At 42.6% G+C, this 48,142-nt stretch carries 40 protein-coding genes and 2 pseudogenes; 32 read left to right on the plus strand and 10 right to left on the minus strand.

The features are described from left to right. Positions 1-50: 50 nt before the first annotated feature. A complete protein-coding gene (locus tag D4N35_RS12340; protein WP_120074053.1) occupies positions 51-941 on the minus strand; it encodes a TetR/AcrR family transcriptional regulator in 891 nt (296 codons plus the stop codon). 169 nt (positions 942-1,110) lie between these two features. Between D4N35_RS12340 and D4N35_RS12345 the strand changes: the two genes are divergently transcribed. The 8 genes and pseudogenes from D4N35_RS12345 to D4N35_RS12375 all read left to right on the plus strand — a co-directional run bounded on the left by D4N35_RS12345 (position 1,111) and on the right by D4N35_RS12375 (position 11,872). Then, on the plus strand, positions 1,111-2,610 hold the full coding sequence (locus tag D4N35_RS12345; protein WP_120074056.1) for a DHA2 family efflux MFS transporter permease subunit: 1,500 nt from the start codon (positions 1,111-1,113) through the stop codon (positions 2,608-2,610). A 461-nt stretch (positions 2,611-3,071) separates the two neighbouring features. Continuing rightward, positions 3,072-4,631 (plus strand): multicopper oxidase family protein, encoded by a 1,560-nt coding sequence (locus tag D4N35_RS12350; RefSeq protein ID WP_120074058.1) that lies wholly within the window; start codon positions 3,072-3,074, stop codon positions 4,629-4,631. Between the two features lie 72 nt (positions 4,632-4,703). Beyond that, complete coding sequence (locus D4N35_RS12355) at positions 4,704-5,528, plus strand: S1C family serine protease (protein ID WP_235870382.1); 825 nt, start codon at positions 4,704-4,706, stop codon at positions 5,526-5,528. Between the two features lie 439 nt (positions 5,529-5,967). Then, positions 5,968-6,966, plus strand: a pseudogene (locus D4N35_RS12360) (ABC1 kinase family protein); the annotation flags it as partial. Positions 6,967-6,984: 18 nt separating this feature from the next. After that, a complete protein-coding gene (locus D4N35_RS18730; RefSeq protein ID WP_500142625.1) occupies positions 6,985-7,398 on the plus strand; it encodes a hypothetical protein in 414 nt (137 codons plus the stop codon). Between the two features lie 202 nt (positions 7,399-7,600). Beyond that, positions 7,601-8,749, plus strand: coding sequence for an iron-containing alcohol dehydrogenase (locus tag D4N35_RS12365; RefSeq protein ID WP_120074060.1), 1,149 nt, complete (start codon positions 7,601-7,603; stop codon positions 8,747-8,749). Between the two features lie 11 nt (positions 8,750-8,760). After that, positions 8,761-10,458: a sensor histidine kinase gene (locus D4N35_RS12370; protein ID WP_120074062.1), complete on the plus strand. Its 1,698-nt coding sequence runs from the start codon at positions 8,761-8,763 to the stop codon at positions 10,456-10,458. Next, positions 10,433-11,872 (plus strand): sigma-54-dependent transcriptional regulator, encoded by a 1,440-nt coding sequence (locus tag D4N35_RS12375; protein ID WP_120074064.1) that lies wholly within the window; start codon positions 10,433-10,435, stop codon positions 11,870-11,872. Before D4N35_RS12370 ends, D4N35_RS12375 begins: the two co-directional genes overlap by 26 nt. Before the next feature lie 352 nt (positions 11,873-12,224). On the opposite strand, the gene adhP is transcribed toward D4N35_RS12375, so the two are convergent. The 4 genes from adhP to D4N35_RS12395 form a co-directional block, all read right to left on the minus strand. Beyond that, the gene (adhP, locus tag D4N35_RS12380; protein WP_120074066.1) at positions 12,225-13,235 is read right to left on the minus strand and encodes an alcohol dehydrogenase AdhP; all 1,011 of its coding nucleotides are present in this window, start codon (positions 13,233-13,235) and stop codon (positions 12,225-12,227) included. A 310-nt stretch (positions 13,236-13,545) separates the two neighbouring features. After that, the gene (locus D4N35_RS12385; RefSeq protein ID WP_120074068.1) at positions 13,546-14,208 is read right to left on the minus strand and encodes a DUF1129 family protein; all 663 of its coding nucleotides are present in this window, start codon (positions 14,206-14,208) and stop codon (positions 13,546-13,548) included. Positions 14,209-14,212: 4 nt separating this feature from the next. Further along, the gene (locus tag D4N35_RS12390; protein ID WP_120074071.1) at positions 14,213-14,536 is read right to left on the minus strand and encodes a PadR family transcriptional regulator; all 324 of its coding nucleotides are present in this window, start codon (positions 14,534-14,536) and stop codon (positions 14,213-14,215) included. 255 nt (positions 14,537-14,791) lie between these two features. Further along, positions 14,792-14,983 carry a YbxH family protein gene (locus D4N35_RS12395; protein WP_120074073.1) on the minus strand — a complete coding sequence of 64 codons (192 nt, stop codon included), beginning with the start codon at positions 14,981-14,983 and terminating at the stop codon, positions 14,792-14,794. A gap of 221 nt (positions 14,984-15,204) precedes the next feature. Here D4N35_RS12395 and mnmH point away from each other — a divergent pair, with 221 nt between their 5' ends. Both mnmH and desA read left to right on the plus strand, forming a co-directional pair. Then, positions 15,205-16,251: a tRNA 2-selenouridine(34) synthase MnmH gene (gene mnmH, locus D4N35_RS12400; protein ID WP_120074075.1), complete on the plus strand. Its 1,047-nt coding sequence runs from the start codon at positions 15,205-15,207 to the stop codon at positions 16,249-16,251. A 306-nt stretch (positions 16,252-16,557) separates the two neighbouring features. Then, positions 16,558-17,610: a Delta(5) desaturase DesA gene (desA, locus tag D4N35_RS12405; RefSeq protein ID WP_120074078.1), complete on the plus strand. Its 1,053-nt coding sequence runs from the start codon at positions 16,558-16,560 to the stop codon at positions 17,608-17,610. A gap of 151 nt (positions 17,611-17,761) precedes the next feature. Here desA and D4N35_RS18130 read toward each other — a convergent pair whose 3' ends face one another. After that, positions 17,762-17,914, minus strand: coding sequence for a hypothetical protein (locus D4N35_RS18130; protein ID WP_164876254.1), 153 nt, complete (start codon positions 17,912-17,914; stop codon positions 17,762-17,764). A gap of 111 nt (positions 17,915-18,025) precedes the next feature. Here D4N35_RS18130 and D4N35_RS12410 point away from each other — a divergent pair, with 111 nt between their 5' ends. From D4N35_RS12410 to D4N35_RS12420, 3 genes are all read left to right on the plus strand, one after another. After that, positions 18,026-19,159, plus strand: a complete 1,134-nt coding sequence (locus D4N35_RS12410; RefSeq protein ID WP_120074080.1) for a sensor histidine kinase — start codon at positions 18,026-18,028, stop codon at positions 19,157-19,159. A 1-nt stretch (position 19,160) separates the two neighbouring features. Continuing rightward, positions 19,161-19,772: a response regulator transcription factor gene (locus D4N35_RS12415; RefSeq protein WP_120074082.1), complete on the plus strand. Its 612-nt coding sequence runs from the start codon at positions 19,161-19,163 to the stop codon at positions 19,770-19,772. A gap of 163 nt (positions 19,773-19,935) precedes the next feature. Further along, entirely contained in the window at positions 19,936-20,799 is an 864-nt protein-coding gene (locus D4N35_RS12420) for an STAS domain-containing protein (protein ID WP_120074084.1), read from the plus strand. A 68-nt stretch (positions 20,800-20,867) separates the two neighbouring features. Here D4N35_RS12420 and D4N35_RS12425 read toward each other — a convergent pair whose 3' ends face one another. Next, positions 20,868-22,919: an EAL domain-containing protein gene (locus D4N35_RS12425; protein ID WP_120074086.1), complete on the minus strand. Its 2,052-nt coding sequence runs from the start codon at positions 22,917-22,919 to the stop codon at positions 20,868-20,870. A gap of 773 nt (positions 22,920-23,692) precedes the next feature. On the opposite strand from D4N35_RS12425, the gene cyoE reads away from it, so the two are divergent. Both cyoE and D4N35_RS12435 read left to right on the plus strand, forming a co-directional pair. Next, entirely contained in the window at positions 23,693-24,607 is a 915-nt protein-coding gene (gene cyoE / locus D4N35_RS12430; protein WP_120074088.1) for a heme o synthase, read from the plus strand. Positions 24,608-25,003: 396 nt separating this feature from the next. Further along, a complete protein-coding gene (locus tag D4N35_RS12435; protein ID WP_120074090.1) occupies positions 25,004-27,163 on the plus strand; it encodes an ATP-dependent helicase in 2,160 nt (719 codons plus the stop codon). 245 nt (positions 27,164-27,408) lie between these two features. Here the strand turns inward: D4N35_RS12435 and D4N35_RS12440 are convergent, their stop codons facing one another. Both D4N35_RS12440 and D4N35_RS12450 read right to left on the minus strand, forming a co-directional pair. After that, entirely contained in the window at positions 27,409-27,747 is a 339-nt protein-coding gene (locus tag D4N35_RS12440) for a DUF1801 domain-containing protein (protein ID WP_120074092.1), read from the minus strand. A gap of 29 nt (positions 27,748-27,776) precedes the next feature. After that, a pseudogene (locus D4N35_RS12450) lies at positions 27,777-28,261 on the minus strand (SRPBCC domain-containing protein). Between the two features lie 581 nt (positions 28,262-28,842). On the opposite strand from D4N35_RS12450, the gene D4N35_RS12455 reads away from it, so the two are divergent. Then, complete coding sequence (locus D4N35_RS12455) at positions 28,843-29,673, plus strand: helix-turn-helix domain-containing protein (RefSeq protein WP_164876360.1); 831 nt, start codon at positions 28,843-28,845, stop codon at positions 29,671-29,673. A 120-nt stretch (positions 29,674-29,793) separates the two neighbouring features. After that, on the plus strand, positions 29,794-30,282 hold the full coding sequence (locus D4N35_RS12460; RefSeq protein ID WP_120074100.1) for an SRPBCC family protein: 489 nt from the start codon (positions 29,794-29,796) through the stop codon (positions 30,280-30,282). Positions 30,283-30,573: 291 nt separating this feature from the next. Here the strand turns inward: D4N35_RS12460 and D4N35_RS12465 are convergent, their stop codons facing one another. Further along, positions 30,574-31,455, minus strand: coding sequence for a DMT family transporter (locus tag D4N35_RS12465; RefSeq protein ID WP_120074103.1), 882 nt, complete (start codon positions 31,453-31,455; stop codon positions 30,574-30,576). 236 nt (positions 31,456-31,691) lie between these two features. Here D4N35_RS12465 and glsA point away from each other — a divergent pair, with 236 nt between their 5' ends. The 15 genes from glsA to D4N35_RS12535 all read left to right on the plus strand — a co-directional run bounded on the left by glsA (position 31,692) and on the right by D4N35_RS12535 (position 48,073). Beyond that, positions 31,692-32,621, plus strand: coding sequence for a glutaminase A (gene glsA, locus D4N35_RS12470; protein ID WP_120074105.1), 930 nt, complete (start codon positions 31,692-31,694; stop codon positions 32,619-32,621). 184 nt (positions 32,622-32,805) lie between these two features. Then, a complete protein-coding gene (locus D4N35_RS12475; RefSeq protein ID WP_120074107.1) occupies positions 32,806-33,525 on the plus strand; it encodes a YveK family protein in 720 nt (239 codons plus the stop codon). Further along, complete coding sequence (locus tag D4N35_RS12480; RefSeq protein ID WP_235870383.1) at positions 33,503-34,144, plus strand: CpsD/CapB family tyrosine-protein kinase; 642 nt, start codon at positions 33,503-33,505, stop codon at positions 34,142-34,144. Before D4N35_RS12475 ends, D4N35_RS12480 begins: the two co-directional genes overlap by 23 nt. A gap of 261 nt (positions 34,145-34,405) precedes the next feature. After that, positions 34,406-36,238 (plus strand): nucleoside-diphosphate sugar epimerase/dehydratase, encoded by a 1,833-nt coding sequence (locus D4N35_RS12485; RefSeq protein WP_120074112.1) that lies wholly within the window; start codon positions 34,406-34,408, stop codon positions 36,236-36,238. 14 nt (positions 36,239-36,252) lie between these two features. Next, positions 36,253-37,131, plus strand: a complete 879-nt coding sequence (galU, locus tag D4N35_RS12490; RefSeq protein ID WP_120074114.1) for a UTP--glucose-1-phosphate uridylyltransferase GalU — start codon at positions 36,253-36,255, stop codon at positions 37,129-37,131. 5 nt (positions 37,132-37,136) lie between these two features. Further along, on the plus strand, positions 37,137-38,288 hold the full coding sequence (locus D4N35_RS12495) for a glycosyltransferase family 4 protein (RefSeq protein WP_120074116.1): 1,152 nt from the start codon (positions 37,137-37,139) through the stop codon (positions 38,286-38,288). Next, positions 38,273-39,523 (plus strand): O-antigen ligase family protein, encoded by a 1,251-nt coding sequence (locus D4N35_RS12500; RefSeq protein WP_120074119.1) that lies wholly within the window; start codon positions 38,273-38,275, stop codon positions 39,521-39,523. Before D4N35_RS12495 ends, D4N35_RS12500 begins: the two co-directional genes overlap by 16 nt. Continuing rightward, positions 39,520-41,088: a lipopolysaccharide biosynthesis protein gene (locus tag D4N35_RS12505; RefSeq protein ID WP_128205411.1), complete on the plus strand. Its 1,569-nt coding sequence runs from the start codon at positions 39,520-39,522 to the stop codon at positions 41,086-41,088. The genes D4N35_RS12500 and D4N35_RS12505 overlap by 4 nt, the downstream gene beginning before the upstream one ends. Before the next feature lie 72 nt (positions 41,089-41,160). Further along, positions 41,161-43,086, plus strand: a complete 1,926-nt coding sequence (locus tag D4N35_RS12510) for a right-handed parallel beta-helix repeat-containing protein (RefSeq protein ID WP_164876361.1) — start codon at positions 41,161-41,163, stop codon at positions 43,084-43,086. Positions 43,087-43,134: 48 nt separating this feature from the next. Then, positions 43,135-44,205: a UDP-glucose 4-epimerase GalE gene (gene galE, locus D4N35_RS12515; protein ID WP_120074125.1), complete on the plus strand. Its 1,071-nt coding sequence runs from the start codon at positions 43,135-43,137 to the stop codon at positions 44,203-44,205. Beyond that, a complete protein-coding gene (locus D4N35_RS12520; RefSeq protein ID WP_120074127.1) occupies positions 44,189-44,809 on the plus strand; it encodes a sugar transferase in 621 nt (206 codons plus the stop codon). The genes galE and D4N35_RS12520 overlap by 17 nt, the downstream gene beginning before the upstream one ends. A gap of 118 nt (positions 44,810-44,927) precedes the next feature. Beyond that, on the plus strand, positions 44,928-46,064 hold the full coding sequence (locus tag D4N35_RS12525) for an aminotransferase class I/II-fold pyridoxal phosphate-dependent enzyme (protein ID WP_120074136.1): 1,137 nt from the start codon (positions 44,928-44,930) through the stop codon (positions 46,062-46,064). Then, the gene (locus tag D4N35_RS18535; RefSeq protein ID WP_260842163.1) at positions 46,061-46,195 is read left to right on the plus strand and encodes a YwzD family small protein; all 135 of its coding nucleotides are present in this window, start codon (positions 46,061-46,063) and stop codon (positions 46,193-46,195) included. Before D4N35_RS12525 ends, D4N35_RS18535 begins: the two co-directional genes overlap by 4 nt. Before the next feature lie 49 nt (positions 46,196-46,244). Further along, positions 46,245-47,174, plus strand: coding sequence for a beta-1,6-N-acetylglucosaminyltransferase (locus tag D4N35_RS12530; protein WP_164876362.1), 930 nt, complete (start codon positions 46,245-46,247; stop codon positions 47,172-47,174). A gap of 35 nt (positions 47,175-47,209) precedes the next feature. Continuing rightward, positions 47,210-48,073, plus strand: coding sequence for a GNAT family N-acetyltransferase (locus D4N35_RS12535; protein ID WP_120074132.1), 864 nt, complete (start codon positions 47,210-47,212; stop codon positions 48,071-48,073). Positions 48,074-48,142: the final 69 nt, after the last annotated feature.

Below are 48,142 nucleotides of genomic sequence, written 5' to 3' on the forward strand. Positions count from 1 at the left end.
TTCTATTCATGATTAGAAAAGCCCGATGAAAGAAAGCACTTGGCTTTCATTCACCGGGCTTGTTTTTGCAGTGCATTCATGTAATCGGATATAGAAAATGCCAGTTCTTTTGCCTCTTTTTCAGAAGGTGTGTTGTTAAAAGCATCAGCGAAAGCATGGAGAACGGTTTCCATTAAATGGATTCTCGGTAGGTCGGACTGTATTTCATTAATAAGAAAATCGGCATACTGCTTCCCTTTATGTCCTTCTCCAAGCGAATTTGAAAAGCTTAAGAGGCTTTCAAGTATTTGCTCCTTCGTATATAAATCTTTCTTAAAAGATTCCTCGTAAGGTAAAAATAAACGTTCCCCCAACAGGTTGTCTTTCGTTTGAATCATATTAAGAATAATGGAGTCGGTTCTGCGCAGTATAAAGTTGATAAGCCTGAATGTGTCTACATCCTCCTTAAGGCCGGTCACCCAAACGTTAATAAAATGTTTGAGCATGCCTGCAACCATGATTGCACAATCCAGGGCGTAGGGATCCGCTTCCTTGCCATATACGTCAACCAGTCTTCGGGACAGCCACGCAAGTTCAGCCATGTGATGTTTTTTTATAAATTCTCTCAATTCACGGTCTTTGGAATGAAAAATCGCTTCAAAAAGGGGGACTAATTGCTGTTCTCGATGGATTTCCATCCGGACTGCAATTTGTCTGGCCAAAACTTCTTTATCCGAACGGTCTTTTCCGATCAGTAATTCCTTTCTTCTGGCGGCAGTTATTTCGTGCGCATGAATCAGGATCGTCATCAGGCATTCATTTTTAGATGAAAAATAGTTATAAAACGTACCTTTTGATATCTTTGATTCGTCCAATATGTCCTGAACTGAAGTGGCGGCGAAGCCTTTTTCTATAAAAAGCCGCTGGGCAGTTAATAAAACACGGTGTTTCCGGTCGTTCATCCAATCACCTTTAGACTTGAAGTATAGTCTTATATTAGCCTTTTTTTCTATGTTTATCAATGTTTTAATTGGATAAGAGAACTTTTTATTGCAAAAGTTGAACGCAGAGTATAAAATGTGAAAAGTAATCAGTAATGAGCGATTTCAACGTGAAGGAAGGGAAAACAAAATGGATATGGAAGAACTGCATAAAAAGCCGCCTTATGGCATGATTGCAATCCTTTTTTTCGGCGCATTTGTGGCTTTTTTGAACAATACGCTTCTGAATGTGGCGCTTCCGACAATCATGGCGGAATTTAATGTAAAACCGGCCGTCGTTCAATGGCTTACGAATGGATATATGCTTGTCAATGGGATATTGATCCCGGCAAGTGCTTTTTTTATTCAGAGGTTTACCAACAGAAATCTGTTTTTGACAGCTATGTCGCTGTTTACAATAGGAACCGCATTTGCGGCTTTTGCACCTTCATTCGGTTTTCTTATAGCAGGGCGCATGATTCAGGCTTCCGGTGCAGGGATGATGATGCCGCTGCTTATGAATGTGATGCTAACCGCATTTCCTGTTGAGCGGCGGGGAACCGCCATGGGTATGTTTGGACTCGTGATCATGGCCGCCCCGGCCATCGGGCCGACATTGTCGGGCTGGGTAGTGGAACATTATGATTGGCGTACTCTTTTTAGAATCATCCTGCCTTTTGCCGTCATTACGCTGATTTTTGCATTGTTTAAGTTAAAAAACATCACTCCGACCCGTGATATCAAAGTGAATATATTTTCGCTTATTTTATCAAGCATCGGATTTGGGAGTCTCTTGTACGGATTCAGTACAGCCGGCGATAAGGGCTGGGATGTCCCGGAAGTGTACGGCACCATCGTCATTGGTGTCATTGCGCTTATTATATTTGTCGTACGCCAGCTTAAAATGGAAGACCCGATGCTGGAATTCAGGATTTATAAATATCCGATGTTTGCCCTTTCCTCGGTGATCATGGTAGTAGTTTCGGCTTCCATGTTCTCCGGAATGATTTTGACTCCGATTTATGTTCAGACGATTAGGGAAATCTCGCCGTTCCATGCGGGATTATTGATGCTTCCCGGTGCAATTTTGATGGCCATCATGTCGCCGGTCACAGGAAGGCTTTTCGATAAATACGGAGCAAGGATTTTGGCAGCGATTGGCCTTACGGTAACTGTGATTACAACGTATCTTTTCAGCAGGCTCACCGCGGACACCGGATTTTATCATATTATGTTTCTATACACGATTCGCATGTTCGGAATGTCCCTCGTCATGATGCCTGTAATGACAAATGGCCTGAATCAGCTTCCGATGTCTGCCAATCCACACGGAACTGCCATGAACAACACATTGCAGCAAATTTCCGGCGCGATTGGAACGGCAGTCCTGATCACGATTATGAATAAAAGGATGGAAGCAAGCGGCGCTGAACTTGCGGAAAAAGCAGCGGCTTCAGGCAATGCACCGGCCACTCCCGAAGCTTTAAAAGAATTATCCCAGCAGGCTATGCTTGACGGGATTACACATACATTCCTTATATCAACTTATATCGCGGCAGTTGCGCTTGTGTTGGCAATGTTCATGAAGCGGGTCACTCCCCCGAAGACTGATAAGGCACTCGCTAAAAAATTTAAAACGCAAACCGAATAAGAAAAGCGCAAGGCGCGCAGCCTTAGGCGACAAGCACAAGACGAATTTTGATGAGGCAGCTTTTCAGCCACCACAGCAAAGCAGCTAATTTAAAGCACACCGTGTAAAGCATCACTGAGAGGCTGCGTGCAGCTTTGCGACGAGCTGAACAAGGCTTCCTCGAAAAGGCTGTGGCGCAGGAGCACATTCTTCCTGAATAAGCTTCCTTGCGGCTTGATCCTTGCGCCGATGGCGCCTGAAGCTGGACATTATGTAATCTTTGTTTGAAGAGAAAATTCGGTAAAATTTTATGCTTTCTTTAACTATAAGAAAGACTGTTCTACTGCCTTTGGGATGGATTGAGCTTAGCTCACTCATCCCTTATTTTTTTGCTCCAGTATCCGAGACTCCGCATCTGTCCCTTTCATCAACGATTGACCCACATACAATAAATAGGAGATTATAGGTCAGGAAGTGATGGAATGCATACTAAATATAAAACGGGAAAGAAGGTTGATCCCTCCAATCCGGACACTATTCCGAAGTTCGAGGATGAGCTGCCGATTCCTGCGGTTGCCAGGCCAAGAACCGCCATTAAAGGTAATCCGTATTATGAAATCGCAATGAAACAAATACAGCATCGATATCATCGTCTTTTTCCGACAACAACGGTTTGGGGATATGATGGAATGCATCCCGGCCCCACAATAAAAGTCCGGAAAAACGAAAAAATCTACGTGCGTTGGAAGAATAAATTGCCGAGAAAACATCTTTTGCCAATTGACCGGACGCTTCATGAATCGGCCGGCCCCCCGGACGTCCGGACAGTTGTCCATTTACACGGTGCGAATGTTGCCTGGGAAAGCGATGGCCATCCAGAAGCTTGGTTTTCCAGGGATTTTGCCGAAACGGGTGCAGCCTTCAGGCGTAAAGTATACGAATATACAAACAGGCAAATGGGAGCGACTCTTTGGTATCACGATCACGCCATTGGCATTACAAGGCTGAATGTATACGCTGGTTTAGCAGGGTTCTATCTGATTGAAGATCCGGTGGAAAAGCAACTGAAATTGCCCAAAGGCCCATATGATATACCTTTGATGATTCAGGACCGGTCATTCCGTTCGGACGGTTCATTATTTTACCCGGAAAACACTACTCCGCCAGCACCTGTAAACCCGTCTGTGCAGCCTTTTTTTATCGGGAATACGATAGCGGTTAACGGGAAGCTCTGGCCCAAATTATCAGTCGAGCCCCGCAAATACCGTTTCCGCATTTTAAATGCCTCCAATACGAATGCCTATACATTGAGATTGGGAGACGGCCGGACTTTCTATCAGATCGCAACAGATGGCGGATTGCTTGAAAAACCTGTTGAACTGACAGCTCTTCCTTTGGAACCTGCTGAACGCTCGGAGGTGATCATCGATTTTTCAAAACACAAAGGAAAAAAAATCATTTTGCAAAATACAAATGATGACGGGAATATGGGAGTGATTATGCGTTTTGATGTGGTCCTGCCTTTAAAAGGGAGGGATTCCAGCGAGATACCGGATAAGATGATGTCGGATGAACTGATATTGGACGAAAATAAGGCCGATAAAACCAGATTATTAAAGCTTGATGCGATCCAAGATGAATATAATAGACCAGTATTGTTGCTGGATGACCGAATGTGGCATGATCCTGTCACTGAGAAACCAGTCATTGGTAATACGGAAGTTTGGAAATTGATCAACATCACTAACTTTCCCCATCCCATTCACATCCATCTGATCCAATTTAAAATTTTGCATAGAATACCGTTTGACCTGGAGCGCTTTAACCAAGACGGCCATATTCAATACACCGGCCCTCCGATTGAACCTGAGATACATGAGAGGGGATGGAAAGACACGGTGAAAGCCGAGCCAGGTATGGTTACAAGTGTCATTATGCAATTTACGGAAAATCCCGGCGAATATGTATGGCACTGCCATATACTGGAACATGAAGATTATGACATGATGCGGCCAATGAGGGTAGTAGAAAAGGAAGAATAGCCATTGCTTAGGGCATGCTTTGCGTGCCCTGTCCTATGTTACAATAAAGTGGACAAGTTGTAGCAGGGTGTGATGGCTTTGGAGGAAAAAGAGGATAGAAATGTCGACAGGGACTTAATTGAAAGAATTGATGAAGAAGAAATGCAGGAGCTCCTGCAACAAGCCCAGGAAGAAGCTTTGCTTAAGGAATCTTTTGAAAAACAACATGAAAAAACATCACGGCGTTTTCCCAGATGGTTGTTTTGGCTGATCTCCGGCGTGTTTTTATTCAGTACCTTTTCTTTTATTTTTCAAATTTATTCGATACCCGCTATTGAATTCCTGGCAGCTTCAGCCCGAATGTCAACGGATGAAAAAGTTCAAGATTATAAAAAATCAGTTGTTACAATCGCCGCTGGTGACAGTAAAGGAACGGGGTTTTCCATCTCAAACGATGGCAAGATTTTAACAAATTATCATGTCATAGAAGGCTATGGCCAAGTGACCGTGGATTTTCCGGACGCCGGAATTTTTACGGCGGATGTAGTGGAAACGTATGAAGATATCGATTTGGCTGTCCTTGACGTTGATGGAGAAAAATTGCCTTATTTGGAGCTTGAAAAGCATCCGGAATTTACCGAACATGAACAGGTAATGTTTATCGGTAACCCTCTCTATTTTCACGGAATTGCGAATGAAGGGGCGATTATTGATATGGTTCGTTTAAGCGGCTGGAATGATGATGTCGTGATGATGAAAGCCCCGGTATATCGCGGAAACAGCGGAAGTCCTGTCATAAATGAAAACGGACAGGCCATAGGAGTTATTTTTGCGACGCTGAAGCATGAGGAATATGGGAAAGTCGGTCTTTTCGTGCCGATCGGGTTGTTTCTGGATCGCGCGCAAGAAACTGAATAACGGGATAAGAAAACTGCATTAACGCAATTTTATCGAGAAACCGGCACTTTGAGCGCAGGCAACAAGACAAAATTCAATTTTTGCCGGCATTTCTAATCGGCAATATTGTCAAAACCCGTTCCTTGCAATAACACATGCGTTTTTTATAATGGAATAAACTTTGAAATTTGATTTTTCACATAGGCTCCCGGAGGGGATGAAGATGTTCAGGAGAAGGATCAAACATACCCAGCGCTATCAGGAGATTATCAACGCTTTTTTAAAAAACGGGCTCAGTCATTTTCTGTTTCGCATGGGTTTGATAGACCGTTCAAAAACTGCGCAAATTACAGAGGAAAATATCAATTTGGTAGACATAGGGATCAGGCTTCGCGCAGCATTGCAGGGATTGGGGCCGACTTTTATCAAGCTCGGCCAGATTGCAAGTACGCGGCGTGACATGATTCCGGAGGAAATTGCTTCTGAATTGGAAAAGCTTCAGGATAATGTTCAGCCTTTTTCCTATGAGGAGGTTCTTGTAACTGTAGAGGCGGAGCTTGGCGATCCGATAGACAGTCTTTTTCAGGCGTTTAGCGAAACACCGCTTGCGACCGCCTCAATCGGACAGGTTCATACAGCACAGCTTTTCACGGGAGAGGAAGTGGCAGTAAAAGTTCAGCGTCCGGACATCCGATCGATCATGGATACGGACTTGGAGATTTTGCATGATCTGGCCAGAGTGGTCGAAAATAGGCTGGAATGGGCAAGAAGATACCGTCTCCGGGAAATGATCGAGGAGTTTTCCCTTTCTTTGCGCAATGAACTGGACTACGAAGTGGAAGGGCGCAATGGGGAAAGGGTTGCGAGATAATTTGAAAGTGACTCAACCATTCACATACCCAAAATTTATTGGGATCTGACGTCAAAGAAAGTCCTTACGATGGAAATGATCAAGGGAATCAAAGTAACTCATATAGAAGAGCTGGATGAAAAAAGTTATGACCGGGAACTGATTGCTGCAAGGCTGGCCGATTCAATGTTCACCCAAGTTCTGGAGTATGGATTTTTTCATGGCGATCCGCATCCGGGGAATATTTATATTTTACCTGACAATGTGATTGCCTATTTGGACTTTGGGATGGTGGGCCAGTTAAGGGAGGATTTGAAATACCATTTTGCCTCACTTTTGATCAATCTGCAGCAGGGAAGTTCAAAAGGAATGATCAAGACATTTTCCGCGATGGATCTTCTCGATGAGAACACAGATGTGCCGCAGCTTAAATATGATTTGGAATGTTTGATCACCAAATACTATGACACTTCCTTTAATGAAATCAAAATGGGGGCCGCGCTTGCCGATGTGTTTGCGGTCGCTTACCGTCACCGTGTGAGAATACCGACTGAAATTGCCATATTGGGCAAAGCGATCCTTACGATGGAGGAGATCATTAAAAAGCTGGATCCTGGTTTCAGTGTGATGAAAGCGGTCAGGCCTTTTGGTGAAAAATTGTTCAAACAAAGGCTGAATCCAAAAAATATTCTGAGCAGATCATGGGATGATCTCGTCGAAAACATGGAAATTATCCGGGATTTGCCAAAGGATTTAAAAGAAATTGCGACAACGGTCAAAAAAGGAAGGCTGCGTTTTGATATCAACGTGAAAGAACTGCAGACTTTTCTGCAAAGGCTTGATAAAATCAGCAACCGTCTTTCTTTCAGCATCATTCTGCTTTCCTTCAGCATCTTAATGGTCGGCTTGATCATCGGGACCGCCATCGCTGACAAACAAGCATTATTATTCAGGTTCCCTGTCATTGAAATAGGCTCGATCATTGCGACATTCATGTTTTTATTTATGATTTTTTCGATTTTCAGGTCCGGAAGGATGTAGAAAAAACCCGATTGCGGGTTTTTTTGCATTTATATAGATATTAACCTTAAACTGCTTTGTGATCCGTTGGGATGACAATGGAAGCAGTCCAGGAGGCAACCATTCCTTCTGGCTGCCGGCTCTTCGCACATTTTTATAAATATGGCAGAAAAATAATGGTATAATAGGAGAAAAGATTTCCGGGAAGGGGACCGGCAATTCTATGAAAATTAATAAATTTGTCATGCCGGAGCTTATATTTGGAAACGGTTCCATTAATCTAGTGGGTGAAAGCTGTGCAAGGCTTGGGGCAAGGAAACTTTTTATCGCCACAGATCCGGGGGTCCTGGCTTCAGATTGGTTTGAACAAGTGACAGCCAGTTGCAAAAACGCGAAGCTCCCTTATGTCATTTTTGCAGACATTACGACGAATCCGAAAGATTACGAGGTCGATAAAGGCGTATATCAGTATTTACAAGAGGAATGTGACGCGGTTGTCGGGGTAGGAGGCGGCAGCGCCATCGATGTGGCAAAAGCGGTCGCTGTACTGGCAACGAATGGAGGAAGCATTCAGGATTATGAAGGGGTTGATAAAATCAAGATGCCGCTGCCCCCGCAGGTGATGGTGGCAACCACTGCCGGCTCAGGCTCCGAGGTTTCCCAATTTTCAATTATTATAGATTCGGAGAAAAAGAAGAAACTGACGATCATCTCGAAATCTCTCATCCCTGATATAGCGATTGTCGATCCGCAGACGTTGATGACAAAAAGCCCCCATTTGACAGCAACGACGGGATTGGACGTGCTCACTCATGCAATCGAATCATTCGTCAGTATCGCAGCGACACCGCTGACAGATGTGCAGGCTATAAGTGCTATTAGACTTGTAGCTCAAAACTTACGGCCGTCTGTTGCTTCCAGAATGAATAAAGAGGCAAAGGCAAAGATGGCGATGGCCAGTGTACAGGCCGGACTTGCCTTCTCAAATGCGATTCTTGGAGCGGTGCATGCGATGAGCCATGCGATTGGCGGACGTTTCTTGCTGCCGCACGGTGATGTGAACGCCATTTTACTTCCTTATGTGATGGAATTTAATTATTTGGCCTGTCCTGAAAAGTTTTTGCAAATTGCTGAGTTGTTTGGTGAAGAGAGCAGCAGACGATCCACGATTGATTCAGGACTGAGGGCGATTGAATACGTCAAAAAGCTTTCGGCGGATATTGGCGCACCCCGGCGGCTATCCGAAATGGGCTTGTCCGAATCGGATGCCCCCATCGTAGGCCAAGTGGCCATCGAAGATGCCTGTATGATTACAAACCCGCGTGACATTACAGCAGCGGATGTTGAACGGTTGTTTAAACTCGCATTATAGGAGGGCACCTTATGTCAGACAGACTACAGATGATTGAGCGGCTGGTTGGAGTTTCGTCGTCAAAAATCAACTATTATACGGAACTCAAAAGTACAATTGATGAAATGAAAAAGAAAAATACGCAGCTGGAGATCATCAATGAAGTTATGAGAAGTTTCAATATTGATATGTCAATGGACGACATGCTGAAAAATATATTGGAAAAACTGCAGCAGATTTTTCCGCTTAAAAGGTTGAGTCTTTCCATTTTAAAGAACGGCAAACTCATGCCGGCCAATGTATACCCCCACGATTATGCGCATCTCGATGTCGGCAATCCGATTCCCAATGAAGGGTCCCTTTATTGGAAAGTGGCGGATTCCGGCGCCTCCTGCGTGTATCTGGTTAATGGGAATGAGAGGAAAGAATACAGTGAAACTCCGGCTTTTAAAAAACTAGGCCTGCGCCAGGTGCTTGTCTTTCCCCTTTATGGTAAAGGGCGGATCCTCGGTGTTTTAAGTCTTGGCAGCGCACAGCAACAGGATTATGACGGCGAAGACCTCGCTTTTTTGCAGCAGCTTTCGGACCAACTGGCAGTCTGCATTGAAAATGTCCGCTTGTATAATGAGGTGCTGAATAGTAAAAAGGAGTGGGAACAGACATTTCTTGCGGTTGCCGATCCCATCATGCAAGTTGATTTGAATGGCAATATCCTGAGATGTAATGGATCCGTCTATTCTTTTTTTCATCTGAACGGAAAAGATATTTCGCACATGACATTGGATGATCTATTATACAGGCAGCAGGCAGAGCCTGACAGCCCATTTCAAGAAACCCGGAAAACGAAAGAGACGGCCTATCGTGAAATTACATTGCATGACAAGACCATTTGCGAAGTGCATACATATCCGATCATGAATGAAAAGGAAGAGATGTACGGGGTGATCGCCTATATAAAAGATGTGACTGAAAAGCGCCATTTCGAAGCGCGCATGATGCAGTCCGGCAAATTGGCCGCATTGGGGGAAATGGCTGCAGGCGTCGCCCATGAATTAAATAATCCTTTGACGGCGATTCTTGGAAATACCCAGCTTTTGATGCGGAAAGCGAACGAAAACGAGTCTTCCCACGTGTTGCTGACAGATATTTTTAAATGCAGCAAACGGTGCCAGGACATTATTCGAAATTTGCTTACATTTTCCCGGCAGGATGAATATCTTTTCCAGACATGTTCGATCAATGAGGCGGTAGAGCAAGTACTGAGTCTCGTCGGATATCAAATTCGCCAAAGCCATATCGAGTTGGAGATTGACCTGGATTCAAATGTGCCTTTTATTGATGGAAGCATTCAGCAACTGGAGCAGATTATCATCAATTTACTTTTAAATGCAAAAGATGCACTGGATGAGGTGGATAAGACTGGAAAAGAAATCTCCATCCGGACGGAAAGCGGCGCGGAAGAAGTCACTCTTTCGGTCATTGACAATGGAACGGGCATTGATCCGGAAAAATTGAAGGAAATATTCCATCCTTTTTATACGACGAAAGAAGCTGTAAAGGGGACAGGACTGGGTCTATCGGTCAGCCTCGGTATTGCGGAGGCTCATGGCGGAACGATTGATGTAAAGAGCGAGCCGGGAAAGGGCAGCGCATTTATCCTCCGTTTGCCGGTAAAAAAGATTCGATGTAAGGCGGGTGAGAACGGTGGCCAACATATTGATCGTCGATGATGATCGGGAGGTCGGCAATTTTTTACGTTATTTTTTTAAGGAGAAAGGCTTCGAGGTGCACATGGCATACAGCGGCCAGGACTTCAGACGGCTATTTGGGCAGCAGGCCTATCATCTGGCATTGATCGATGTGAAGCTTCCCGACACAAGCGGGCTGGACATATTAAAGGACCTATCTGCACATATGCCATCATGCAAAACCATTGTCATGACCGGTTACAGTACGGTTAAAGTGGCTGTTGATGCGATCAAGCTCGGGGCCAATGACTTTATTGAGAAACCGTTTGATGACTTGGATGATTTGGAAAGGACAATCGATCATCTTCTGGCGAATAAGGCGACAGCTGCGGAAACCGACATTCAAGGACTGGCAAAGGAATGCGGCATCGTGACAGAAAAAAGCGATGCGATGGCTCGGTTGCTGACGCTTGCTTATAAAATCGCTCCGAAAAATATAAATGTCCTGATCCAGGGAGAAACAGGAACAGGGAAGGAGCTTTTAGCTCATTTCATTCACCGTGCGAGCCAGCGAAACGGACAGCCTTTTATCGGCATCAACTGCGGCGCCCTAACTGAAACACTGCTGGAAAGCGAATTGTTCGGCCACGAAAAGGGAGCGTTCACTGGAGCGGCGAAGGAAAGAAGAGGTGTGTTTGAAATTGCCGGAAAAGGAACTTTGTTTTTGGATGAAATCGGAGAGGCGTCGATATCCACACAGGTGAAGCTGCTGCGTGTTTTGGAAACCGGCGAGTATATGCGGGTGGGCGGTGAAGCGGTACAAAAGACAAATACCCGTATTGTTTCTGCGACTCATGTTGACTTGGCTGAAGCAGTAACCAATAGAGCGTTCCGTGAAGACCTCCTATACCGGCTGGATGTCGTAAAGCTGGTCATCCCTCCATTACGGGAAAGGCGGGAAGACATCCGGCTGATTGCGGAACATCTGCTGGAAAAAGCAGGGGTGGCGGTACAATTGAACGAGGCTGCTGCGACGCTCCTTGAGCAGTATGAATGGCCCGGGAATGTAAGGGAGTTGTCCAATGTCATCAAGCGCGCTATATCGATCATGGATGAGGGCAGCGGAGTCATAACACCAAAGCATTTGCCGAAAAAAATTCTCTCTGGAAAGTCCCTGTTGATTGAAAAGGTAAAACCAAAAGAAGAGAGTTTTGAGGAATTTTTAAAACAATGGACTGAGGATATGCTGGAAATCTGGAATAATGAGGGAAAAGTGGAAATGGAGATGGTCCTCAACAAGGTAAAGGTGCTGGAGCGTGAGATTGGCAGGGCATTCGTCATGAAAGTTTTAAAGGAAACGGTAGGAGACCGTCAAGAAGCCGCTGGAAGATTGAACATAAGCATGCGAAAGCTCCGATATTTATTGAACGAAAAAGGGCAGCCGTCCATAAAATGAACGGGTGCCCTGTTTATGGTGGTATAGGAAATTATAAAGCGCTTAATTTGTTGATAACTCATTATCTTTTTGTGCTACGTCCGGCTCCAGCGCCTATCGACTAGCAGACTTCACGCTTCTTCCTACGATAAGTCAACATCGCTCCGCTCCGCTGCGCGTGTTTCCTTTATCTCGTCAGAAGCACTCCAGTCTGTACGTCGATAAACAGGCGCTTGCGCCTTTGTTTTTCTCTGGAACGGATCATGCACCTTGGATTGCATATCCGGATCACCAGGTGGAAGCGGAGTACCGGAGTTTCCTTGAAAAGAATGTATTCCGGCTGTTTAATCTTGATGGAAAAATTGGTCTTGCTTTAAAACGTCAATACTACACGTCCGTTGATCTGGCCTTTTTCCATTCGATCAAATACGTGGTTGATTTCATCAAGCTCAGCAGTAGATACAATGGCTTTAACTTTCCCATCTGCGGCAAATTGAAGGGCTTCCTGCATATCTTTTCGTGTGCCGACGATGGAGCCTTTGACTGTTACACCGTTTAAAACCGTATTGAAAATCGGAACAGGGATCTCATCGTTGGGCAATCCGACAAGCACTACCGAGCCCCCGCGTTTGACAGAATGATAAGCCTGTTCGAATGCGGCTTTGTTTACCGCCACGCTGATAGCAGCCTGAACGCCGCCCACTTGATCCTTGATGGCTTGCGCCGGGTCTGAGGTTTTCCCGTTAACAGTCAAATCAGCCCCTAAGTCTTTAGCAAGTTGGAGCTTATCATCATTGATATCGACAGCCACTACATTGAAGCCCATGGCTTTTGCATATTGAAGGGCAATATGGCCCAACCCGCCAATGCCGTAAATCGCAACCCAATCGCCGGCCTTGGCACCGGAGACTTTCAGAGCCTTATAAGTGGTCACTCCTGCACATAAAATTGGTGCAATTTCCACGGGGTCGACGCCATCCGGAATTCTTGCGACGTAATCAGCGGGCGCCACGCAATATTCGGCAAAAGCACCATCAGCGGAGTAGCCGCCATTCAATTGATTTGGGCAGAGTGTTTCATTTCCGGATAGACAATACTCGCATTCTCCACAAGCCCTAAAAAGCCATGGAATCCCGACGCGGTCCCCTTTTCTCAAAGAAGTTACGCCTTGTCCAACCTGTTCAACAATACCGACACCTTCGTGGCCCGGAATGACCGGAAGCTTCGGCTTGACCGGCCAGTCTCCATGTGCGGCATGCAGGTCGGTGTGGCAAACCCCGCATGCTTCCATTCTGATCAAAACTTCACCAAGCTTCGGCTGGGGAATTTCCACCTCCTTAATTTCAAGTTTTTCTTGGAACTCATTGACGACTGCTGCTCTCATTACTGATTCCTCCTTGGGTATGATGGCTTGCTTGTAAACTTAATATTGCAAAAATAGTGCCAGCTTGATTTTGTTCATAAATTGGGAGTATAAAGTCGGTGCGGCCGTTTTATTGTCTCAATTTGCCAAAATTTCGGCTTGTGCGGCCGAAATTTTGTTGGGGATTTTTTAAGTGAGGGAGAAACTAAAAACGTGATGCGTGCTTACGAAGGCACACATCACGCTTTTCGGACGCTCAGTTTTTTATAAATGGGCTTATAATTATAATGAAATAAAGCCGAAGGTTAACAATTTTTTCCCTCCTATAGGTCTATTTCTTCTCTACATAAATAATAAGCCAGAGGATTGCCCCACCTATTAATGATGCCCACCATGGAAAGTTGAAGGATGGGCCGATTTCCGGGGTGAATTTTGTCAGAAGCAATACGGCTCCCATACCCGCTGCTCCCGTTACCCCAGCTTTTAGCATATTCTTTTTTGTGTTTCGATTTTCTTTGAATAAGGAATTGTTTATCAGCCTTAAAATGAACCATATCGTAAGACTGACGAAACACGCGATGCCCAAGGAGACAACACCGGCTGCAAACAAGTTGACCTCTGTTTTAACCTCGATAAATTGTGAAAGCACTAAAAGAATGACGCCCCGTATCATAAGAACCCAACCTGCTATATTGCCAATGATGCCCGCAATAAAAGGAATTACATCCCGCTTCTTTTCTTTTGGCAGCTGTTCAATAATTTCATCCGCAAAGGCTTTTGGATCATCCCCGAAAATATCTTTGGCTGTTTTTCCTTCTTCCTGGCCATCAAGCAAATGATCAAGCATTTCCATTAGTATTTCTTCGGACTGCTGCTCGGAAAGGGAGAATTGCAGACGAATATATATGAGTAAATCACTGTAATATGCCTCATTTTCCGGCGTCAATAATTCTCTTTTTTGATTGTTTTCTTCAATTAATTCTTCTGAATTCATGTTTTCACCTTCTTTTTAATAGCTCATTGACAGGGTTAGAGATCTGATTCCATTCCTCAATGATGGTTGCCAAAGTTTCATGGCCTTTATCTGTTAAAAAATAATATTTCCGGTTTGGTCCGGAATCGGAGGGCCTCATTTCTCCCCGGATCAATCCGTTTTTTTGGAGTCTTAATAAAACGGGATAAATGGTGCCTTCGCTGACATCTTGCAAGCCGATGTCCTGCAGTTTTTTTGACAGTTCATAGCCATAAACCGCTTCTTTTTCAATTACTGCCAATACACAGCCATCTAATATTCCTTTTAATAACTGACTTCGTACAGACATATGCACCTTCCATTCCACATCTATTATGTTATACAAGATAGCGGGGCGAAAACGAAGAGGAAAGCTCCTCTGGATTAGGTATTTGGTTATGCAAGATAGTCAGGTGAAAAGATAACTACTTGGTTATGCAAAGTAGTTATCTTAAATATATACACATGTTTTAATCTTGTCAAGTCTGTCAATCATAGTTCCACAAAATTTTTCCCTTGATATATAAAACCGGAGGAAAAAATGATCAAGTTCTGAAGTTTTTAGCTAAATACCTTTCCGCTCACAATACTCATCGACCAGTTCCTCAATCTGATCTAACTCCGGATATTCCCCGGAAAAGGAAAACTTCAATTCTTCGATGAACTCACCTTCACGGTAAACATGAATTGCCCCATTTTGCTCAATGACACTGTATTCCGGTTCAAATATAAATCCATTTCTTTCAATGGCACCCATTTTCAACAACTCCAAATGAAATATATTGGATTTATTATTTCTCACAACCAAGTTAATCATGCAATATTCGAATCATGGAAACCCTGACAGATTCCCTGTAAAATGAGATTGATCATTTGAAAAAGTGAGCTCAATAACCCAAGGTCCCATAATATGTTAAAATAATGAAACTTGGAGAAATTAAAGGAAAGATTACGGTCCAATAGCTTGGAGTGAATGTGATGTTTCATGATATTACAGTATCTGATTTACTCGCCAAAAAAGATCAAGAGCCGCATACAATAATCGATGTCCGCTCTCCCAAGGAATTCAAGGAAGCGACGATTCCAGGCAGCATCAATATTCCGATTTTAAATGATGAAGAGCGTGCGGAAGTCGGAACGATTTACAAACAGGCGGGAAAAGAAGCAGCGATGGAAAAAGGGCTGGCTATCTTTTCAAAAAAGCTCCCTGAGTTTATCGGCGAATTCAAAAAGGTTGAAACGCCTATGACTGTTTTTTGCTGGCGCGGAGGAATGCGCAGTAAAACCACGGCAACTGTTCTGGATTTAATGGGAATCCGTGTGAACCGTTTAAACGGTGGTATCCGCTCATACCGGCGCTGGATTGTCAATTACCTGGAAACAGGGAGGTTCCATCCGGAATTGCTTGTTTTGAATGGATACACTGGGACAGGCAAAACTATTATTTTACAGAAACTGAAGGAAAAAGGGTATCCTGTCATTGATCTTGAAGAAATGGCGGGACACCGCGGATCGATTTTCGGCCAGATAGGCCTGACGCCGAGCAACCAAAAGAAATTTGATGCTGCACTCGTGACAGAAATGCTGAAATATGAAAATGAACGGTTTGTTTTTATCGAAGGGGAGAGCAAACGGATCGGAAGAGTTTATTTGCCGGATATCATTTATGACAAAAAGGAAAAGGGCTTGCAGATCTTCATCGATTTGCCGCTGGAAGAGCGGGTGAAAAACATTATTGAAGAGTACGAGCCTTGGAATTATCCGGAACGGTTTCAAGAGGCATTCCGATTGATAAAAAAGAAAATCCATACCCCTGTCGCAAAAGAGATAGAATCGTATTTGGAGAACGGGAAATTCATACAGGCTGTCAAGCTTCTGCTGGAATATTATTATGATCCAAGATATGAATATTCCGCTTCGCATTTCCCAGAATCCCAGAAAATTACGATTCAGGCGGATTCTGTTGATGATGCATTAACAAAGGTATTGGAAACGATACAACGAGCAAATATCGGAATAAAGTAGAAAGAAGATCATCGGAATGTTGCGATGATCTTCTTGTTTTTTAGCTCAAATCATGCCCAGTCAGCATAATATAGCCTACCAAAAAGATATTTAATATGACGATAACAGTTGTACAGAGCCAGGCAGCAATTTCACCCCTGAACTGTTTGCAAGGTCACCCATTTCACAAGCAGTTCAAAGAAGGGAATTATGTGAATATGTTCACAATAAATGACATTTGTCATCCGAAAGTGATTACGTTTATGCCTACTCTAAATTGGTACTTGCTCTTATCATTAGATGTAACAACATTTGGGAGAGGGTTTCATGGATAAAGAGAGAACGAAACAACTGCGTAAAGGTGTATCGGCATTTGCCAAATCTGATCTGAAAAAGAGTACCATTCAAATTTTAAATACGATTCCGCCGTTTTTACTGTTATGGTTCCTGGCGTACCAGAGTTTATCCGTATCTATCTGGCTTTCAATTGGATTGGCAGTTGTGGCCGCAGGGTTTGTCGTCCGTATATTTATCATCTTTCACGACTGCACCCACGGATCTTTTTTCAAAAATAAGAAGGCGAATGATATGCTTGGGACAATTGCAGGAATCATGACCCTATTTCCTTATGAAAAGTGGAAGAGGGAGCACGCGATACATCATGCCACCAGTTCGAATCTCGATAAGCGCGGCGTTGGCGACATCTGGGTGATGACCATCGACGAATATAAAAAGGCTTCGAAGTGGCAGCGTCTTGGCTACAGGTTTTACCGAAATCCGTTTGTCATGTTCGGATTGGGACCGCTGTATCTTGTCCTGGTCTCGAATCGGATCAATCGGAAGGACGCAAGGAGAAAAGAGCGTTTGAATACGCATTTGACGAATTTGTTGATTGTTGGCATTTACACGTTGATGATGGTTGCGGTCGGCTGGCAGGATTTCCTTATCATTCAAGGAACCATCATGTTTATTGCGGCGGCGCTTGGAATTTGGCTCTTCTATATCCAGCACACCTTCGAAGACTCTTATTTTGAGGATGAATCGGAGTGGAATTATGTAAAAGCGGCCGTTGAAGGCAGCTCCTATTATAAGCTGCCCCTCGTACTGCAGTGGGTAACCGGAAACATCGGCTTCCATCACGTACATCATTTGGCGCCGCGTGTCCCGAACTATCATTTGGAGGAAGCGCATGAATCTAACCCACCGCTTCATCACGCTACGACCATCACAATCGGAACAAGCCTCGAATCTTTGAGATACAAATTGTATGATCCGGAAAATAAAACGTTTGTCACTTTCAAAGAGGCACAGCGAAGGATTCAGACAGAAAGAAAACGGCCGAAATTGAAGCCGAAACATGTAAGTTTTGAAACAAAATAGATGGTCCGGGCCATTCCATGTAGAGGGAATGGCTTTTCTTTCATTTATATCAGAGTAAGAAAGCATAAGATTTTTTAGCTTTAAAATTTTGAACAAAGCCTTTTGTTGTCTAGCTCCAGCGCCTATCGACTAGCAGACTTCGCACCTCCTCCTACGATAAGTCAACATCGGCTCGTTCCTCGCCGTGCTGTCCGGCTGCGAGTGCCATCGGCTCGAGGTCATAAGCCAATCGCTGCTGAAGGCAAACTACGCCTTCTTCAGCGCTAGTCTTATGCTTGTCGCCGATAAGCAGGCACTCTCGCACTTCCTTATCCTTTATCTCGTCGGAGGCACTCCAGTCAGTACGTCGATGGGCAAGGCGCTTGCGCTTTTCTAATGATATAATATGTCCAACAGACAGGGGGGGACATCTGGCGTGGATAGCTGGTTCAGTATTTTTCCAAGAAATAAATGGTTGAGTATTTATGTATGGATTATTTTTTGCCTATTGCCTTTCTTTTTCATTTTCAGGTCGTCGTCGCCTTTGGAAATCTTAATCGGGATAACATTGATGTTGCTATATTTTTTGTCGTATATGTTCTCATATAAGGCTAAAAATGGTCTTGTGTATATGTGGGTCAGTTTTGAAATTGTCATTAATATTGTCATGACCTTATTGTTCGGATATGTATATCTGGCTATTTTTACAGCATTTTTTATAGGGAACATCCGAAATCCTGCCGGATTCTATATCATTTACGGATTGCATATTGCGTTTACTGTAGGTGCGATCGTAGCGGGATTTTTTATAGAAATCGATTTGTTCCTTCCGCAAATCCATTTTATTCTCGTATCTGTTCTTGGAACGGTGCTTCTGCCCTTCAATTTGTATTACAGGAATAAGCAGATCAATTTGGAGGGGCAGCTCGAGCATGCGAATGAACGGATTTCAGAATTGGTCGTTCTGGAAGAGCGGGAGCGGATTTCAAGGGATTTGCACGATATCCTTGGGCAAAAACTATCATTGATCGGCTTGAAAAGCGATTTGGCGGGAAAGCTGATTTTCCGGGATCCCAAGACTGCCGAAAAAGAACTCCAAGATATCAGGCAGACCGCCAGCACAGCATTGCGTGAGGTTCGGGAGCTCGTTGCCGATATTCGGGCGGCGAAGCTGGAAAATGAGCTTGTCAGGGCGAAACAGATGCTCCAAGCGGCAGAAATGGAATTAATCATTGAGGGCAATCCTTCTTTTGGACAAATACCGGCAATTATTGAAAGTGTTTTGAGCATGTGCCTGAAGGAAGCGGTGACGAATATGGTCAAACACAGCCGGGGAACAGCGTGCCGGATCAAATTCGAACAATTGCCAAACGAATATGTCCTCTCTGTCGAAGATAACGGAATCGGAATTGTCAGGGGAGGAAAGTTGGAACCCGGCAGTGGGTTGAGGGGAATGAGGGAGAGGCTGGAATTTGTAAATGGCAGCCTTCACGTCGAAGGTGAAGAAGGAACAAAGCTGACAATCCGCGTACCTGTAGTTTTGACACATATCATGAAGGAGGTTGACTGATATGATTCGTATTGTCATCGCGGAAGATCAAGGGATGATGCTCGGCGCCCTTGGCTCTTTACTAAATATGGAAGAAGACATGGAAGTTGTCGGGCAAGCGAGGAACGGGGAAGAGGCGGTCAGGCTTGTTAAAGATCTTGAACCCGATATTTGCATCATGGATATTGAAATGCCGGTAAAAACGGGACTTGAAGCAGCGCAGGAATTAAAAGGCTTTTCCAGTAAAATTATCATCCTGACCACCTTTGCAAGGGCAGGCTATTTTGAACGCGCCCGAAAAGCCGGAGTCCGGGGCTATTTACTGAAGGACAGCCCGATTGAAGAACTCGTTTCAGCGGTCCGCCTAATTATGGACGGGCGTCGTATGTACGCCCCTGAGCTTGTGGATATCGCCTACGGGGACGATGATTATATGGAAAACCCGCTGACAGAACGTGAAAGTGAAGTTCTCCGCCTTGTTGCCGAGGGGAAAACGACAAAGGAGATTGCAAAGGAACTTTATTTGACACCGGGCACTATCCGAAACTATATATCTTCCATCCTCGAAAAACTGAACGTCGGCAACAGGATTGAAGCCATCTCCCGGTTCAAGGAAAAAGGATGGTTTAAATAGCCGGGCGCCCTTGTAAAATGCGGGAATAATTACTCGGAATGGAATCCTTTATCCAAAGGAAAGCATAAATTTTATGGATATTCGTGTACTTTAAAATGAGGGGTTTTCGCAAAGCCTTTATGTTATAATTCCAATAAAAGGAATTATAACATGGGGTGAAATAATGAGCGATTTGGATATGGAGCTCTATGGCTATCTTGTTGATCGGATAGAAAGTATTTCAAACGAGTGGCTTACTCAAAGAAGAAAAGAGCATGGTTCCATTTACTCTGTTGACGCAGACAAAGAAACGGAAGCCTATTTGAAGGAACAAAACCAATTAACGAATCTGACTGTCACGAGCAGTCTGTTGGAAGATAAAAGGGAATTTGAAAAGAATAAGGAAAAGTGGGTGCGGCTTGTAGCCAAAAGCAGGGTCAGCAGCAATACCCCGATCCCTGAAGTTTTGGAAGCATTAAGCAACGCACGGAAAGTTTATTGGCGTTTTGTGGAAAGGTTTCTGGAGATAAATTCAGAAAAGGTGACCCAGGAGAATCTTTTAAAGTGGGGAATGAAGATAAACAGGGCATTCGATGAATTGGCCATAGAATTTTCGCAAGCTTACAACTTATTAATGAACAATAAACTGTCAGCACAGTCCAGTTTGATCGACGAGCTAAGTGCGCCGGTTATCAAAATAAATGAAGTGTTCGGTGTACTTCCGCTGGTCGGCGACATTGACACATGGCGGGCGAAGAAGATTTATGAATGCGTTCCGGTAAAATGTACGGAAATCAATATATCCCACCTGTATATCGACTTATCCGGAGTGTCAATTATTGATACGATGGTTGCCCATCAAATCTATCAGTTGTCGCAAACCTTGGATCTACTTGGCGTAAAATCCACTATCACCGGTATCCGCCCCGAAATCGCCCAAACCGCCATTCAATTAGCTTTGGATTTTTCCAAAATCGATACATACAGTTCGCTGCAGCAGGCATTGAAGGACAAATTCCTGATTGTGGCAGAACAATCCGTGAAATAATCATGACCTCTTTCGCAAAGAAGCAGCCATCCGCTGGACCGGCTGCTTTCTTTGCTGTTCTTGGAAATTTAAACGACGTTTTCTTTATTAAGCAATTTTCCAATTTCCTCTTTTGTTATCGGAGGGCTGTAAAGATAGCCTTGCCCAAGATGGCAGCCGTTTTGCATAAGGAATTCTGCTTGTTCTTCCGTTTCGATACCCTCGGCAATCAAGCCGAAGTTCAGGTTGCTGCCCATTTCTATAATTGTTTTTACCAGAGATGCAGTATTTTCGTCTGTCATCATTTTACTTACGAAAGATTTGTCGATCTTGATAACGTCAATCGGCAGATTGCTCAGAACGCTCAAAGATGAATAGCCGGTACCGAAATCATCAATCGATACTTTAATGCCGATGTTTTTCAGTTTGCCGATAATGGCAAAGGATTGATTGATCTTCTGCATGACGCTTTCAGTTATTTCAAGCTCCAGGTATTTAGGAGGCAGCAAATTTTGACTTAATGATTCATTGACAAGTTCGATGAATTGATGATCCTCAAATTGCAATGCCGAGACATTTACGGCGATTTTGATCCGGATGCCCGCACTTTGCCATAATTTGATCTGCCTGCATGCCTCCTGTATGACCCATTTTCCAATTGGTATGATCATGCCTGTATTTTCAGCCACCGGAATAAACTCATAAGGTGAAATATTCCCCAATTCCGGATGCTTCCAGCGAAGCAATGCTTCCACCCCGACAATCCGCCTGCTTTTCAAATGTACCTGCGGTTGATAATATAGCTCAAATTCATTATTATGGAGGGCCTTTTTCAATCCCTGTTCTATTTTTATCTTTCTGTCATGCACCGTGTTATCTTCACGTACGAAAAATTGATAGTTGTTATATCCGTTTTTTTGAGCCAGATGCATCGCTTTATATGCATTTTTCATCAAGCTGCTTACATCTTTGCCGTCATCCGGGTACATACTGAGCCCAATGCTTGTTGTAGTAAAAAATTCTTTTTCTTGAATTATGAAGGGCTTCATAAAAAGGCTTAAGATTTGTTCGGCGGCTTTCTTAACTTTTGATTCATCCGTATTTTCCAGCAAAAGAATGAATTCGTCCCCGCCGTGCCTTGCAATAAGTATCTCCGAAGGGACATTTTCAACTAATCTTTCACCTACTTTGATGAGAAATCTGTCTCCATGCTGGTGACCCAGCGTATCATTGACCAGCCTGAACCTGTCCAAATCGATGAACATAACTGCAAGCTGATGATTGTTTTTCTCGCTGCGCAAAATGGCGTCCCTTAAATTACACTGAAATTTCATCCGGTTTGGAAGTCCGGTCAATTGGTCATAATAGGCCATGTAATTCATTTTCGCTTCATGATTTCTGCGTTCCTTCAGCGACAGGGTATGCATCAAGCCTACTATGATGAAGTTGAGTACGACAATCCCGATCAATACGGAATTTGATCCGATGGAGAACTCCCATGTTTTGGAATTCAAAAGGCCCGCATCATGATGAGTTTCATAGATTGTCATTGATTTCATTCCGATGAAATGGGTTATGCAAACCCCGAACGACAAAATGGCAGCAACAGGTATGTGATAAAGAGAGAAGCTTTCTTTAATTGTCTTTGAGAACAAAAAGACTGCAATAAAAGATAACCCCGCTGCAGAAACAATCGACATTGCCACTAGCAAATAATTATATTCAATGTGAAAATTTGTAAGGGTCGCCTTTACTCCAATATGGTGCATGACGATAATGCCCGCCCCTAACAGGACGGCAGCAGGTACCAGGGTTGAAACAGTGATCTCTTCTTTGAACGTGAAGACATAGAAGGAGGCATAGGATATGAAGATCGCTGCAATAAGCGAAAACATTGTCATCGGCCCATTGTATATGACCTCAGCACCAGTCTCAAGAGAAAGTATGGAAGTGAAATGCATGGACCAAATGCCAATGCCCATCATAGAGGCGCTTGCCGCGAGCCAGAGATTTTTGCTCTTTTTAGTCTCTGCTTTATGGACCCTCCTGAGCAGATCAAGCGTCGTGACACACGCAAAGATTGAGATTAAAATGGAAATGAGTACAATTGAACTGTTATAAATAAATGTAATTTTTTCCATTTGCGGGACCCTCGTTCCAACTTAGTTTAGGTAAAAGAACTGTTCATCCTTTTTATCGGCTTTTATCGAATTTTGTAAAGGGGAATGTTTAGATTTTTAAAGAAAAGCGCAAGCGCCTTGCTCATCGACGTACAGACTGGAGTGCCTCCGACGAGATAAAGGATAAGGAAAGGCGGAGAGTGCCTGCTTATCGGCGACAAGCATAAGACAAGCGCTGAAGAAGGCGTAGTTTGCCTTCAGCAGCGATTGGCTTATGACCTCGAGCCGATGGCACTCGCAGCCAGACAACACGGCGAGGAACGAGCCGATGTTGACTTATCGTAGGAAAGCTACTACTTGAGATGGCCTCGTGTGATGCTTCCTCGAGTTGGCGTCGTGCAGCTTTGCGACGAGCTGAGCCTATACTTCCCGAATAAGATGCGCCGCAGGAGCACCAGAGGTGCGAAGTCTGCTAGTCGATAGGCGCTGGCCGCCTTAAAGCGCCACGTCCTGTGGCGCCGGCGGCACTAGGACCTCCTGTCCGTCGAAGCTAGACAACAAATGGCTTTGTTCAAAATTTTAAAGCTAAAACATCCTATGCTTTCTTACTCTGTAAAAAGTCGCATGACACGGGATATTCAACATTTTGGTGAAAGTTATCCGTTCTTTTATGCGAAACAGAAATTTCATATTATAATGGATGCAGATGGTAGTACCATCGTTGAAATAACGGCCTGAATGGCTCGAATATCGGCGGGCTGTTGCGCCCTGCCTTTTTAAGGGGACTAATGAATATGATACTGAGTAAGACCGAAACTCACGGAGGACAAGTAAAAGGCGGGCAGATCACGGCATTTTTTGCCGATATGATGGCGCTTTTCAAGGGAATTGTGCTGATTGCCAATGTACTGCCCGTTTTTGCAGGGTTCTGGCTTGCATTGGTTTTTACCAATACCCCATTTGCGATGAACCTGAATTTGTTTTTCCTGACAATCTTCGGGAGCACGCTCGTGATGGCCGGTGCGCTTGTCCTGAACAACTGGTACGAAGTTGATTTGGATACTGTCATGGACAGGACTCAAATCCGTCCAACCGTAACTGGCAGGATTTCACTGAAAACAACTGTAGTGCTTGGGATAGTATTGAGCATAATTGGATTTGTCTTTTTGGCTTTCACAACATGGGAAGCCGTCCTTTATGCATTTATCGGGTGGTTCACGTATGTGATCATGTACACGATGTGGACAAAACGCAAGTATACATTTAACACGGTAGTGGGCAGCATTTCCGGCGCGGTTACACCGCTGATCGGCTGGGCGGCAGTCGGTTCTGCCAACCACATTGTTCCGATTGTGCTTTTCATGATTTTGTTCATTTGGCAGATGCCGCATACTTTTGCAATCGCAATGAAAAGACATGATGAATACAAAGCGGCGGGAGTTGCGATGCTTCCTGTCATCCGCGGATTTGAAATGACAAAGCGCCAAATATTTGTTTATGTTGCATGCCTATTGCCGTTCCCTTTCTTTTTGGGGCCGCTTGGTACAACATTCATCGCTGTTGCAACCGTGATGAACCTCGCATGGCTCGGGCTGGCGATTTGGGGATTCTTTGTAAAAGATGATTATAAATGGGCGCGGATCAATTTTGTGGTGTCAGTCAATTATATTGCGATTTTATTCATCATGATGGTCTTGGTGACTTTGTAGAGTGGAGGGGTTGATGTTGAACTCCTCTTTTTTCACTGTTAAAAAAGTATAAATTTGGACAAAACGTTTATTTGGAATGATGATGTGATATGTCCAGCTCCAGGCGCCATCGGCGCAAGGATCAAGCCGCAAGGAAGCTTATTCAGGAAGAATGTGCTCCTGCGCCATAGCCTTTTCGAGGAAGCCTTGTTCAGCTCGTCGCAAAGCTGCACGCAGCCTCTCAGTGATGCTTTACACGGTGTGATTTAAATTAGCTGCTTTGCTGTGGTGGCTGAAAAGCTCCCTCATCAAAATTCGTCTTGTGCTTGTCGCCTAAGGCTGCGCGCCTTGTGCTTTTCTGAGTGCTTTTTTTTCGGTTATAATGGAGTTAACAGTAATTGAAAGGATTTTTTCGGAATGTCTCATGAATTTTTTGGCCGAATGCAGGCGGAAACAGGTGTTATTTTAAATGAGGTTCAAAAAAAGGCGGTACTTCAGACGGAAGGACCGCTGCTTCTGCTGGCTTCGCCCGGTTCGGGAAAAACAACCACAATCATTATGCGGATTGGCTACCTTATTCAAGAGAAGAAAGTTCCTCCAACCCGGATAAAAGCCGTCACCTTCAGCCGGGCTTCTGCCAGTGATATGAAAGAGCGCTTTAAGCAATTTTTTCCCGGACTTCCTTCTGTGGATTTTTCTACGATACACAGCCTGGCCTATGAAACGGTTCGGGAGCAACTGTACAAGGAACGGGTGGATTACCAGATTATTGAGGGAAATACTGAGAATGGCTTGCATAAGAAGTTGGTTTTACGGAATCTGTTTGAATCTGTTGCCGGTGAAACCATGACGGACGATCAACTGGAAGAGCTTATGACGTATATCAGTTTTATTAAAAATAAAATGATTGCCCGGGAAGATTGGCCGTCGGTCAAATGCACTGTTCCTAAAGCGGTGAAAATTTTACAGAGGTACGAAAAATTCAAGCAGACGGGGCATCAGAAGCTGCTGCTTGATTTTGACGACATGCTGACAATGGCAAATGATATTTTTGAGAATGAGAAGGAGCTTCTGAAGAAATATCAGAGCAGATACGATTACATATTGACGGATGAAAGCCAGGATACGTCGTTGGTACAGCATAAAATAATTGAAAAGCTGGGAAGGGAACATCGCAATCTTTGTGTGGTGGCGGATGATGACCAGTCGATTTACAGCTGGCGGGGTGCGGAGCCTTCTTATCTGTTGAATTTCAAGAAGACTTATCCGAATGCGGATGTTTTATTCATGGAGCAGAATTACCGCTCCTCCAAGGAAATTGTGGAGACGGCGAACATTTTTATTAAACAGAATAAAAACCGGTATGCCAAAAACATGTTCACAAAAAATTCTTCGTCAAAGCCTATTATATTTAAAAAATTTTCAGATTACAAGCGCCAGGCGAAATATTTGGTGAAAGAAATCAGGGAAGTGGGAAATCTGTCTGATATTGCAGTTTTGTATCGGAACAATTCATCTTCAATATCATTGATAAACGAATTTGACAGGGCAGGCATCCCTTTTTTCATGAAAGATGCGGACAACCGTTTTTTCTCCCATTGGGTCGTCAGTGATATATTGAACTTTATGCGAATGACGTTTACGGATAAGCGGCCGGATATTTTGGAGAAAATCCATACGAAGCTTAATGGATATATTACAAAGAAACAGATGATGGCCTTAAAGCGGATCCAAAATAATGAGTCGGTTTTTGATAATCTGATAAACTTTGTCCAATTAAAAGATTATCAGGTGGGAAAATTGATTGAAAATAAGGAGACCTTCCAACAGATGAAAGGAATGCCGCCGCTGCATGCGATCCACGTTATCAGGGGGCGGCTGGGATATGAAAAAGCGCTGGAAAAGATGTGTGAGCGCCTGGGATTCCGGAAAGAATACCTGCTCGGCATTTTAAATACGCTGGAAGAAATTGCGCAGGACCTCAAAACAATGGAAGAGTTTGCGGCCCGTCTAAAGCATTTGGAGGCGAAATTAAAAACATCCCAATTCAAGAAGGATGAAAATGCGGTCACCTTTTCCACCTTCCACAGCGCAAAGGGCCTTGAGTTTGAAAAAGTCTACATGATCGACCTGATCGACGGTGTCATACCTTCAGCTGAAGACAAAAAAGGGGACATGGAAGAGGCCGTCCGCTTGTTTTACGTCGGAATGACCCGGGCAAAAAAGCATTTGGAGTTGATTTCATATCAAAAGAAAGATGGTTCGAAAGAAGTGGAATCCCAGTTTGTCAGTGACGTTAGGAATATCGTCCATCCGTCAAAGAAAATTGAGTCCAAAGGCACGGAGCGGTACGGTGCTTTGAAAAAGGAGAATACTAAGGCTGGTATTGCCATCAATCCAAATGCCATTCGTGTCCGGTCTGCACTGCGCTCTGGCATGACAGTGAAGCACAGAGTATTTGGGACGGGCACGATTACGAGTGTAGACCAGGAAACCATCAACGTTCAGTTTACCAAGCAGGTGAAGGCGCTCTCTGTAGAAATGTGTTTGGAACGCGGGCTGCTGGAGCTAGTGTGAATATTGGGCATTGGCGGCCAATTGACCGTGCGGATGTCTTATCCCGGGATTCTTTAGCAGGAACGTCGGCCACTAATTAGCGGTATAGATGCCCGATCTTGGGCTGTACCGCTCAAACCGGCCACCGCCCGATCCGTTTAGTAATGCTGCAAGAAAAAATGCATTAACCCTTTAAGATTAATGCATATGACAGTTGAAGCCCAAAAAGATTATTATATATGTAAAAGTTGTTTCACTCTTGAGTATCAGAGGGAACCGGATGCCTCAACAAGCAGTTTGGCTAGCACATCATACGGAGGTAAATCCCCTTCACGAATTTTGAGCCATTTCCGCTCGGCGGGACCATCAAAACCTTTCGGAAATTCAAGGTCGCCCGCATTCATAATCATAAAAGCTATGGCGTCCTTTGAGGGTGAGATGACTGCGGCATAATGACCGTTCTTCAGGAAATGCGGCTTTTTGTATTGAATGCGTTCTTCCACTTTCGGTATTGCTTTATGGACCAGTTGGCGAAGTTGATTGCAGACTTCAATCTTCCACGGCTGGCCAAGGTTTTCGATAAATGTAGTGACTTCGTGGTTCATTGTTTCCACCTTTCTTATAACATGTATTTTTATATTTTTTCAAGATGCTTGGCAAACCGCTCCATCGAATCAATTGCGCCTTGCTCCATTCCCGTATCCAAAGCCCCTTGGAGCGCTTCGGCTGACTTGAATTCCGTTCTGCTCGTCAGTTTTGTCTTCTCTTCTTCAATTTCTTCAAACGTATCGTACGTCACTGACTCATGCTCATTAAAGGGTTCGACGTCAAAAATTTGGGTATAGACAAGCCTATTAGGAGTGTCAACCTCAAGATAATTCCCAATAAACGGATATTCGGTGCCATCTTCTCCCTTTTGGACATACCGGTAGAGCCACCTTGATGTAAATCAACATCGCAAACATAAAGCGGCACGCCCCCGTAGCCCCACCAGAGAGAAACATGTTCAGGCTTCGTCCAAGCATCCCAGACTAATTGCTGCGGCATATTGTACACACGCTCAACAATAAGGGACAGGTTCTCTACACGAGAGATAGTTTCGGTTTCATTTTTGCTCATGATTATCCTCCTTTGGAAAATTATTCCCCACCATCGTACGGTATGTTTTTCCTCACATTTGAGGTTCCTAGTTGGCAGGCAATAGTAATTATTTGGTTAAAATGGCTGTTATCCTGCGTTTATAGACAACGACCATCCCTATAGGTATGAGGGCTTCCTTGCCGTAAATGACTTAAAATAATCTTCTGTCAGTAAAATGGTAAATATATTGTTGCCGAATACGAGGTAAGCCGCTTTTTCCTGTCTGTGAACTGCAAGTTGAACTTGAAGCCGAGTTCCGTAAAAAAGCCATCGATCTTTTCACGTCCTTCGCATGCAGGTTTAAAAAATGTGGGGTGATGTCTATACCATTGCGATCACCTCAAATATCATTTTTGTTCAAGGTTTGATCCTGCTGTCTGCAGCTTAAAGGTATATGAAACTAAATAATCCGTATTGTAGAAATCGGAAGCGATGAGTGATCAAAGCCTGTTCAAACCAGAAAATTGGTGATACATTAGTTTCAAATCCATTGTTCAGGACTCATTAATCGGAAATGCCAGTAAAAAATATGCATGTACAAAATTGGGGGTGGGATTCACATGAGCAACCTTACCATCAGTCGCTTATCGCCTCGCCTTGATCTGAAACCATTCATCAAAGACATTTGGATATTCGAAAGCAATGGGATGCTTTCCGAAGATGAGATGCGGATCATCGCGCCAAATGGCTCCGTGAAGTTGATGATGCACTATGAAGGGCATCTTGCGGGCAGGATCGACGGGCATTCGTTTCCGGTTCCAGAACACCGGTTGATCGTTGCAGGTGTATCAGACTGCCCTGTGATCGCCGATTTCGATCAAGGGAAGCCGTTCGGCTGCATCTGTTTCGAACTTAATCCCGCCGCCGCTTATCGTCTGCTCACTGTACCGCAACATGAATTGCGAAATGTAATCTTGCCGTTTGGAGATATTATCGATACGTCGGCAATCCGAATCCTGGAAGAGCAGATGTATGTGGCGTCTGATCCGGTGCATAAGTCAGTCTTGTTTCAAGACTACTTTAGTGTGGCACTTACCCGGACCCAAAGAGATACGACTTTTGAACAAGGAGTGTTCGCAATTATAAACGCAAGCGGCAGGATTTCGATGGCGTCGCTTTCACAACAGACGGGACGAAGCGATCGGTGGCTTCGTGCCAAGTTCGCGGAGCGGCTGGGGATTGGTCCGAAAACATTTGCCTCGATCGTTCGTTTCCAATCGTGCTTCCAGGCGTTGCTTCAAGATAAGCACAGCTTCTTGCAAGGCGGAGCTTTCATCGATCACTACTACGATCAGGCGCACTTCATAAAGGAATTTAAACGTTTCATGGGGTACCCGCCAACTAAATATACGTCGCTGCATAACGAGGTCGGAGAGATTATCTATTTTTAGCAATTCGAGTCAAAGCCCATACACGTGCTGCCAGCAAAGCGACCAATCATAAACATCCTGATCGATAGCTTTTTTAAAAAAATTCGTAATATATTTTATATAATGAAAGGAATGTTTAAGATGAAAAACAAATCGAGCAGAATCGACTCTGCATCGAGAATCATAAAAACGGTGCCGCAAGCAGTCTATCAGGCATTTATGGACCCGAAGGCGCTCGTTACCTGGCTTCCTCCGAAAGGAATGGAGGGCAGAATCGATGCGTTCGACGCAAGGGAGGGTGGCTTCTATCGCATGACCCTAACCTATATCGGTTTGGATCATCCTGTGGGTAAACCTTCTAACAACTCGGATGTTGTTCAGGGGGAATTCCTCAAGCTTATTCCGGGAAAGAGAATCGTGCAACGAATTGTGTTTGAATCCGAGGAACCTGCGTTCGCTGGAAGCATGATCATGACTTGGAATTTTGACGAAGTCCCGGAAGGTACCGAAGTCACAATCGTCTGCGAAAACGTGCCTGAAGGCATCCGGCAGGACGACCATGAAGCCGGTATGAGTTCCACGCTGGCCAATCTCGCCGCTTTTCTGGAGTTACAAAAGACTGTACGTTGAAAATTCTATCCCCGAAAATATACGATTGGAGACAGTATGAGCAGCGTGCCTTTGGAGGGCATGTAATGGATTGTATCTGGCATTCATCCTGGGATTGAAACCGGGATGAATGCCAGTCTTAACAGGGAGGCTATAAATGAACAAACATAGATTGGAACTAACTATATAAACTGAACTAAACATTGTTACCATGGCGGGCCGATCTGATTAAATGATTATGCAATAGGTATGTAATGGGCGGTATGATGTTGCTGCTCAAAGCCCGGAAAACAATGTGCCTTTCTTTACCTGTTACACTTTCTCCCGCAATGGCATAGCCTTGAGAAATCTTGGCTTCGTTTCTGAAATCAAGATGGCGAGCAGGATCAATGCCGCTCCGACAGCCATTTTCAGTGTGATCACTTCTCCTAACACTGCAATCGACAAAACCATCCCCCAAAAAGACTCTGTTGAAAGAATAATTGCCGCCTTCGTTTCCGAAATGAATTTTTGCGCGACCGTCTGTAATAAAAACGCGGCCGCTGTCCCGAAAATTCCGAGATAAACCAAGGAGAATACCGCCCCGTCCACAATTGGCACAGCCGCTTCTCCCCTGAATAACAGGATTATGAATCCCATAACAGCAGCAGCAAGAAGTTGAACTACCGTTAAATGAATCGGATTCTCGGTCTTTACAAATTTGGCCGTATAAATGATATGGAACGCAAAAACAATCGCACATAAGAAAGAAAGGATATCTCCGATATTGAGCTCCGCTGAAAATTTGAGCGAGAGAAATCCGATGCCGAGCATTGCCAGGACTGCTCCCGCCACTTCAAATTTGTCCATCCGCTTTTTATAAATGGCCCAGCCGATCAACGGCACGATGACTACATTGACCGCTGTCAAAAATGCATTTTTGGAAGGCGTCGTGAACTGCAGACCAACTGTTTGCAAGGCAAAAGCCAAGTATAAAATACTGCCAAGAATAGCCCCTTTAATAACGGTTCCTTTTTGTACATGCTTCATTTTTTTATAAAAAACCAGCCCCAATATGACGCCGCCGATTAAAAATCTGACCGCCATATTCTGGTAAGCCGAATAATAATCCAATGAAATCGATGTGACAACGAAGCCGCTTCCCCAAATGAAGGCTGTAATGATAAGACCTAATTCCCCGATATATTTACGCATAAACTTCCTCCAAAAACCAAATTTTCGAACAATAAAATACAGCTTCCGCCCAATGGGATGGAAGCCGTCTTTAGAAAATTAAGACCTATCTCATATCGTATTACAAATACAAAAGAAAAAAAAGACCCTTCTAAAGTTTTTTTATTTCATTCTTTTAAGGCGAGGTACATCTTTACACCGGATTTTTTGCTGATATTTACCAGCCAACATGCATATACTACGAAATGGTGATGAACATGGCCTGTCGTTCAAAGAAAGAACTGAAAATGTTTGTGGAAGAAGCCAAGAAATGTGCTGCATTCGGAAAAGTGGCGGATTATATCCCCGCTTTAGGAAAGGCAAATCCAAATGATTTATCAATTGCCATCCATTATCCTGACGGGGAATGTGTTTCCGCAGGTGATATCGATAGAAAAATTACACTCCAAAGCATTTCAAAAGTGATCAGCCTTGCGCTCGTGTTAATGGAAAGAGAGACCGATGAAGTGTTTGGGAAAGTGGGAATGGAGCCGACCGGTGATCCTTTCAATTCCATCGCCAAATTGGAAACGATGGCACCTGCCAAACCGCTCAACCCGATGATTAATGCGGGAGCCCTTGTTGTGACACATTTGATCCAGGGAAGCAATGTTGAAGACCGATTCCAGCGGTTACTTTCCTTTGTCAAGGAACTTGCCAACAATCCTGATATTTGCATAGATGAAGAAGTGGCAAAATCCGAATTTGATACGTCGCAACTGAACCGGGCACTTTGTTATTTTTTAAAGCAGCATAGAGTTATCGATGAAGACGTCGAAGAGCTCATGGATCTGTATACAAAACAGTGTGCGATAGAAATGAACTGCCTCGAATTGGCCAGAGTCGGAATGATCTTCGCTATGAACGGCCGGGACCCGGACAGCGGCAAACAACTCATACCCGAACATATTGCGCGCATCTGTAAAACATTCATGGTCACATGCGGCATGTACAACGCATCCGGTGAATTCGCCATCAAAATCGGCATCCCGGCAAAAAGCGGTGTTTCCGGCGGAATTATGGGAGCAGTCCCGCAAAAATTCGGCATTGGCATATTTGGTCCGGCTCTGGATGAAAAAGGAAACAGCATCGCCGGAATTAAACTATTGGAATTGTTGTCTGAGACGTATCAATTGAGTATGTTTTAGAGAACAGTGGGAGCGGCTTCAGCGCTCCAAAAAAACTTGTAGAAAACAATCGAAAGAAAAACTAAATTTCCTCTTGATTTGTTCTTTATAATGAACTTAAAATAAAGGTAACATAACTTTTGTTTATTATTTTTTTACCGATGACGTTCTTAATTAGGAACAAAATAATTTAAAGGTGGTCCATATGAATCAATTTGATAATAGTGTGGCAAAGGAATTCGATCTGAGAAGCTTGTCTAAATTAATAAAAAAGCGGCTTTGGCTTGTTATTCTTATCACAGTAGTTTTTACCGGGGTGGGTTGGACTTATACAGAATTGAATAATATGTCGCCGAAGTATGAGGCATCAACGAATGTCATCATTGATGCAGAAGCCGAGTATAGAAATACACTGCAGGTCGTCATTAAAGATATTACCGTTTTGGAAACGGTGATTAGGGAGCTCGGTCTCGACAAATCCACCGAGACCCTTGCAAAACAGGTTCGGGTTGAAAGCCTCGAAGATACGCAGGTAGTGAAGATAAGTGTGGTGGACACAAATCCTGAAAGTGCAGCTGATATTGCCAATACAACAGCAAAAGTGTTTATTAAAAAAGTGCCAAGCGTGCTGGATATCAATGGCGTAAGTGTTCTTTCAGAAGCAAAGGTTAATTCTAAGCCAATGCAAAATAACGGAATAAAAATTCTATTAGCTGCATTTTTGCTAGGGGCAGTAACGGGTTTGGGCCTTATATTCATCATGGACTATTTTGACAGCACCATTAAGAGCGAACGTGAAATCGAACAATTATTGGGAACCCAAGTATTGGGCAGCGTATCCAAAAAGCAAAAAGGAAAAATAATTAGTTGGAAAAAGCCAAAAAGGGAATTAAATTTCAGGAGTGAGACCATTGGTATCAGGTAAACAAAGAGCGTTATTTCACGCGAAACGTAAAAATGAAGAGGCTGTCATTTCTGAGCAATACCGTATGATAGGAACCAATATCCACTTCATCGTCGGTGATGAAAAAAGCAACGCTATTCTGGTCACATCTCCCGGAAAAAGGGAAGGCAAGTCCGCCACCGCTGCCAATATTGCTGTAACCATGGCCCAACAAGGAAATGAAGTCCTTCTTATTGATGCAAATTTCCGCAATCCTGCTATGCATAAGATCTTTAATACTCCAAATATCTTTGGGTTTACAGATGTCCTTGACGGAAACGTCACTTTTGAAGATGCGGTGAGCTTTCCAAAGGTGAACGGTTTGCATATCCTGACAAGCGGTACAGTTCCCTTAAACTTAACCGGCCAAAGGGCGGGAGAACTCCTGGATTCTGTAAAAGCTTCCTATAATATGGTCATTATTGATTCGCCGTCTCTTCTGGAAGCAAATGATTCAAAAATATTGGCTAACATCTGTGACGGCGTTGTACTGGTAGTCAAGCAGAATACCACAAGCATTGAAAGCGCGTTGGAATCAAAGAAAATTCTTAATTATGCCCAGGCAACGCTGTTGGGTGTAGTTTTAAACGAAAAAAATTAAAAACAAATTTTTTTGAAACTATTGTTCGTTATTAGGAACATAACATTCTTTAATAATAACGCGGAAATGTCTCCTTTCCCCTATCAATGGAGGCACTCGATCATGCTGTGGGCTTTACGCCTTAGACGCCAGTCGTCAGTGGTGTGATGTGAGGGCGGGTTAGATGCCCCTTTTATAAAGTTTTTAATTATGGGTTTTAAATTTTTAAAACTTTTAATTAAGATCTTTATATTTTTAAACATGAAGATGAGGGGGAGACCTATGACTTATCGAAAAAGGATATCTTTTTTTATATTTGTAGATTCCTGCTTGGTCCTTGCGGCCGTTTTACTGGGGAGTTTATTGGTAAATGGGAGTGTTAAATTCACTTTTCTTAACATCGCCAGTTCCATTGCGATTTTGGCCGGTCATCATTTCTTTTCATTTATTTTCAGGTCGTATAAAAAAGCTTGGGAATATGCGAGTATTGGGGAATCGATCGTCATTTTTAAAGTTGTGTCGCTATCTATAATAGCCGCCAGTCTCATTCAGCAAATAATGTTTAATGCTGTTTTTTTCAGGCTTAATATGGTCATTTGGCTGATTCAATTGCTGCTTATCGGGGGATCAAGATTTTTTTGGCGTGTATATAGAGACAATAGTGCAGGTAAACCGCCAAATATGAAGAGACGAACGGTTATTATCGGCGCCGGGTCGGCGGGAAACATGGTAGCGAGGCAGTTATTAAAGGAAAATGAAGCAGACTTGATGCCTGTCGCTTTTATTGATGATGATCCCAAAAAGCATAACCTGGATATATTGGGATTGCCTGTATTTGGCGGCATAAATCAAATCCAAAAGGTTGTTTCGGAAATGAGTGTCGAAAACATTATTATCGCCATCCCCTCGCTATCAAAAAAAAGATTAAATAGAATTTTTCAGGAATGCGCTGCAACAAAAGCTAAAACACAAATTTTGCCAATGCTGGAAGACCTGGTGACGGGAAAAGTTTCCGTTAAGCAATTCCGCGATGTTCAGGTGGAGGACCTTTTAGGCAGGGAACCGATCGATTTGGACATTGGGAGCATTTCGGAAAATGTCGAGGATAAAACAATAATGGTGACGGGGGCCGGAGGCTCAATCGGTTCTGAGATTTGCCGGCAGATATGCCAATTCAACCCTGGAAAGCTGATCTTGCTTGGGCATGGTGAAAACAGCATCCATTCGATCGAATTGGAGCTGAAAGAAAAGTTCAGCCATAAACACATTGAAATTTTAACCGAAATAGCTGATTTGAAAGATGTCAAAAAAATTTTAACCGTAATGGGTACATATCGTCCTGATGTTGTTTATCATGCCGCCGCTCATAAACACGTCCCGCTGATGGAGCGCAATCCGGAAGAAGCCGTGAAGAATAATGTGATTGGGACAAAAAATGTGGCGGAAGCGGCCAGTTGGAACAGGGTGGGGACGTTCGTCATGATTTCAACAGACAAAGCCGTCAATCCGACAAGTGTCATGGGGGCAACAAAGCGACTTGCCGAAATGGTTGTTCAGCATATGGATAAAAAGAGCGATACCAAATTTGTGGCAGTCAGATTTGGAAATGTTCTTGGCAGCCGGGGAAGTGTGATTCCCATTTTCAAACAGCAGATTGCAAAAGGAGGCCCGGTCACTGTTACCCATCCGGAAATGGTCCGGTATTTCATGACGATACCTGAAGCTTCAAGGCTTGTAATCCAAGCCGGCGCATTGGCAAAAGGCGGAGAGATTTTTGTCCTGGATATGGGTGAACCTGTAAAGATAGTAGATTTGGCTAAAAAAATGATTCAGCTGTCCGGTTATTCAGTTGATGACATCGGTATTGAATTTACCGGAATCAGGCCGGGTGAAAAGCTTTTTGAAGAATTATTACATGATGATGAAGTGAAGGATCAGCAAGTATACCCCAATATTTATATAGGAGAAACATCAGATTTGTATTCTGAGGAAATTGAAGAAATCATCAGCTTTTACAATACTTGGGACAGAGAAAGATTGCGAGAGATACTTATTAATCTTGCAAACAATAAAGTGAATTTGATACCGGGGCAACTGGTTTCGGCTTCCGGGTAAGGGGAGTGAGTAATATGAAGGTAAAAAAAGCGATCATACCGGCAGCAGGGTTGGGAACAAGGTTTTTGCCGGCAACCAAGGCGATGCCTAAAGAAATGCTCCCGATCGTGGATAAACCGACGATCCAATATATTGTTGAAGAGGCAATAAATTCCGGAATCGAGGATATTATCATAGTAACAGGGAAAGGGAAGCGGGCGATTGAAGATCACTTTGACCATTCTTTTGAGCTTGAACAGAATCTGATTGAAAAAGGAAAATTTGATTTGTTAGATCAGGTACAAAAGTCATCGACAATGGTAGATATTCATTATATTCGCCAGAAAGAGCCGAAGGGATTAGGACATGCTGTGTGGTGTGCACGGAAGTTCATAGGGAATGAACCATTTGCGGTTTTGTTAGGCGACGACATAGTAAGAGCAGGGAAGCCTTGTCTAAAACAAATGATAGAGCAGTTTGAACGGTATAATGCATCAATACTAGGTGTCCAGAAAGTGCAGGAGGATGAAGTTTCAAGGTATGGAATTGTTGATGGAAAGGCTATTCATGACCAATTATATAGTGTCAACAACTTGATTGAAAAACCCAAAAAAGAGGAGGCTCCTTCCAATCTGGCAATCATGGGGCGGTATATTCTCAGTCCGAAAGTCTTTGAGATATTAGCTGAACAAACACCGGGTGCTGGGGGGGAAATCCAACTGACGGATGCTATTGCTGGGCTCAATCAATTCGAGGCTGTCTACGCTTATGATTTTGAAGGCGTCCGGTATGATGTGGGAGAAAAAATGGGGTTCATTCAAACAACAATAGAGTTAGCCCTGCAAAGAGATGAATTAAGGAATGAGTTATTAGACTACCTGTCATCAATTGTTGACAGGCAGGTTATTGGGTAAAAGCTATGAAAAGGAAAATACTATTCTGTGCAACAGTAGACACTCATTTCAGCTCCTTCCATTTACCGTATTTACAATGGTTCAAACAGCAGGGATGGGAGGTTCATGTAGCTGCAGCCGGGGATCATCCATTACCGTATGTTGATGAGAAATATTCGATATCAATCAAGCGGTCACCTTTTGATCGGCAAAACATAGACGCCTATAAAGAGTTGAAAGCTTATATTGATGAAAATCAGTACAGCATAATTCACTGCCATACCCCCATGGGCGGAGTGATATCCAGATTGGCTGCGCGCGAGGCCAGAAAGCAAGGAACGAAAATCATATACACAGTCCACGGATTTCACTTTTTTAAAGGAGCTCCATTGATCAACTGGATTTTATATTACCCGGTTGAAAAAATATTGGCTCGTTATACCGATTGTTTAATCACCATCAACGAAGAGGATTTTCAAAGGGCTGTAAAAAAACGATTCAAGGCAAATCTGATCGAACATGTACATGGTGTGGGAGTAAATACGGATTTCTTCACTCCTGTAAATAAATATCATAAAGCAAAGTTAAGAAAAAGGTATCATTATCGCGATGATGCTTTTTTAATTTTTTATGCAGCTGAAATCAATAAAAATAAGAATCAAAAAGTGCTGATTGAAGCGATGGCTTTATTGAAAGATGAGGTTCCCAACGCGAAGCTTCTGCTGGCAGGAACTGGCCCGCTCCTGAATGATTGTATCGATTACGCTATGGAATTGGAAGTTGATCATATGGTTGATTTCCTTGGCTATCGGAACGACATCCAATCATTGTTGCACATTAGTGACATCGCTGCCGCCTCCAGTCTGCGCGAAGGCCTGCCTGTCAATATAATGGAAGCAATGGCCTGCGGGCTCCCTGTCGTGGCTGTCGATAACCGGGGCCACAGAGAGCTTGTCATCAATGACATGAACGGGTATCTCGTCGAAGGGAATCCCGGGGAAATTTCAGAAAAAATGACTGTTCTCGCCAAAGACAAACTGCTGCGTACTGAGTTTGGGAGATATGGGCGGAATGTGATTTTGGAAAAATATAATTTAAACAAAATTATTAAGGAAAAACAGGATGTTTATATGAAAATAATGGTTGATTCCAGGGAAGGTGTATGGGAAGTTCAATAAGAACTATTGAGGAAAACGCCAGAAAGGGGACCGAAAAAGGTGTTGACATGGAATACAGACTGAAGCGGCGAGAAACAATTTTTGCAGAGAAAATTTTTATACTCATGATGGTGTTGTTTTTTGGTTTTACAACTTTAAGGTTTGGCAGATTTGGGATCGGAGAAATAATCCTTTTAATATTATGCATTTCCCAGTTCTTAAAGAGCAGGATTAGCGCCATAACGATTCAAAATCATGCCTTCACGATATTTTGGATTGTATATCTGTATATTATCACATTCGGTTTTTCAGTTAACAATTTGCTGGGTATAGCCCCGCAACCAGTAGTATTTGATTATACATCTTATATTGTTATATTGTTCCTGTGTTTGACTTTCGAAACAAAATTTGCAATGAAGAGTTTTACTGAATTATATAGCCTGCTCAGGATGGTTTATTGGGGTGGGATTTTAGTGATCGGATTTCTCTATTTCTTGTATTTAATGGGGATAGATAATATATTCGGCCATTATTTAACGTATGATGGGGCGGATATTTTTTCGCCATTTGCTTCTGACTATCACCAATTTGCTTATTTTATCACTCCCCTTCCATTTGTCGCTTTATATATGATAAAAAGAGAAAACAGGTTTATCGTAAAGTTGAGTGCAGCCTTGAGTATCGTTTTGTTAATTAGTATGGGGTTATCAACATCCTCCAACACATTAGTCTCGTCTTGGGTGAACGCAACGATATTAATTATTGCTTTACTATTATGGAAAAAGTTGAGACAACAAGACAGATCGGCAAGCATTATCTCGTTTTTTATTTGCCTGGCCATTATTGGCTTGCTTTTCAGCTTTGATAACATAATGGGAATTGTGAAAGACTTTTTTGAAGAAAGCTCGAATGGGGAACATCGAATCTTACTGTGGATTAATTCTATAAAAGTTTGGCTTTACTCGCCAATTGTCGGTTTAGGCCCAGGTTCCTTTTCTGGCAATCAACTTTTTCAAGGGACAGAAGCCCATAATACTTTTTTGCAAGTTTTGACACAGGGAGGCATATTGGGTGGGATAGCCTATGTGTCATTAATATCCAGGTTGATCAAAGTCGCCCATGTGAATATTTTTATACTGTGTGCTGTTTTATCATTGATTATGTATGGTTTTGGAATCAATGATTTACGGAGAACAGTACTTTGGTTTTACTTCATCATGTTTTATTTTTTATGTATGAAGGAACAAAGATCATGATGAATAATCAGGCAAGGACCCAATCGACTCTAAAAAACTTAAGCTATGTAATGGTCGGCCAAGTACTGGGAATTATTGTAAGCATCATCGCCAGGATTATATTTGTCAGAACGCTGTCTGCAGAATATCTAGGTTTGGATGGCCTTTTTACAAATATTATCACGGTCTTGTCATTAGTGGAATTGGGGATCGGACCCGCTTTAGTTTTCAGCCTGTACAAACCGATAGCCGAAAAGAATATCAAATTGATCAAGTCGTTGCTGAAGCTGTATCAAAGGGCATATTTAATCATTGGATCCCTGATTATTCTGTTTGGGATCACCGTTGCACCATTCATCCATTACTTGATTAAAGATATGCCTGACATGCCGCATATTCACTTTATCTTTGTGCTGTTTGTGTTAAATGCAGCGGTCACTTATTTTTATTCTTACAAAAGATCGTTGATCATTGCAGACCAAAGAAAATATATTGATGCAACCTACCGTTATGGCGGTTTTATTTTGCTTAATATTGTCCAGTGTATAGTCCTTATTATTTGGAAAAACTTTATTTTTTTCGTTATCTGTCAACTGATATTTAATATAGTGGAAAACATCCTGGCATCAAGGACTGCAGATAAGCTATACCCTTTTTTGAAGAGCAAAAATGTTGCACCGTTGAACAAGGAAGTCATTAAAGGTATTTATAAAAATGTGAAGGCCATGGCTATGCATAGAATGGGATCGGTTGTAGTATTATCAACGGATAATATTTTAATTTCAAGTTTTGTAGGACTTCTTGCAGTTGGCCTGTACTCTAATTACCGATTAATTTTAACGGCATTAAATATTGTACTGATGCAATTTTTTGAAGCTGCCAAGTCGAGTGTTGGCAATTTAAGCGTACTGGAAAGCAAAGCTAGGACCAGGGAGGTATTCAACAAAATATATTTTATGAATTTTTGGCTGTATGGCTTTGCTTCTGTCGGAATCCTTTGCAATTTGAATCCCTTGATAGAGCTTTGGCTGGGAAAAAAGTTCGTTTTTACGATGGAAATTGTTTTGCTGATTATCATACACTTTTTCCTCGAGGGGATGAGGAGGGCATCCCTGACATTTAGAGATGCTATGGGACTGTATTGGTATGACCGCTACAAACCTGTAGCAGAAGCTTTAATAAATTTGGCTGCGTCTATCATATTGTTGAAAATTATGGGAATAGGCGGTATTTTTCTTGGTACTATCCTTAGTATATTGACTACAGGTTTTTGGATTGAGCCGTACATCCTTTATAAGTATGGATTTAAGTCCAGTTCCAAATCGTATTTTATTGCTTATTCCAAATATTTATCATCTGTCGTTTTGGCTGCATTGCTAAGTTATGGGATTTGTGCACTTCTTCCAGAAACGACATTTTTGATTTTAGCCGCCAAAATATTCATTTCAACTACAGTAACTAACTTATTATTTTACTTTCTATTCAGGAAGTCCGATGAATTCCAGTATTTCAGGGAATTAACCATTGAAATCATAAGAAGGACAGTCTTAAAAAGAAAAAGGCTTCCGGATGCGAAAACTTTTTAGTGGAGGTATGAATCTCGTATTGGAAGAATGGTGAAACATGGTGAAAACGTATTTTTAATTATGAAGTGCAGCGTGATAATCATTTTGGTGTGGGCTGCTATTTTTGTTTTGACGACCGATATTGTCAGGGAACAGGAAGGGAAAGGGAAGGTTATTCTTAATTCAATCGCCCTGAATAAAACAAGTTATAACTTGAAAGTGGAAGAAAGTGAAAAAACCTTTGCATCAGCTCTATATTCCAATGGTTTCAAAAAAAATATATCGAAATTCAGCACGTATTCCACCTCAAACCCGAACATTGCTGCAGTGGATTCCAGCGGCATCATTACAGGGGTTGGTTTAGGTACCGCTGAAATTACCGTTATTTATGAGGGCTTAACTGAGACAGTTTCGGTGTCCGTCTCTGAAAAAAAACTGACGATAAACGTGAAAGATTACGGAGCCTACGGTGATGGAATCCATGATGATACAAATTCCTTTCATCAGGCAATTGATGACCTGGCCGACAATGGCGGGGGGGATATCTTTATTCCTTCGGGAACATATATTTTACAGCCTATTTTCCTAAAGCCGAATATTGCACTTGTCGGGCAAAACCGTGATCAGGTCATTTTAAAGTTGGCGGATGAAGCACAAGACGGTTACACCCGTTTGATCACGATGGACGACAATACGAAAGTTGAATCAATTACTTGTGATGGCAACTATCAAAACCATCCAAATGGTACAGAGCATATGCATTGCATATTTGCTTTTGATAAAAATAATCTGGTGATCAAGAACAATCGATTAATGAATGCGGTTGGAGACGGAATTTCTATTTCGGGTTCAAGGAAAACCAGCCGCTATGTCACCGTTTCCAATAACATGATTCTTGAAAACCAGCGATCGCAACTGGTTGTTGAGCAGGCGAACCATCTATTTATATTCAATAATACAATTACATCAAAAACAGGTCGTCCGGGTATACATTTCGAACCATGGGAAGAAATTCAATTTTTTGACGCTGTTATTACAAACAATAATATTATCACCAACTCGAAGGAATATTGCGTTCTGTTGGCAGGATCAGATTCAGGGCTGGCTAAAAAGAGCCATCCGGGCTTTTTTTATCATGGAATCGAGTTTTCACACAACACCGTCGAGGGGCCTGAATGCTCATTGCTCGTTATGGATACATCGGATGCGGAGATTTACAACAATAAACTGTTGATTTCCGACATATTTGTTTGGAGAAGAAACAAAAACCTTTCCATTCATAACAACTATATTGAAGGGGAGAATGGAGTCCGTATGGAAGGAGGGGAAAACGGACATTTAGTTTCCTTTGGAACGATCATATATCAAAATACAATCCGCTCCTCCGTTGACGGCATCAACATAGCAGCTGGAGCGAAAAACACCACCATTACCAATAATAAAATCAGAGGAATGAAAAAGGGATCCGGAATTACTCTATTTGCTTCCAATTCTATTGTTCATACAACAGTGACAGACAATGTATTTTCAAACTTTCGGGATGGTGTTAAAACTTCAAGTGTGATGAATGAAGAGGTGGAAGGGCTTACGGTGTCCCACAACAGATTTATAGATAACAATGGATATGCATTGTCACTTCAGGGAGAGGGGTCCAATGTAACAATGAAAAGCAATCATATCACAGGTACCTCAGGTGTATATTTTTTAATTGAGCCCAATATGTCAATAAACAATGTTTTGGTTAAAGAAAATGTGATTACCGGCGGCAGCAAGGGAATATATCAAAGCGAGATCGGCAAAGGCCTGTTGAACCATGTAGTCATTTCGGACAATGAAATTTCGCAGACAGCCGGTGAGCCGGATGACCAATCAACTGGTGCTGCTATCGAATTTTATAGTGATTCCGGTATAGTAAAAAATATTACCATAAGTGGGAACTTCTTAATAGACAATGAGGTAAATGAAATTAGAGTCCCTGATTCTTTATTACGCTCGGTAAAAGAGAATAGAATTAATTAACGCGCTTCGAACAAGGTTTGAGGCGTTTTTTATGTGAGGATGTGACCCATGAAAATACTAGTTACAGGCGGAGCAGGCTATATTGGCAGCCATACTTGCGTGGAATTGCTGAATGCCGGATTTGAAGTTATTGTAATGGATAATTTATCGAACAGTAAACCGGAATCATTGAACCGGATTCGCCAAATTACGGGGAAGCCTTTGTCCTTTTATAGGGCTGATATATTGGACAGAGCTGCATTACATGAAATTTTCACCGCCAATGAAATTGAAGCTGTAATCCATTTTGCAGGGCTGAAAGCCGTTGGCGAATCAGTGAGATTCCCGCTTTCCTACTATCAAAATAATGTGATTGGAACATTAAGGTTATGTGAGGTGATGGCAGAGCATAATGTCAAAAGAATGGTATTCAGTTCCTCTGCTACAGTGTACGGAAATCCTATATCAGTGCCCATATCTGAAGAACATCCTGCTGGAGCGGCAAATCCGTACGGGCGGACAAAGCGGATGATTGAGGAAATCCTTGTTGATTTGCATATTTCGGATCAGGAATGGAGTGCTGCTCTTTTGCGGTATTTTAACCCCATCGGGGCCCATGAGAGCGGAATGATCGGCGAGGATCCAAATGGCATACCCAACAACTTGATTCCCTACATTTCCCAGGTGGCCATTAGAAATCTTGATGAACTGAAGATTTTTGGAAATGATTATTCGACAAAGGATGGAACAGGCGTAAGGGATTATATCCATGTCGCTGATCTGGCTTGCGGGCATGTAAAGGCACTTGAAAAAGTCATGGTTACAACAGGTGTTGAGGCATATAATCTTGGAACGGGCAGGGGATATAGTGTGTTGGAAATGGTTGATGCGTTTGAACAGGCATCCGGAAGGAAAATTCCTTTCCGTATTTCAGGCAGGCGTGCCGGAGATGTCGGGATCAGTTATGCGAATCCGCTCAAAGCACAAAGAGAATTGGGTTGGAGTGCTGAAAAAGGAATCAATGAAATGTGTAAAGATACCTGGAGGTGGCAGTCAAATAATCCGCAAGGATATGATTCAAACCATATTCATTACATTACTAATGCTCAGACGGTGGTGAATTATGAAGAGAGCCTTTGACTTATTTATCTCAATTGGATGTTTGACTTTTTTTGCTCCACTCATATTAGTTACGGCTTTATTAATCAGAATTAAGCTGGGAAGCCCGGTTATTTTCAAACAGATGCGTCCTGGCCTGCATGGAAGACCTTTTATGCTGTATAAGTTTCGGACTATGACGGATGAAAGAGATGAGAATGGAGATTTATTGCCGGAACATATCCGATTAACTTCATTTGGAGCGACAGTCAGAAAATTAAGCCTGGATGAATTTCCACAGCTGATCAATATCGTGAAAGGGGAGATGAGTTTAATTGGCCCCAGGCCGTTATTGATGAAATATCTTCCGCTGTATACCGAAGAACAGGCAAAGCGCCACTTGGTAAAACCCGGCATGACAGGTTGGGCCCAGGTAAATGGAAGGAATGCAATTACATGGGAAGAAAAATTCAAGCTGGATATTTGGTATGTTGAAAATCAAAATTTTTTATTGGATTTAAAAATACTTTTACTGACCATTAAAAAGGTTTTGGCATCGGAAGGAATCAACAATGGTACTCATGTCACGATGCCTGACTTTGAAGGAGAGCCCGGAAAACAAAAACATACATCTATTAATTTATAGAGGCAGTAAGAACTATCGGTAAGATGTGAATTTCCGGTAGATTTTTTATTTTAGGCAGTTATAAGAGGTGAGAAAAGTGATTGATCTAAAGGAGAAAATTTATCTTTCACCGCCGCATATGAGCGGGAATGAACTTAAATATATAAACGATGCCTTTGAATCGAATTGGATTGCGCCGCTGGGGCCCAATGTCGAGCAATTTGAGAGGGAAATTGCCTCTTTGGTCGGGGTAAAAGATGCTGTCGCGGTCAGTTCGGGGACAGCAGCAATTCACTTGGCTTTACGGCTGCTCAATGTTCATCCTGGGGATATTGTATTTTGTTCAACACTGACATTCGTTGCAACCGCAAATCCCATTTTATATCAAGGGGCCAAGCCGGTATTTATTGATTCTGAACCTGACACCTGGAATATGTCCCCTCAGGCATTAGAACGGGCATTGAAGGAAGCCGAGTCTGTAGGGGTTCTTCCGAAAGCAGTGATTGTTGTCCATCTATATGGCCAAAGTGCCAAAATGGACGAAATAATGGATATATGCAACAAGTACGATGTTCCAATTATCGAAGATGCGGCGGAATCTCTCGGTTCTAGTTATAGAGGAAAAGCAAGCGGTACAATAGGAGACTTTGGGATCTATTCATTTAACGGAAATAAAATCATTACAACATCAGGAGGGGGAATGCTTGTTTCAAATAATCAGCAAGCAATGGAAAAAGCCCGCTTTCTGGCTGCCCAGGCAAGAGACACCGCTCCTTTTTATAAGCACAGTGAAATCGGATTTAATTATCGGATGAGCAATTTACTTGCTGGCATTGGCAGGGCCCAATTGGAAGTGTTGGATGACAGAGTCCGATTAAGGAGGCTTATTTTCAATCAATATAAAGAGTATTTATCAGGTTTGCCCGGGGTTGCATTCATGGAAGAATTGGAAAACACACACTCGAATCGGTGGTTGACAGCATTATTGATAGATGAAAAAGGGGGAGGGGTTTCAAAACAGGCATTATTGGATTTCTTATCTGATTTAAATATTGAGGCGAGGCATGTTTGGAAGCCGCTTCATACGCAGCCTCTGTTTAAAAATGCTCCTTATTATTCCCATGGAGAAAATGAGCATGTGGGAGAGGCATTATTCGAAAAGGGCATTTGCCTTCCGTCCGGCTCGGGTATGACTATGGGACAGCTGTTTAAGGTGATCAATAGTATTTTGTCATTCTGCAGCAAAAGGAAAAATTATTCGGGCGTAATAATATGAAACTGATGACACAGGATGAGCTTTACCGGCTCTTGCTGGACACATATAAAAAAGTTAATCAATCAGAGGATTTAGTGTTGAGGGACTTAATCAATGAAATCATTAGACAGATTGAATCTGGATATATTTGATGGATTCTTTCATCGGGATCGATTCTAACAGCAAAAAGGGGAAATGGAAGTGAACTCCAAACAAAAGACGGCCTACATCTTACAAATACACAAAAATCCAGAACAAGTAAACAAATTCATTAAGCAGCTGATTGCAGGCGATCAGGCTGATGTTTATGTCCATATAGACAAAAGAAATTACGAACAAATCCACAGTAAACTAATAAAAAATGAAAATGTAAAAGTTTTAGATAAAGCAATCGTCTGTGAGTGGGGGGATATTAGCCAGGTTGATACGACTATTCTGTTGCTGAGAGAGGTTTTGGCTGCAAAAGAAAATTATGATTTTATTTGTTTAAGGAGCGGTCAGGACCTGTTGGTCAGAAATGGGTTTAAAGATGTATTAATAAAAAACAAAAAAAGCATTTTTATGACTCTGCGGAAAGTGGACAAAAGAAATTCGGGTTTAATGGAAGTAAATTGGCCCAAAATTACACGCAGAAGATACACCTCTTTTCATCCTGTCAGAGTTTATAGAAGCGTTGTTCAAAGCTTTTACCGTAAAGGAATTAATGCATTTCCCAATAAAAACGATTGGCCTGAGGAGTATTCCCTGTTTAACGGAGCGCAATGGTTTTCCATACCGCTGGAGGTGGCCTGGTATATTATAGACTTCATTGATACTAATCCTTGGTACTACAAATACTTTGAAAATACTCTTTGCCCGGATGAATGGTTTTTTCACACCCTTATTATGAATTCCAAATATAAGGAGGATGTAGTCAATAATAATTTTATGTTTGTAAATTGGGGAAAAACGCTCCAAACGCGCAATTCCCCCCTGTATTTGGAAGTAAATGACATAAAAGCAATCGAGGCATCGGGACAGTATTTTGCCAGGAAATTTGATCAAGATATAGACCTGAAAGTAATAGATTATTTTACCGATAGAGTTAGTTTTGAACCAATGTTGTGCAAAAAGGATGAAGTGCCCGGGTAGCTCGTTGTCTTGAAATAATCCATTCAGGAGGAAAAATGTTAACTTTTACTTATAAAGTAGGCCTTTTTAACGTTACTGAGCGGGTTGGAAAAGCAGGTTCTTCCCATTTTATGGAGCACGAAACGCATGTTTCGTTAGATATGAGGCTTTTTATTACTGAAGATGATGTAGCTGAATTTGTAAAGCCAAAGAATTCAGTTTGTCTATTGATGCCCAATTACATCATTGATTTAAGGCAGACGGAAGAACAAATATTTAAAAATATTAGCCGAAGTACAAGAAGAAATATAAGGAAAGCAATGAACCAAGATCATTTCAATTTTATCGAGCATGAGAACCCGACAAATGAGCAAGTCATTAAATTTAGTGAGCTTTATGATGAATTTGCAAGGGAAATCAATATAAAAAAATGCAACGTCAGAAAGTTGAAAGCGATAAGGGATAAAGGAGCATTAGTAATTTCGTATATAACGAATCAAAATAATCAAGTTCTCTGTGCTCATGCCTATTTAATGAACACCAGACAGGCATATGGCATTTATTCGGTGTTGAGGAGTTATAAAAAGGGTGATTCAATCGACGGTCAGACAATAGGCAGAGCAAATAAGTATCTCGATTGGAGAAATATCCAAAGTGCCAAAAATAAGGGATGCAGCTGGTATAACTTTGGTGGAAAGATATTTGAGGAAGTTGATGAAAAAGGCAAAAATGTCAATCAGTATAAAAAATCATTCGGATCGATCAGCGGTTATGATCTAAGGGTTTACAAAGCCAACGGAACTGTCGGAAAGCTCTTCTTGCTGCTTTTGCACTTTTATTATAAGTGGAGGCGTAGTCATGAATACGCCTTTACTTTTGAAACATTGTCCACCTACCAACAGAATAGACGAATTTCCTGACAAGCAATCTGCTTGGGTGCCCCGGTGTTGTAACGGTTAAAATAATCCTGAATTACGAAAGTAAAATCT

The organism is Siminovitchia fortis, assembly GCF_003605365.2.
GTDB classification, from domain to species: Bacteria; Bacillota; Bacilli; order Bacillales; family Bacillaceae_C; genus Siminovitchia; species Siminovitchia fortis.

Bases quoted from the DNA above. Each gene is read 5' to 3' on its own strand.
- D4N35_RS12340 (WP_120074053.1), bottom strand. From the start codon at position 941: ATGAACGACCGGAAACACCGTGTTTTATTAACTGCCCAGCGGCTTTTT.
- D4N35_RS12345 (WP_120074056.1), top strand. From the start codon at position 1,111: ATGGATATGGAAGAACTGCATAAAAAGCCGCCTTATGGCATGATTGCA.
- D4N35_RS12350 (WP_120074058.1), top strand. From the start codon at position 3,072: ATGCATACTAAATATAAAACGGGAAAGAAGGTTGATCCCTCCAATCCG.
- D4N35_RS12355 (WP_235870382.1), top strand. From the start codon at position 4,704: ATGGCTTTGGAGGAAAAAGAGGATAGAAATGTCGACAGGGACTTAATT.
- D4N35_RS18730 (WP_500142625.1), top strand. From the start codon at position 6,985: ATGAAAGCGGTCAGGCCTTTTGGTGAAAAATTGTTCAAACAAAGGCTG.
- D4N35_RS12365 (WP_120074060.1), top strand. From the start codon at position 7,601: ATGAAAATTAATAAATTTGTCATGCCGGAGCTTATATTTGGAAACGGT.
- D4N35_RS12370 (WP_120074062.1), top strand. From the start codon at position 8,761: ATGTCAGACAGACTACAGATGATTGAGCGGCTGGTTGGAGTTTCGTCG.
- adhP (WP_120074066.1), bottom strand. From the start codon at position 13,235: ATGAGAGCAGCAGTCGTCAATGAGTTCCAAGAAAAACTTGAAATTAAG.
- D4N35_RS12385 (WP_120074068.1), bottom strand. From the start codon at position 14,208: ATGAATTCAGAAGAATTAATTGAAGAAAACAATCAAAAAAGAGAATTA.
- D4N35_RS12390 (WP_120074071.1), bottom strand. From the start codon at position 14,536: ATGTCTGTACGAAGTCAGTTATTAAAAGGAATATTAGATGGCTGTGTA.
- D4N35_RS12395 (WP_120074073.1), bottom strand. From the start codon at position 14,983: ATGGGTGCCATTGAAAGAAATGGATTTATATTTGAACCGGAATACAGT.
- mnmH (WP_120074075.1), top strand. From the start codon at position 15,205: ATGTTTCATGATATTACAGTATCTGATTTACTCGCCAAAAAAGATCAA.
- desA (WP_120074078.1), top strand. From the start codon at position 16,558: ATGGATAAAGAGAGAACGAAACAACTGCGTAAAGGTGTATCGGCATTT.
- D4N35_RS12415 (WP_120074082.1), top strand. From the start codon at position 19,161: ATGATTCGTATTGTCATCGCGGAAGATCAAGGGATGATGCTCGGCGCC.
- D4N35_RS12420 (WP_120074084.1), top strand. From the start codon at position 19,936: ATGAGCGATTTGGATATGGAGCTCTATGGCTATCTTGTTGATCGGATA.
- D4N35_RS12425 (WP_120074086.1), bottom strand. From the start codon at position 22,919: ATGGAAAAAATTACATTTATTTATAACAGTTCAATTGTACTCATTTCC.
- cyoE (WP_120074088.1), top strand. From the start codon at position 23,693: ATGATACTGAGTAAGACCGAAACTCACGGAGGACAAGTAAAAGGCGGG.
- D4N35_RS12435 (WP_120074090.1), top strand. From the start codon at position 25,004: ATGTCTCATGAATTTTTTGGCCGAATGCAGGCGGAAACAGGTGTTATT.
- D4N35_RS12440 (WP_120074092.1), bottom strand. From the start codon at position 27,747: ATGAACCACGAAGTCACTACATTTATCGAAAACCTTGGCCAGCCGTGG.
- D4N35_RS12455 (WP_164876360.1), top strand. From the start codon at position 28,843: ATGAGCAACCTTACCATCAGTCGCTTATCGCCTCGCCTTGATCTGAAA.
- D4N35_RS12460 (WP_120074100.1), top strand. From the start codon at position 29,794: ATGAAAAACAAATCGAGCAGAATCGACTCTGCATCGAGAATCATAAAA.
- D4N35_RS12465 (WP_120074103.1), bottom strand. From the start codon at position 31,455: ATGCGTAAATATATCGGGGAATTAGGTCTTATCATTACAGCCTTCATT.
- glsA (WP_120074105.1), top strand. From the start codon at position 31,692: ATGGCCTGTCGTTCAAAGAAAGAACTGAAAATGTTTGTGGAAGAAGCC.
- D4N35_RS12475 (WP_120074107.1), top strand. From the start codon at position 32,806: ATGAATCAATTTGATAATAGTGTGGCAAAGGAATTCGATCTGAGAAGC.
- D4N35_RS12485 (WP_120074112.1), top strand. From the start codon at position 34,406: ATGACTTATCGAAAAAGGATATCTTTTTTTATATTTGTAGATTCCTGC.
- galU (WP_120074114.1), top strand. From the start codon at position 36,253: ATGAAGGTAAAAAAAGCGATCATACCGGCAGCAGGGTTGGGAACAAGG.
- D4N35_RS12495 (WP_120074116.1), top strand. From the start codon at position 37,137: ATGAAAAGGAAAATACTATTCTGTGCAACAGTAGACACTCATTTCAGC.
- D4N35_RS12500 (WP_120074119.1), top strand. From the start codon at position 38,273: ATGGGAAGTTCAATAAGAACTATTGAGGAAAACGCCAGAAAGGGGACC.
- D4N35_RS12505 (WP_128205411.1), top strand. From the start codon at position 39,520: ATGATGAATAATCAGGCAAGGACCCAATCGACTCTAAAAAACTTAAGC.
- galE (WP_120074125.1), top strand. From the start codon at position 43,135: ATGAAAATACTAGTTACAGGCGGAGCAGGCTATATTGGCAGCCATACT.
- D4N35_RS12520 (WP_120074127.1), top strand. From the start codon at position 44,189: ATGAAGAGAGCCTTTGACTTATTTATCTCAATTGGATGTTTGACTTTT.
- D4N35_RS12525 (WP_120074136.1), top strand. From the start codon at position 44,928: ATGAGCGGGAATGAACTTAAATATATAAACGATGCCTTTGAATCGAAT.
- D4N35_RS18535 (WP_260842163.1), top strand. From the start codon at position 46,061: ATGAAACTGATGACACAGGATGAGCTTTACCGGCTCTTGCTGGACACA.
- D4N35_RS12535 (WP_120074132.1), top strand. From the start codon at position 47,210: ATGTTAACTTTTACTTATAAAGTAGGCCTTTTTAACGTTACTGAGCGG.